Raw genomic sequence first — 57671 nt, forward strand, 5'->3', positions numbered from 1 at the left:
GGCTACGAGATGGCGTCAACGGGCCAACTCTGGGCGGACACCTCCGAAAGCATGCGGCGTATCGTCATCGGGTTTCTCATATCCACGGCACTGGCCCTGCCGATAGGGCTGCTGATGGGGTCGGTGGGCCGTTTCGAGGCAGCCCTGGAACCCTTCATCGACTTCGTCCGGTACATGCCGGCGGTGGCGTTCGTCCCGCTCACCATCGTGTGGTTCGGCGTCGATGAGGGTCAGAAGTACTCGATCATCTTCATCGGCACCTTCTTTCAGCAGGCGCTCATGATCATGGACAATGTCAAACGTACGCCACTCGACTATGTCCGGGTCGGCGAGACCCTCGGCCTCGGTACCACGAAGCTGCTGCGAAGAATCGTGCTGCCAAGCTCAGGACCCGCGATCTGGGACACACTCCGAATCTCATTCGGGTGGGCCTGGACGTGGCTGGTGGTCGCCGAGCTCGTAGCCGCCCGGGACGGCCTGGGCCAGCGAATCGTCGTTTCCCAGCGGTATTTCGACACCGACCGCATCTTCTTCCTCATCGGACTCATCGGAGTAATCGGCCTGGTCCTCGACCAGTTGTTCAAGATTGCCGGGCGGGCACTGTTCCGGTGGTCCAGCACGGAGAGAGGTTGAGATGTCGGCAGTTCGGATCGTGAATGTGACGAAGACATACACCACTCGCAGCGGGCGGACCCAGGCGCTCAGCCCGATCAACGTCTCGTTCCGGCCGGACGAGTTCACCGCCATCCTCGGAACATCGGGATGCGGGAAGAGCACACTGCTGCACATCGTCGCCGGGCTCGAGCAGCCCAGCACCGGCCACATCGAGGTCAACGGAACAGCAGTGAGCGGGCCGGGCCGTGACCGCGGCATGGTCTTCCAGAACTACACCCTTTTCCCATGGCTCACAGTTCAGCAGAACGTTGAGTTCGCCCTTCGCGACCTTCCGATGAGCCGCAGAAAACGCCATGATCAAGCACGGGAGTATCTGGGGCTGGTAGGCATGGAAGCCTTCGCGGCGGCCCACCCGAGTGAGCTCTCCGGCGGCATGAGGCAACGTGTCGCCATCGCACGGGCGCTGAGCTATCAGCCACGGGTGCTCCTGATGGATGAGCCGTTCGGTGCGCTCGATGCCCAAACCCGGCAAGGCATGCAGATGCTGCTCACCAGGGTCTGGGAGGAGCACCGAATGAGCGTGCTGTTCGTGACCCACGACATCGAGGAGGCCGTCTGCCTGTCCGACCGGGTCATCGTGATGAGCCGCCGACCCGGAGCGATCAAGGCGGACCTAGCCATCGACATTCCTCGTCCGCGTGGCATCGACACGCTGACCAGTGCCGAACTGAACGGCTATAAGGCCGAGCTCCTACAGCTCATCCGCGAGGAGGCGGATGACGCCCAGACGGCGGCATCCGCCAAGCGAGCCGGATGATTCATGAACTCGCATTCACGCGTCATCGGCTATGTACCACGATTTCAGTACACGCCAGGCTCGGGGATAGCCGTCCATGTGCACGGCGACGGAGCACCGGTGCGAGCGGACCTAGTCCATCTGAGCGGACCCGAGGCTCCGACACCGATCCCGGGAACCGCCCGCACACTCGGATCGCCGCCTCCGCAGCGCATTGACATCGGCTCATGGGCGAGTGCGCCAGGCAGGTGCCATTCAGTCGCCGTCACGGTCAGTATCGCGACATACCTGACGGCATGGCCGGTCGAATGCGCTGGCCTGATAGGCGTCGATAGTCCCGACTGGGGTTGGACACTGGAGGTCACCGGCCGCCGTGAGATGCGCCTACGCATCCGCGATGGCGCCGCCGTCGCCGACGCGGCGATGCCCGCCGCCCTCCTTCTCGGCGCCTGGAACAACATATGCATAGAGCTGTCACCAGACGGTGCTGATGTCACGGTCGGCCACCATCGTCTACGCCTCGAAACGTCGGTGACCATGCGGCCAGGCGACCCGCTCCACTGGACTCTCGCGCGGGTGCCGTGGCGTTCTGAGGACAGTGCTGGACACGCCTCCTTGGACGGAAAGATCGCCAACGTCGAGGTGTCGTGGCGCGACCAGGGTCAAGCTGTGGCCCGCCACCGATGGGACTTCGCGCCGGCCGCGAATCGCGCGGTCGTCCCGCCGCTGACCCCGCAGACCGAGCCGCTCGTGTTGCATCAGGCACCGACCCGCGCGGTCACCGGGCCTCACTGGACCGGCGAGACGCACCATTGGCCGGACGCTCCCGGGCAGTGGGATGCCATTCATTTCCATCGCGACGATCTCGAAGACGCCGGCTGGCCGGTCGCCACCACTTTCGCGCTGGGTGCGGATCTGCCCACCGGCGTGTACGGCATCCGTCTGAAGGGCGAGCGCAATGATGATGTGGTGCCCTTCGTAGTGGGCTCTGCACACGGCGCCCGGAAGCCCGAAGTCCGGGTCCTCCTGCCCACAATGACCTACCTGGCCTATGCCAACGAGCCCATCTTCGAACCGCACGTACCACTGCATCGCGGCTGGTGGGATGACTGGGCGGAGCGGCTCGGACTGCTGAGCCTCTACAACTGGCACGCCGACGGGAGCGGCGTGAGCCTGGCAAGTACCCGCCGGCCGCTGCTCAACATGCGACCGGACCATCGTTACTGGCTGACCGGTGCTCCTCACGGTCTCTCGCTGGATCTGCAGCTGCTCAAGTGGCTCCAGACGATCGGCTTCGATGCCGGCCTGCTGACAGACCACGAGCTGGACGCTGATCCGGATGCCGCGCTCGACGGCACCCGGGTCCTCGTCACCGGCTCGCACCCCGAATACTGGACCCGTCGCATGATGACGGCGATGGAGAGGTTCCTCGGGAAGGGTGGGCGCCTGGCCTATCTCGGCGGAAACGGGTTCGCCGCGATGGTCGGAGTCGACCGGGAGAGACCGCATCTGCTCGAGCTGCGACGCCGTGCGAGTCTGCCCGGGCTCTGGGACGCGTCACCCGGTGAACTGGGGCTAGCCACGACCGGTGAAGTGGGTGGTTACTGGCGCCACCACTCGCCTAGCCCCAGATCGATGACCGGCCTCGACTCAGCGGGGATGGGGTTCACCACCGCGCGTCCGTATCGGCGCACTACGGAGTCCGACGATCCCGCATGCGCATTCGTCTTCGACGGCGTCACAGCTCGCGTCTTCGGCGAACGCTCGGCCGTGCTCGGCGCCGCCGGCGGCTATGAGGTCGACAGCGTCGACTTCAAGCGAGGTACACCGTCGGACACGCGCGTACTGGCAACTGCCGCCGGTTTCGACTCTGCATACGTCGGCCTTGATCAAAGTGGCATAGTTCGTTCTGATGTTGTTCTTCGAATGTTGAGGACTGGCGGCGCGGTCTTCGGCGTGGGGTCGATCGCCTGGTGCGGATCTCTCGGAGGCAGCCACTGTGATGTGAACATCGAACGAGTCACCGAGAATGTGCTTCGTCGCTTTGCAGATCCGACGCCATTCCTTGGAAGCGAAGGACTGTGAGGGTGTTCTTCGGAGGCGGCGGCCAAGGACTCTGCCGGGACCAGCAGCAGAACCGCATTGACGAGCACAACCAGCCAGCGTCGCATCCGCATCGGCTCCTCCACCGTGCGACCACGTGGCGAACACTCCCACGGTCGAGTGGAGCTCAGTCGACGCCCGCACCCTCGACAGAGCACTTCGGGAACGAGGGAGAGGTCATGGGAGCGGGCGTAGTAAAGAGGTCACGCTGTTCAGCGCTGTTGAACTGCACAGACACGCTCTTCGACGCTGTTGAGCGCTGTTCGGTGGAGCCCTCCTGTGTGAAAGTGGTTGGCCCACCCCGCTGACCAGCCAAAATAGGAATCGGTCCTGGTGAGACGCCACTACCCGGCACCGCTGGACGCTGTTCAGCGCGGTTTGGCGCAGCCGGTGACCACCCCACCCGCTCCCCCCGATCATCGAATTTGGGGAGCAGCGCCGCACGACCCCCGCCAGGAACACCGAATTTACCGCCATGGTGCTCCCCACGGCTGACACGAACGGCCACATGAGCAGCTCAAACATCCTCGCCGACAGAAGCCACGCTGCTCCCCGGCGCAGCGAACCTCGGCCTGCCTCCGCGAGACCGGTCAGATCGGAGGGCCGGCTTCCCCCAGGACACCGGTAAGAGGCCCAGCGGCAGCGCCTTTGGGAGCACATGCCCGCCAGATAACAAGTCCAATGGCCGTCTAACTATCTCGCTGCTCCCTCATCAGCACAGCAACCACCCGCAAGCGACAAGCCCGACCTCGGCGCAGACGTGCTGCTGACCGAGATGCGGCCGGCGGTCGAGACGTTTGCGGCGAATGAGCCCACCTGGTCGGGCATTCGCCCTGATACGCGGCCTCCATTCACGGAATTGGACCGATAATCAATCAGAGGCGAGCCGGGCGGTAAGTCGCCCGGGAGCATTTCTCGCAAATAATGATGATGCCCGCATACCGTGCGGCGCCCGACCGTAGTGCGGCTTTGGACGGAACGCCGATTTCAGCCTAGTCGTCGCCTTGAAGAATATTTCCGTTGACGGCGCTCACGTCGACCTCACGCTTTTTACCGTTGAGGGAGAATTCCATTTCCCAGATCGGACTGCCGCCGCGCTCGTCCAGTTCTGCCTCCAGAACGCGCGCACCAGGAAAGCTTTGCGTGATGATCGCTGCGGCCCGTACAGCGTTGACCGGCCGTGGCCCGAACTTGGCATCCAGGTCGGGGTCAATCTCCAACTCGAAGCCGGCCGAGGAGCGAGCGTCATCGCGGGAGTCCTTGGCGCTGGCCAGCGCGGTGCCCGCGGCCAGGAAGAGGCCTACGCCGCCGATCGCGACCGCGGCGAGCAAGACTTTGCGCATGTCAACCTCCGAGGGGTGTGGTGGCCGCTGCAGGCGGCTGGTGACATGTCGTAGTACGGCCGGTGACGTGGCAACGCTCAGCGGAGGGGCGAAGCCTGTACGGGATCTATCTGTTTCCTGGCATTCCTGAAGGGTCGTGCACGGCCCCAGTCGACGCCCTCCTGAGGCTTCTGTTGATGGCTGTATCCGGGTACTCGATCATGGCCGCGTTGCCAGCGTCTTTCTGTTGGGTACACCCGATCGGTCCGGGGCCAGATACGCCTATAGGTCACCGACGGCGACAAAATCGATCCCGCAGAAGTCGCGGAAGCCGTCGGTCGTCGAGCCGTCCGGCTGTTTGCCACGTCAACCCGTCGAGAGGATCAGCCGTCACTGTCGAGCGCTTCCGTGATCCTGTCCATCCGGGCGCTGCCTCCGCCGGAGATGCTTCTTCTCAGGTAGGTAGCGCCACGACGGCGTCAAGGCCGGTAGGCTGCGCCGCCTCCAGCCACGTGCGGCCGCCACTGGCCTGGGCGAGTTTGTGGACCAGGGCCAGCCCGAGACCGGTACCGCCCTTGGCAGCGCCCGGGGCCCGCCAGAACGGCTGTAGGGCCTGGACGCGATGGTCGTCGGTGAGCCCCGGCCCCTCGTCGACGACGTGCAGTTCGACCGTGTCGTTGCGCACGTGCCAGGTGACGGAGACGGTGGTTCCGGGCGGAGCGATCTGCAGCGCGTTCGCGATGAGGTTGTCGAGGATCTGATCGAGAGCACCCGGGACGGCCTGGGCCGTCGCCTGCTCGGGTCCGCCGGTCGTCAGGGTGACGTTGCGCTCGCGGGCGACCGGATGCCAGACGGCGGCTCGCGCCGCGACCACGGATGCGATGGCGACCGGTTCCGGCTGCAGTGTGCCGCTGTCGCCGCGGGCCATGGTCAGCAGTGTGTCGACCAGGGTGGCGAGCCGGTCGGCTTCGAGTAGTGCCGCTCGCAGGTTCAGCTCGCCACCGGTGGTGACATCCGGTTCGAGGTTTTCCAGCCGCAGCCGTAACGCGGTGAGCGGTGTCTTGAGCTGGTGCGAGGCATGCCCGGTGAAGGAGCGCTGCGCGGTGATGAGTTCCTGCAGGCGGGCGGCGGCGGTGTTGAAGGTCGCGGCCAGGCTGCGTAACTCCGGCGGTCCGGTGGTGGCGGACGCGGGCGCGGCGGATCCTTCGGCGAGCCGACGGGTGGCTCGTTCTAGTTCCCGGACCGGGCGGCCGATCCAGCGGGCCAGCCCAAGCGCGATGAACGTTCCGCAGACGAGCACCGCCACGCCGACCGCAACCAGAATGATGTGGAACTGGCGGATTCGATCGGTCAGTGGCGCGCTCGAGACGCTCACTCCTAGCGCGCCTTCGGCAGGTTCGCCTGGACGGACGGGCACGACCACGGCCATCCTGCCGCTGCTGATCTTGGTGGCCACCGCCGTGTGACCGGACAGCAGCGCCCCCAAAGCAGGCACGGTGGAGCCGTCGGTGCGCGTGGTGATTACCGAACGTCCGGTCGCGTCGACCATGTCGATCTGGGCGCTCCACCGACGTGCGGCGTCATCGATCAGCGACTTGATCTCGTGGTCCCGGTGCACCCGTTCCGCGCTGTCGATGAATGCGGCCAACGTTTCGGCGTCGTGTTCCAGTTGCGCGAGCGCGTGCTGCTGCTCGCCGCGCTGGTAGACGTAGCCGAACGGCAGGGCAAGACCGACCAGCACCACCAGGGTCAGCGACAGGTAAGTCAGCAGTAGGCGGCGGATCACAGGCATCGGTACGGGCCGCCCGGCACGGTGGGTTCAACCATGCGGCGGTTCGCCGCGTATCTCCTGTCGGTGAAGTACTGGCTGCTCAGGGAGGCGTTGTGCGGGTTCTGCTGGTGGAGGACGACGAGTCGATCGCGGAGCCGCTCGCCGATGGGTTGGGCCGGTACGGCATCACCACCCTCCGGGTAGGCACCGGCGCGGACGCGCTGAACGCGCCGCTGACCGATTTCGTACTGCTGGACCTCGGCCTGCCCGACATCGATGGCATCGACGTCTGCCGCCGCCTGCGGCAGGCCAGTGACATCCCGATCATCATGCTCACCGCACGTGGTGAGGAGACCGACCGGGTGCTGGGCCTGGAGATCGGTGCCGACGACTACATGCCGAAGCCGTTCAGCACCCGGGAGTTGGTGGCCCGGATGCGAGCGATCGGCCGTCGCACCCGGACCACACCGCGAACGGAGACGGGCCGGCTGGGACCGCTGGTTCTCGACGAACGCGCTCGGCAGGCGCGGCTGCACGGCGAGGTGCTGGCGTTGACGCCGAAGGAGTACCAACTGCTGGCCCTGCTGGCCGCCGACCCGGGCGCCGTCGTGGAGCGGCGCACCATCCTGGAGACGGTGTGGGAGCCAAACTTCTTCGGCACCGGTAAGACCCTCGACTTCCACGTCGCGACGTTGCGCCGCAAACTGGGCGACCCGCGCTGGATCGACAACCGCCGCGGCATCGGATTCCGCCTCCTGGTCCCCGTCGGCGACCCGACGAATCGACCAGGGCAAGAGCACGCCTGAGCTGCCAGCTGTCGGCTCATACCGGCAGCGCCGACAGGCGACCGTCGCGGTGGCCGACCAGTATCCATGGCCGACTGTTGGCGTGCAGGGCGTTGATGGCTGCCGGGTTCGCGATCGCCTCAGGCAGCAGTCGTCCCTGATAGCCAGCGGTCGCATAGCCGTGCCGGTCGAGGCGCTCACCGTCCGTACAGGTGAACACGGACCCGTCGACCACGATCGCGTTCTCGACCGATGCGGTACCCGATACCGACCAGCGGGCCACCACGCCTTCGCCGACCACGATTTCTTTGAGCCCCCCTCACCGGCCACGTACACCCGCTCGTCGTGGACCCGCAGTCGGTGCAGGTACTCGCCCTGGTCTAGGCGCCACCGTGTCCGTCCGCCGGGGTCGTTACGTGCACACCCCCGTCGTGCCCGACCGTCACTCGGTTGCCGTTGGGCAGGTAGGCGGCCGCTCGAATGGGACCGCCGGTCTGCTCCTCGACGGTGAGCGTCCAGCCGGCGTCGCAGCCCAGCCGCACCACACCGACGCCCTCATCGGTCGCCACGTATCCCACGGCCGGGTCGTCCATCGCCGGGCTCACGTCCCAGATGATGCGAAGTCGAGCCGGGCCGTCACCGGCACGAGCAGCGCATCGGCAGACATCTCCGAGACGGCATCGAGTTGCCCGTCATCCAGGATCGAGGTCACCTCACCGGTGATCACATCCACCGTCGCCGCACACAGCCAGCTACCGCGAACGAACCGCACCACGTGGGACGCGTCGGCCGAACTCTTGGACGACGCGTACATCTGCCACCCGGCCACCGCCGGCCTCACGCAGAGCCGCATCCACCGACCGGTTGACCTGCTCCGAGGATGTCACCTCGCGTGCTGCTGCCTTGCCCATACTGACTCCTCCAGGTAGCCGTACGCAGCAGTAGACGCACTCCGCGACCACGCGGATGGCTCACCGGAAGAACTCTGGCCAGCGCCTGGACGACTCCTGTAACTGTTGGAACGCCCGCTGGCAGGGTCAGAACCGACTATGAACTGTTCGCGTATTCCGGCATGATGCAGGGTCGCCTCATCGGAGCCCTCACCACAGTTCTTACCCTGGTCGTGGGTGACCGCCGGCCACCCAGCCGGCGGACGCTTCGGCCGGCTCGCCGAAGTCGCTGGCGATCTCATCCTCACTCTGATCGGCACCCGTATCCTCTGGGAACACCTCGGCGCGTTCCAGGCCGGTCAATCCAAGCGGAATCGGTCAGGCCGACCGGCCAGACCGGTGGATCTTATCGGCGCCGCCATCCGTCTCATCGGCGTTGCCTTGATCATGCACACGCCAAGCACCACAGGTTCCCGACCGCACAGTCGTCCGCTTTGCGCCCGGTCAGGTGGGGCGGCTCTGCGCCGTGACCAGCGGGAAGGAGTAGAGGGGTCCGGTGTCCGCCGATGGTGGCTGCGGGGGGCGGGCGGGCTTTCTCCGGCGATGGGGGGGCGGCCACCCGCAACAGGGGTGCGTGCGGTGTAGGCGGCCAAACTCGCGGAGGGCAGCCAGGGCACGCGGCCGGTCAGTGCGCCGGGGCGCCATGAGTTTCAGCCGGTGCTCAGGGTGGCCCCAAGGAGGGCCGGGGAAGCTGGTCTCTCTGGAAGCAGGGTGGCCGAGCTGGTGGTGCCGCGCCGCAGATGAGGACCCGTCACCGTGTGACGAGCACGACCATGGCGCTGAGCAGCGTCAGTACTACTAGGGTGAAAGGGGTTGCGACGCTCCATGATCGCCGCTTGTCATCGGCGAACGGCAGTGGCGACGCCTCGGTGGCTTCCCACTGACCGTCGCGGAGAGTCCAGTCACGGATGTGCGTCAGTGGTAGATCGGCGGGCGTCGAGTCGTTCATGCCGGTTTCTCCTGTATCGGGGTCCGCAGCTGTTGCGGTCGCCAGCGGTCCGGGCGTGATTTCGGTTGTTTGGCCTACGAGGCGCGAAGGCGCGGAGGATCAAGAGCCGGAGAGGGCGATGCTGGCGTGCGCAGCGGTCGCGGACATCGATGATCCCGTCAGCGATTCGCCACCTCGCGCGTCATCCGTTGGGGCGCATGCCGACAGTTCACTGCTGGTGTTCTGCGGGCGTGAACAGATCAGGCCGTGCGTACTGGTCGGGCAGGGGTCTGGTGTCGAGGTAGAACCATTCGGCGGTCGGGCCGGGCTGCGCTGTCGGCACCGGTGGTGGCACCGCGAACCAGGCATCGCCCGCAGCTGCCGGGTGCGCTGTGTTGACGGTCTGGGGCAGCGGCGTGACCGCCGCATCCGCTGCCTTATAGGGGTGGCGGCCACGATGAGGTTGCGTCGAGGTGTCCTTCGACCGTGCACGTGCCGGCTCGGCCGCACCGTCCGGGTGCGGATTGAACAGCTCGACGCGCCTGCCGGTTGCTCGTTGCTGGGCGACGAACTCGTCGATCTGGGAGCGGCAGGCGTGGTCGAGATGGGTGATGCCGGTTATGTCGAGGCGGATCCGCGGCTTGTCGGAGGCGGTCGCCTCCTCCAAGGCGTCGATCAGTTGGGGCAGGCGCAGGAAGGTGCTGTTGCCGGCCATGACGAGGGTGATGGTGTCCTCGCTGAGGTGCCGCTTGATGGAGGTCTTCGACATGCGGAGCGCGACGAGGATGACTCCAGCGGCGAGGCCGAAGAGCGCTCCCTCGAGCAGCGCCGTGGCGACGATGACCAGGGTGGTCAGCGTCATGACGGCGAACTCGCCGCGGTCCTGGCGCCACATCTTGGGGAACTCCGCCGGTGCGAGGAGTTTCCAGCCGCTGTGCACCAGGACGCCGGCGAGGACGCAGATCGGGATCAGCGCGAGAACCTGCGGCAGGACGACGGCGAACGCGAGCAGCCACAGGCCGTGCAGCGTGCGTGAGGCTCGAGTCTTGGCGCCGGCCTGCACATTCGCGGAGCTACGGGCGACCACCGCGGTCACCGGTAGGGCGCCGAGGAGGCCGCAGAGGGTGTTGCCGGCGCCTTGAGCGATGAGCTCACTGTTGTACTGGGTGCGCGGGCCGCTGTGCATGCGGTCTACCGCTGCCGCAGTGAACAGGCTCTCCGCCGAGGCGATGATGGTGAAAGTGAGGATCGCGCCGAGGATCGCCGGGTCCGCCAGACCGGCCAATTGCGCCGCCCCGGGCACCTGGACGGAGTCCAGCAGACTGCCGACCTGCAACGTCCGGATATCAACACCAGGCAGGGCGGCGACCGCCATACCCACGGCCACGGCCACCAACGCGGCGGGGATCTTGTTGACCGGTCCGGGCACCTTCTTCCACAGCGCGCTCAACACGATGGTCAGCACACCGAGCCCAGCTGCGATCAGTGTCTGCGGGTTGGCGAACGTTGCGGCGAGCAGGTTGGGGATGCCGGCGATGTTCTCCAGGGCCTTGCCGGGTGCTTTCGCGTCCACCAGGGGATATGCCTGGCTGAACATCAAGGGCAGGCCGATCCCGGCGAGCATGCCCTGCACCACGGCCACGGAGATGGCTTGGAACATCCGGCCCAACCGGATGAGGCCGAGGACGATCTGCAGGAGGCCGCATCCCAGGACGATGACACCGAGCATCGCGACGCCGTGTTCCAGCACGGTGTCGGCGACCAGTGCGGCGAGACCGGCGGCGGGACCGCTGACCTGCAGGGTGCTGCCGCGGGCCGCGCCGACGACGAGGCCGCCCACGACGCCGGAGATGATGCCCAGTTCAGCGGGAACGCCGGAGGCCACCGCTACGCCGATGCACAACGGCAGAGCGACGAGGAACACCACCAGTGAGGCGGTGAACTCGGTGGCGTAGTCGATACGGGGAGCCGCCGCCTTCCCCGGCGCGCGGACACTCGCTGGCCCGGGTGGATGCGGTCGCTGCCGTGGCGGATAGCTGCCCGCACCCATCGCCGGCCAGGGCCCCGGCTCGCCCCGCGACATCGTGCTGCGCCCGTGCCGGCCGCTCATCCGGCATGCACCCGGAACGAGCCGTCGTCGCCCAGCTCGTGCACCTGCCCGGTGTCGACCTCGTAGTACCAGCCGTGCAGCTGCAACCGGTCTTCGTCCAGCAGGCGACGGGCGCTGGGGTAGGCACATAGAACGCTCAGCTGATGACGGACGTTGAGCTGCACAATGTCGGACATCGCCGGGTCCGCCTCATCCTGGTTCTGAGCCGGCGGAATGACCGAGGCGAGGGCGGGGCGGGCCAGGTCAAGCCATGCACCGACCGCGGGAAGCCCGGACAGGTCCGTCGCCTTCTTCAACGCTCCCATGGCGCCGCAGTGTGAATGACCGCACACAACAACGTGTTGAACCTTGAGCACTTCCAACGCGTACTCGATGGTGGCGGCTTCTCCTGAAGCCCCCGCTTTGCTGTGCGGCGCGACGATGTTGCCCGCATTACGCAATTCGAAGACCTCACCTGGACGTGCGCCCATGATGAGGGCAGGAATGATACGAGAGTCCGAGCAGGAAATGAACAGCACCTGCGGCTGCTGCCCTTCCGCCAACTTCCGGTATGCGCTTCCCTCGAAGCTGGCTTGACGCTGGAACGAGCGCGCACGCTGCAGCAACTCATGCATGATGCCTCCTGGATAAGGGCCGTGATCGATAGCAACGACCCTAGGCCGGGGACATGCAGGGGAAGGTTAGAGCAACACTAAAGCCTCGCCAAAACGGCACCATATTTTCCATCCAGTAGAGAAATCCTCCATTCTTAACCTTCCGAGAGAGCGAGGCTCGGTGTTGAATCCACAGCGGGGTACTGTGGCGCCTCCGCCATGGGTTCTCGACAACCGATTCCAGAAAGAAGGCGTGTGCATGACCGTACGGGTGCTGCTCATCGAAGACGACGAGACGATTGCCGAACCGCTCGTCGAAGGGCTGCAGAGTTACGGCATGTCCGTACGGTGGCTCGCCACCGGCGCTGACGGACTCCGCGGACCCTACGGCGACATCGTCCTTCTCGACCTCGGCCTGCCGGACATGGACGGCATCGACGTCTGCCGCGGCATCCGGCAGGCTTCCGACGTCCCGGTCATCATCCTCACCGCACGCGGCGAAGAGACCGACCGGGTCCTCGGCCTGGAACTCGGAGCCGACGACTACCTGGCGAAACCCATCAGCCTGCGCGAACTGATCGCCCGCATCCGCGCCGTCACCCGCCGCACCCGCAACACCAGCTCCGCGGCCATGGCACCCGCTGCGCCCGTCTCATCCGCACCCGTGGCACCGGCGGCAACTTCCGGCTCGGTGCCGTACCAGCCGACGGCACCGGACCATTCGTACACCTACGCGCAGTTCCCTCCGGCGGCACATCCGTACGCCGCACTCAACACGCCGTCAGTCGACGGATACGGATCGGGTGCCGCGCCCGTATCCGCGGCTTTCACCGAGCCGGACCACGGGACGCCGGGCCCACTGGCCGTGGACCGGCGCACCCGCCAGGTGTGGGTCGGCGGCTCGCTGACCGCGCTGACGCCGAAAGAATTCGAGCTGCTCGCTCTGCTGTGCGAGGATCCCGGCGCGGTGTACTCCCGTCAGCAAATTCTCGACCGGGTCTGGGATCCCCACTACCACGGTCCCACCAAGACTCTCGACGTCCACGTAGCGACACTGCGGCGCAAGCTCGGTGATCCGGCTTGGATCCAGACCGTACGCGGGGTGGGCTTCCGCCTTGCCGTCAGCGCCGGCCAGCAGCAGGCCGGCAATGCGAACCGTTATGCGAGCCCACGGGCAGCGCTGTACCGATGACCCGTCGTCTGCTGTTGAGCTATCTGAGCATCGCGGTGCTGGTCCTGCTCTGCCTGGAGATTCCGCTGGGCTACCTGTACTCGCAGGCGGAACGCGACCGTCTCATCAACGCCGCCCACGACGAAGCCGAATCCCTGGCCGCCTTCACGGAACTGTCCATGGACACCGGCCGCGCGGCCCGTGAGCTGCCCCGCCGTGTGAGAGCCGACGCCGATCGCATCGGCGGACAGGTGAGCGTGATCGGCCGTAACGGAACGCTGATCACCTCCTCCACTCCGATGTCGCGGATGCAGGCGAGCGACGCGGCCGGCCGCCCGGAGGTCGTCGCAGCCCTGGCCGGCGACCAGTCCACCAACGTGCAGACTTCGCGGATCGGCGGTGTGCAGTACCTGTCCGTAGCCGTACCGGTCGGCCACAGCACGCCACCTACCGCCGCCGTACACATCACCGTGCCCACCGACATCGTGCACGGCCGGGTACACCAGGTTTGGCTACTCCTCGCCTTCATCGGCCTCCTGGTACTGGCCGCCGTCACCGGGGTGGCCTTCGCTGTCGCCCGATGGACCGGACGCCCGATCCGCCAACTGCAACAGGCCGCCGTCCAACTCGCCCACGGCAGCCTGTCTGGCCCGGTGACGGTCACCGCGGGTCCGCCTGAAGTTAAGAGCCTCGCTGCCACGTTCAACCAGACCGCCGCCCGCCTGGAGAACCTGCTGACCGCTCAACGCGCTTTCGCCGGTGAGGCGTCCCATCAGCTCAAGACGCCTCTCGCCGCGCTGCGGCTGCGCTTGGACAACCTGGAACGCTCCATCGCCGACGACGGCCGCGGTGGCCTGAGCGCCGCGCAAACCGAGATCGACCGGCTCGCCCACATGGTCGACGGCCTGCTCGCGATGGCCCGCCTGGAAGAGAACGCCGCACAACGTAAACCTGTCGAGCTGGAGCAGGCCTGCATGGAACGGCACTACACCTGGGCGCCCGTGTTCCACCGACAAGGTGTTTCACTCACATGCTCAAGCCCCGGCGTCGGGCCGGTCCTGGCACTGCCCGGCGCCATCGAACAAATACTCGACAACCTGCTCTCTAACGCCTTGCGGCACTCACCAGCAGGAACCACGGTCACTGTTCTGCTGCACCACCGTCCTGCCGAGCGCCGACGGCGCTCACTCGACCAGCATGCTGCTCGGGTGGAACTGCATGTGATTGACGAAGGTCCCGGCATGACAGATGAGCAGCGCCGTCGCGCCTTCGACCGCTTCTGGCGCGCCCCCGACGCACCCAAGGGCGGCAGCGGACTCGGCCTGGCACTCGTGCAGCGACTGGTGCACGCCAGCGGTGGCGACGTCACACTGCACCGCTCCGCCAGCGACGGCCTCGAGGTCATCGTCAGCTTGCCCTGTGCCGACCCCCTCCCCACTGCCGCCCCCGATATCGCCACCACAGTGACCGGCCGGCAATCGCCCGCATCGCATCCGCTCCTACCCCGAGACGTCGGCCCCACCGGCTTTCCACACACCGTCAGCCCCATCAACCGACGCAGCTCGCGCCGTGGGGAACACCGCGTCGCCGGCTGAAATGACAGCGGATCAAGCCGGCCGTGAACCCGACAAGGGCCGGGCTGACAGGCTCAGGCAGATAACGGCGCGCCCACGCACCGGTCAACGCCGCTACATAGCCGGCCTGCCGCGGATCGGTGACGGCGTGGTCCACTCTGTCGAGCGCAATGAACGATTTCGGGTGCGCAGCCGCGGCGAAGACCCGCCGCGCCTCATCAGCGCTCACGACCGGGTCACGGGGCGCGTGCAGCACAAGCAGCGGGCCAGCGTGGTGACAGCCCGCAGTTCATCGCGGTGCTGGAAGGCATCCGGGTGCCCCGGCCGGTCGGTCGGCCGAGGACCCGGCCGGACCGTGCCTTGGCGGACAAGGCGTACACCTCCCGCGCGAACCGGCGTTACCTGCGCCGCCGCGGTATCAAGGCGACCATCCCGAGCAAGGCCGACCAGGACGCGAACCGACGCAAACTCGGGTCGAAGGGCGGTCGGCCACCGTCCTTCGACCCCGAGTTGTACAAGCAGCGGCACGCTGTCGAGTGCGGCATCAACCGCCTCAAACGCCTCGGACACGTGTCCGAGGCTTTCGTGTCTTTCAAGGTCACTCCGCCCCTAGAGCGCGACCCGTAGTTCTTCGCTGTTAGCGGAGGTTTAGGCGGGGCGCGGTCGGCGGTGCATCAATGCGTCGTGTACGGCGTCGCGAAGTTCCGACGGCAGGAACGGTTTGCGCACGATCCGGTCGCCGTCTTGAAGCGTGTCGGCGGCTTGCTCCGAGGTGACGGAGCCAGTGGCCATGACGACGGGAATGTCTTCGGTATCGGGTGTAGTGAGTAGTTCCGCGCGTGCTTGGAGGCCCGTCATTCCTGGCATTTCGTTGTCGGTCACGACAGCGTCCGGGTGCTGGGCCCGGACCTCAGTGACCAGCTCGTGGCCGTCGTTGCACAGGTCCATCGTGTGGCCTGCGCGGGTCAGCACTCTCTCGACCACCCGGCGGACGCTGGGGTCATCGTCGGCCGCCACGATATGACTCATGGGGAACCTACCTTCTGCTGTGTTCTGCTGCCGGAAGGGCTTCGAGAGCCCCTGCTGTGAGTTGTCATCAGGCGTTGCCACAGCCGGGTCGCCGGTGTCTTCCGGCGAACGGGTCATGGTCAACTTGCGACGGGCTTCCTTCGCGCGTCGCTGCCAGCTTGTGAAGGAGGTCAGCGGCGGTGAAGGGCTTTTCGAGGAAGGCGATGTCGTCGTCGAGGATGTGGGTGGTGCCGAGCAGGCCGTTGCTGTAGCCGGACATGTAGAGCACGGGAAGGTCCGGCTGGCGTTCGTGCAGCAGTTCGGCCAGACGTCGTCCGGAGATTCCCGGCATGATCACGTCGGTTAGCAAGGCGTCGCAGCCGTGCCGTTCGTACAGATCCCGCGCTTCCGTGGCGTCGGCGGCGGTGAGCACGTGGTACCCGGCGTTGGCGAGGATGCGGGTGATCACGCGGGCGAGCGCTGGTTCGTCCTCGACGACAAGCACGGTGCTGCCGTCTCCCCGTGGTGGCGCTTGGCTGGGCACCGGCGGGGATGCGGCCGTGTCGGCCGCCGTGGTCACCAGTGGCAGGTAGATCCGGAAGGTGGTGCCGATACCCAGTTCGGAGTACACGTTGATGCTGCCTCCGGCTTCGGTCACGATGCCGTAGACGGTGGCCAGACCCAGCCCGGTGCCCCGGCCTTGAGGCTTGGTGGTGTAGAACGGCTCGAAGATTCGTGCTGCGGTTTCCGGTGACATGCCCTCGCCGGTGTCGCTGACGAGCAGGCGGGCGTAGGTGCCGGCCGGCAGGGGTGGTTGCATGTTGACCTCGTCGCCGTCCAGGGCGGCGCTGTTGGCCTCCAGAACCAGAGTGCCGCCCTCGGGCATTGCGTCGCGGGCGTTGATCGCCAGGTTCAACAGCACCTGTTGAAGTTGGCCGGGATCGGCGTGCACGGTCAGGGGGTGCGGCGAGGGCACCGCGATCAGGTTGATGTGCTCGCCGAGGGTGCGCTCCAACATCATCTGCACTTCGGTGACCGCCGCGTTGAGATTCACGTCCTGCGGCTGGATGGCCTCCGCACGAGTGAACGTCAGCAACTGCCGGGTCAGATTGGTCGCCCGCTCCACCGCCGTACGTACCTGCGTCAGGTCGGCTTGCACGTTCGGCTGATCAGCGGTCTCCTCCGCCACGAATTCGGTGTAGTTGGCGATGATCGCCAGGATGTTGTTGAAGTCGTGCGCGACACCGCCGGCCAGCTTGCCGAGGCTCTCCAGGCGCTGTGCCTGGTTGCTGCGTTCCTCGATGGCACGCCGGCGTTCGGCGGCCTCCTTCGCCGCGGTGATGTCACGGGCCACGGCCGAGGCGCCGATGACGGTGCCCGCCTGGTCCTGGATCGGAGTGATGGTCAGCGCGACGTCGACGAGTGTCCCGTCCTTGCGCAGCCGCCGCGTCTCGTAGGCCATGCCACGCTCACCCTGCCTGATCCGGGCGAGCACGTCTGCCTGCTCACCGGTACCCGTCTCATCGGCCAGCATCGTGGCGGGCCGGCCGAGCACCTCCTCGGCCGTGTACCCGAACAGGCGTTCGGCGCCGCCGTTCCACGCCGTGATGATCCCTTCCGGGGTCACCCCCACGACCGCGTCATCGGTGTGCTCGACCACGGTCGCCAGGGTGGCTCGATGGGCCTCTGCCGCATCGCGGGCGGCGCGTTCCCGAGCGTCGGCTTCGTCCAGCCGGTGCTGGCCCCACGGGTCCACGTAAATGGCGCCTTTGCCCAGCAGGACGCCGTAGCCTCGGCGTAGCGTCCAGTAGTAGACGCCCACTGCGGCGGTGAACAGGTCCCACATCGCCGAAGTCCAGGGCCACCCGGCAGCGTCCATGTGCATCTGGTGGGCCGCCGGGACCTGTATGACGGTGCGATAGGCCATCACCGCATGCAGACCGTGACCGACCGCGCAACTGAAGAAGATCAACGCCGTGGCGGTCGCGAGCCTGTTGGTGCGCAATTGTCCTGCGCGGGAGACCGGTACCACGATCGCGGCCGAGATCGCTGCATAGGCGACCATGATCACCAGATTGCCCATTAAGAAGATCTGGTCCGACATGCCCCTCAGTTCGGATAACCGTTCTGCAACCTGAGGGAGGCGCAGGTCACGCTTTCCCGCAATATCCGGGCGTCGCCGTCGCCGAAGTCAGGCCCATGATCACGCTGGCGCTGACGCCCGCTGATCCGGTGCTGATCATCAGCCCAGCGGTGAGTTGTTGAGCCAACCCCCCAGCACACCGCCCGGTCAGCCGCTCCCCACAGGGTCACACTCAGCCGTACCGGCGACGTAGGCGCCTACAACGGCCTTGCACCCTCTGTACATCGCGGGCAACTGACAACGACGCCGGCCGAGGCCACTCCGGGTAGCGGACCCAGAACATGGCCTGACGGATTTCGGTCGGCTCCGGTCGGGTTGGCGGTACCCGATCATGATCGAGGCGATGGTTACCGTTGTTCGGGTCGATCGACTGCGGCGGGGCTCTTGGTCAGTGACGGAATCTACCGACCAGAGCGGTCAGTTCCTGGGAGAGGCGGGTCAGGTCGGCGGCGGCCTGCTGGGTGGTGCTGGCGCCGGTGGCGGTGGCGGTGGCGACCTCGGCGACGCCGGAGACGGTGCCGGCGACCTCGCCGCTGCTGGCGGCGGCGTCGGAGACGGAGCGGCTCATCTCCGCGGTGGTGGCGGTCTGTTCCTCGACGGCAGAGGCGATGGTGGTGGTGTAGTCGCTGATCTGCTGGATCACTCCGGTGATTTCCTCGATGGCGTGAGCGGCGGTACCGCTGGAGGACTGGATCGCCGCGATCCGGGAGGTGATCTCCTCGGTGGCGCGCGCGGTCTGCTGGGCCAGTTCCTTGACCTCGCCGGCCACGACCGCGAAGCCTTTGCCGAGTTCACCGGCGCGGGCGGCCTCGATGGTGGCGTTGAGGGCCAGCAGGTTGGTCTGCTCGGCGATGGTCGTGATGAGCTTGACCACGTCGCCGATCTCGGCGCTGGCCGAGCCGAGTTGGGCGACCTGGTCGGTGGTTCGCTGGGCGACGGCCATGGCTTGTTGAGCAACCTGGGCGGCCTTCCCGGCGTTGCTGGCGATCTCGGTGATGGACGCGCTCATCTCCTCGGCGCCGGCGGCGATGCTCTGCACACCGGTGTTGACCTGCTCCGAGCCGTGCGACGCGGCGGTGGCACGGGCCGCCGCGTCGGCCGCTCCGGACTGCAGATCGGCGCTGACCGTGGTCAACTGCTGGGCAGCGCCTGCGAGGGCGACCGCCGATCCACCGATGGTGGTCACCGTCTCCCGCAGTTGAGCCACTGCGGTGTCCAAGGCGCGACCCATCTCGCCCGGCTCGTCGCCGCCGGTCAAACCGGCGGTATGGGTCAGGTCGCCGATAGCGAGGCTCTCACATACCGCCTTCACCTTCTTCAACGAAGCCACGATTCCGCGGGCGACGTACACGCCGGCGCCCAGAGCCAGCAGCAGACCCGCCACCAACAGGATCAGGGAGGCGCTACGGCGCGACTCGTACGACGACTTCGCGGCCGCCGCAGTCTCGGCAGCGTTGCGATCCTCGGTCGCATTCATATCGGTGATGTCCTGCATCGCCTCACTCATCAGCGGCGCGAGCTCGGTGTCGCGGATCCGTTGCCACTCGGCGATGTCGTTACGGCGGCTCGCGGGCAGAAGCTTGTCTGCGGCCAGCTGTGAGTAGGCTTCGTAGTCGGCGAAAAGCTCGTCGATGGCCGGTGGGTCGGCAGCCGGCTGACTGTTGCGGTAGTTCGTGAACGCCTGTTCGATGGCCTTCATGTCCTCGGCGAGCGCCTGCTCGTATTTCGCCTTGGTCGCCGGGTCCCGGGACACCGCATGGTTCACTACGGTCAACCGGGTCTGCAACACCGCCGCGCGCAGTTCACCGAGGGCGTCGACGCTGGCCACGTTGCTGTTGTACAGCTGTTGTGCTGACGCGCTGCCCGCGCTCATGCCCTGTAGGCCCACGATTCCCACCACCAGGGCCGCCAGCCCGGCAAGCACCACCGCACCGAGGATCTTGACGTTGACGCTGAGGTTCGCGAACCAGCTGGAGCGCGCTTCCGCCGTAGTGCGCGTCAGACTCAACGGAGTATCCCTTTCACTCAAGCCACCGAGACCCGCTCCACGAGCACCGTTTCGACGTCAGATGCCCCTGCCCTGAAGATCGGCAAACGGAGGGCAACCACTGAGCGGGTTCGGCCTATCCGGCTACTGCCGCCCGCCCGCACGCCGACGCTCGCGGTGGCATGCGAGGTAAACCCGCCGCCGTGACGGGCAGTCACAGTCGCACGGTCCCGTCCGATCTATCGCGCTGCGGCCGGTGTCGGGGCAGGGGGTAGTGCCACCCGGAAAGATGTCGCGTCGGCCATGATTGACCCCGGGACTACCTCTACTGCGCACAGCCGGATTGTCGGCGCAGGACCCACGAACAGACGTGAGATCATCGCGGATAGCCGCCGATGCATCTGGCGACGATCCAACACCCCGCAGCCAGCCGCCTCCGACCTCATCCCGGTACTACACGATTGGGCCAGTCGAGTCGAGAAATTTCGGTCCCGGCCCTCGGATACTGCGCGATCATCAGCTTGTGTGGTCTGACCCGAAAGCCAGACTTGGAGGAGCTGCCAGGTGACATCGTCGACTCAGCCACCTGCCGCAGCGGACAGACAGGACCTCATCAACGAGTTACTTGCCGCAGCCCTGCAGGCGGCTACCGCGATAGACGACGCGATGCACGCCTCAGCGGTGGTGGGAACGCAACGGCCGGAAGCTCGCTCCCCCTTGATCATGATCGCTGCAGCGCTGTCAGGCATCCGTGACACCCTCATCTGCGCCGCCGATCGCATCGAGCAGCTGCCGTCGTCCGCGAGTCCCGAGCCGCGGAGCACCATGGGATAACGACAGCGGTCGCACGTATCGACAGCACATGGAGGCTTTCGGCCTGACGGTAGGAGTAAGCCAGGCCAGCAGCGTCCGCAGGTCCGTGTCGGTGAACCACAACGCGTCTGACGGATCATCAGAGATGGCCGTGATGATCCGTCAGACGCGTTGTGGTTGGCGATCTGATCGATCAGGAGTACGAATCATGGCCACTGCCGGGGATGCTGGCCTGGCTCAGGCCGTCGGCGAGCACCTCCTTCACACATGCCGTTAGTTCCACGGAACTAAACAGCTTGCGCATGATCGGTTACTGCGGCCGGTCACCGCCAATGACCGACTGCTGACAAGCACGACCGGCAGTGCGTCAGTGCCTGCGTCCCCGCGAATCTATTGCGCCATCGCGACATCGTTCATCACAAGCATGCCGATGTCGCTGAGCCTCGATCCACCGATGAATGCTGGGATCGGAGGACCCCGGAGATAGAAAGTGCCCTCTGAACTGGAAGGATAGGAGTTCTGACGCTTCTATTCCGCCGTTCGAGAGGGCACCTCGCAGGTGAGATTACGCCATGACGTGCCGGTGGCGCGCGCGACGTTCGATGACCGGAATCTGGTGTCGTGTGCCGGTCTGGTCCCGGTGATGCGCCTGGCCCAGCAGTCCGGCCTGCACGACGCCGTCGGGGCCCGGGTCCGGCTGCCGACGGACAAGGGCACGAACCCGGCCGGGAAGGTCGCCACGATCGTCGCCGGGATGCTCGCCGGGGCGGACAGCATCGACGACCTCGACATCGCCTGGCATGGCGGCATGCGATCGCTGTTCACCAGCGCGTACGCGCCATCGACGCTCGGGTCGTTCCTGCGCACGTTCACCCACGGTCATGTCCGGCAGTTGCAGGCCGCCGCCCGCGACACCCTGATCGGCCTGACCGGGCAGGCACCGATCTTGACCGGCGCGGAGGTGTTGACCTTTGTGGATATTGACTCGATGCTGCGGCGTGTCTACGGCAAGCAGAAGCAGGGCATCGGGTTCGGTCACGCCAAGGTCGGCGGTTACAACGTCTGGCTGCGCGGCTACAACCCGTTGATCGCCACGCTGTCCGCGCCGGTGATCGCCGCGACCCGGCTACGTTCGGGTAACGCTGGTTCCGCCCGCGGCGCTGCGAGCATGATCGCCGAAGTGATCACCACCGCCCGGTCCTGCGGCGCCACCGGCGAGATCGTGGTCCGAGCCGACTCGGCGTTCTACGCCAAGACCGTCATCGACGCCTGCCGGCGCCGCGACGTGCGGTTCTCGGTCACGACCCGGATCGACGCGAAGATCCGCACCGCCTGCGACAGCATCGACGACCAGCAGTGGACCGACATCAAATATCCGCAAGCCGTCTGGGACGAAGACCAACAACGGTGGATCTCCGACGCGCAGATCGCCGAAACCATCTACACCGCGTTCGCCAGCACCCGGCATGAGGTGACCGCCCGGCTGATCGTGCGCCGGATCCGCCGCGACGATCCCACCCAGCATCCTGATCAGCAAGAACTCGTGCCGGCCTACCGCTATCACGCAGTGTTCACCGACAGCCCGTTCACGCTGGTCCAGGCCGAAGCCCAGCACCGCGGTCACGCAATCATCGAACAGGTCAACGCCGACCTGATCGCCGGACCTCTCGCGCACCTGCCGTCGGGCCGGTTCACCGCCAACGACGCCTGGCTGACCTGCGCCGCGATCACCCACAACCTCACCCGCACCGCCGGGCATCTCGCCGGCGGCGCCTACCGCACCGCCCGACCCGCGACCATCCGCACCAGGATCGTCAACATCGCCGCCCGCCTCGCGCACCGAGCCCGCAGCATCCACCTGCACCTACCCGAACACTGGCCCTGGCAGGCAGCGTTCGACAACCTGTTCACCGCCGTCTCGACCACACCCGGCTGAAAACCTCATACCGGACTGAACCAGACGGCTCAGACACAGGCCACACCCCTCGACCCGCCCGACCAGCCCCTGCCGGAGCAAGCCGATCCACGTGCTCGGCGGTTCCCACCTGCCCGCCGAACACCCACAATATCGACCATCGAAGAACGACTATCAATCGTCAGCACCAACTACATCGGTGGATCGAGGCTGAGGGGCTACCTTCGTCAGTATTTCCGCTGCTGGAAGGATAGCGGCGAGCTCACCGAAGCTGGAAGCGTTTACTCCTTCGTCACCGTCACCGTGGCGCGAATCGCGAACTGTCTCACACCGTGCTGCGGCGAGGACCAAAGGCTCAGGTCCCGGACTTCGGTTTGCCGGCTAACCCGATCTGCTGCACCGACACTGCACCTGTGCGAGAGCGAGAAAACGAACGAGTGCTTCCTACGGTGGCCGTAGTTGCCTAAACCGGGGATGGTGAACGTGGCGCGGATCGTTGCCGCCGAGGACGAGGTCGATGTCGCGGACTGGCTTGACCTGGTTCTGGGGCGTGCTGGACACACCGTCTATACCGCTCTGGACGGCCCTACGGCGTTGGAGTTGATCGCGGTCCGCCAGCCCGACCTGGTCATTCTGGATCAGCGGATGCCCGGCATGACGGGGCTGCAAGTCGCTGATCGACTTCGCGCCGATCCTGTCACCGCAAGCACGCCGGTACTGACCGGACAGGTCAAGTTCGAGGCCTCTACCCGGGCCGCCGTCGAGCAGTACGCGGAGCTGGTCGCGGAACGTCGACGTGGTGGCGCAATCGAGGTCTCCCGTGACCGTCACCGTGACCACGTCGAACGGCGAGTGGACAGTGGTTCACGTAGGTCGCTGACCAGACAAAATAGAAATCGTCCCTGGTCAGATGACGCTACCCGACGTCACTGAACGCTATTCGGCGCCGTGCGGCGCTGCCCGTGACCACCCCAGCTGCTCCCCGTCGATCACGAGCTTTGGGGAGCAGTGCCGCACGACCCCCGGCAGGAACGCCGGATTCATCGGCACGGTGCTCCCCATGACCGACAAGAACGGCCAACGAGTAGCACAAACTCGCCCTCCGGCAGGAACCACCCTGCTCCCCAGAGCACGGAAGCGCAGTAACCCACCTGGGAGCCGCCCGATTGGAAGGCTTGCTCCCCGCCGGACACCGGCAGGACGCCCATCTGGGAGCAGGCCTGGGAGCACATGACCGCCCAGCGACAGCCCAAATGCGGCCGTCTTACTATCGCGCTGCTCCCCCACATCACCGAGCATCTACCGCGCTCGCGATCACCGAATGCAGTCGAGATGGATCACTGAACCATGATCACGTTTACGGATTTAGCCGAGAAGAGTGCGCCGAACTCTTGCTGGCCATGACAGCAATGCCGCTCCTTGAAGGGACGCGGCGGAGAGGCATTTTTTATGTGCGGCCGACTCATTCTGCATACGCGGCCAACGCCGTGGCGAACGTCTCCTGGCCCGCGGCGAACGCATCGGTGTACTTCTGGGTGTCGGCGGGCTTCTGCGAGATTATCTGGAAGGCGGTGTCCAGCCGCGCCTGCACCGTCGCCTTGTCCAAGACACCGATCGCTTTGACCGACGCGACGTTGCTGCGATAGATCCGCTGCGCGGAGTCACTGGCCTCACCCAGCGCGGACAGCCCCAGCACCCCGACCAGCAACGCGACCAGCGCGGCAAGCGCTACCGCCGTCAGAATCTTGATGTTGACACTCAGGTCGGCGAACGACCGTCGCCCCGCGGCGACAGGTGTCACCGGAACGGCACCCACAGAGGTATTCACGTGGTTCTCCTCGGCGCGCATGGCAGAAGCGCTCCAGCCACATTCCGGCCGGGCACTTCCCACGGTCAGCCCCCGCCGTCCGCGCTACTCCCGATCGGCAACCACCGGCAACCGCTGAGCGGTCGGCGCAGGTTCAGGCAGGCGCACTGCCCGCGTCGTGTCCGGGGAGCGTGACCCGACCCCCTGGAGACGGGCGAGGGCAGGTCACGCCGCACCCCGAAGGCACCCTGCCGTTGTTCCCGTCGGCCACCGAACTCGCCGGCTGAAGCGGTTGCATAGCGTCTGGCGCCACTCGTCCGGGTGGGTCTATCGGAGGAATGGCGATGGCAGGTTGCTGCTGTATGAGACTCACACAATCCGGTTTTGATGCTCCACACGCCGGGTTGGAGCTGGCCGCCACCCCCGGGTGTAGTTGCTGTCTCCGGCGATGTTCCCGCACCGAATCTCGGGGCCACCGACGCTGCTGGTGGGTGGGGTGGCAGTAACCGTCGTGGTGGCCTGCTGCTATCGGCGTGGCGAATGATCGCCGGTTTCCTCTCCTTCATGCCGGTGTCTCTGCTGAACTGGGCAACCAAGAAGATACGGTGAGCCACGAGGGAGCAAACGGTGCCGGCACCGGCGGTCGACGGCGAGGTCGCACGGTTGGCGGCGCTGCACGACCTGCAGGTCCTCGACAGCCCACCGGATCCGGATTTCGATGCGGTCGTGGAACTGGCCTCACAGATCTGCGGCACGCCGATGGCCTTGGTCAGCCTGATCGATGCCGACCGGCAGTGGTTCAAGGCCCAGGTCGGCCCCGGCTTGCAGCAGACCAACCGAGACGCGTCGTTCTGCGCGCACACCATCACCGGCCGCGACGTGCTCGAGGTCCCGGACGCCACCGCCGACCCCCGCTTCGCCGACAACCCCGCCGTCACCGGGGACCCGGCCGTGCGGTTCTACGCCGGCGTCCCTATCGCTGTCGAAGGCGGACACCACGTCGGCAGCCTCTGCGTCATCGACACCCAGCCGCGAGACCTCTCGGCGCAACAACGCCAAGCACTACGCGCGTTAGCGCGCCACGCCGCCGCGCTGATGGAACTCCGCCGTTACGCATCGCACGCCGCGGAGATCGCCGAGCAACAACGGCGACTGGACCGGATGAAGGACTCGTTCCTCAACGCGGTCACCCACGAACTACGCACCCCACTGTCGTCGATCGCCGGCTACCTCGAACTGCTGCTCGACTCCGACTCCCCGGACCCGGCGACCACGCACCGGTTCCTGACGGTCATGCAACGCAACTCCGACCGCCTACGGCGCCTGGTCGACGACCTCGTGCTGATCGCCCGGCTCAACCACGACGGCATCGGCCTGAACCTCACCACTCTGGACCTCGCCGAGTTGACCTACCAGCTCGTGCAGTCCAGCCGGCCCCTCGCCGCCGCCAAACAGATCACCATGCTCGAGCACACCAGCAGCCCGCTGCCCGTGCTCGGCGACATCAAACGACTGTCACACGCCGTCAACCATCTGATCTTCAACGCGGTCAAGTTCACCGACGCCGGCGGCGCGATCACCATCAGCACCGACAGCACCGCCGGCGAACCCACCCTCACCATCACCGACACCGGCGTCGGTATCGCCCCCGGCGACATTCCGCACCTGTTCGACCGCTTCTACCGCACCCCCGACGCCGACACCCGCGCCGACCAAGGCATCGGCATCGGCCTGTCCATCGCCAAAGCCATCATCGACGCGCACCACGGCAGCCTGCACCTGACCAGCGAACCCGGGCGCGGCACCACCGTACGCATCATCCTGCCCACCGGCGACTAAGCAGCGCGCCATCCGGTACTCAAGATCCGCACTCCCAAGAGTTGATCTAGAGCGCTGTGGGGATTTTGGTGAACCGCGAGGCGCGCGGCAAGGCGGTGAACGCGGTCAGGCAGCGGTGTTGAGGTGGGCGTAGACGGTGCCGCGGGTGACGCTCAGGGTCCGGGCGATCTGCTCGACGGTGTAGGTCTGGGCGGCGTACATCTGCCGGGCGACGGCGATCTTCTCCGGGGTCATCTTGCGGGGCCGGCCGCCGTGGCGGCCTCGGGCCCGTGTCGAGGCGATGGTTTCCAGGCCGGCGGTGGTGCGTTCGCGCAGCAGGTCGCGTTCGAACTCGGCGCGCGCGGCGAACAGGTGAAGGGTCAGTTTCCCGGCGGCAGTGGTGGTCTCGACGTTCTCCCGTAAGGATCGGAACTGCACGTCGCGGTCGTGCAGGGCGTTGACGGTGTCGATGAGGTGGCGCATGTTGCGCCCGAGCCGGTCGAGCTGCCACACCGTCAGCACGTTGCCGGGGCGCAGGTAGTCCAGAGCCGCGGCCAGTTAAGGCCGGTCGGCCTTGGCGCCGGAGGCGACGTCGGTGAACACCCGGGCGCAGCCGGCGGCGGCCAGCGCGTCGTACTGCAGGGCGGGGTTCTGCTCGCGGGTGGAGACGCGGGCGTAGCCGATGGCCGTCACCTGCCCAACTGTATGGTTCGCCCGTCGTGGGTCACGGGAAGCCGCACGTTGATTTTCTGACGAATTTCCGCACGCTGCGGGCAGGCCTGCGCGCCCAGCATCCCGTTGTTGATCTTGGTGTTCGGTTCGTCGTTCGTGTTTCCGAACGAGCCCCGCGTGTTTGGGCATAGCCTGATCGGGATCGCCCCTATTGCCGGGCACCCGTGTCCGGCGGGACAGAGGATCCATGGCGCTGATTCTGGTCACGTCCCTGTTCATGTTGATCTTTTTGTGGGTGTCGTGGCGGTATCTGCGGCGCCGGGATCCGCTGTTGCGTGACGTGATGTGGATGTTCTCGTCGGTGGCGATGTTGTTCGTCCTCGGGATGGTCCGGGTGGTGGCCGGCGCTCCGCCGCGAGCGCTGACGGCCGTAGCGATCGCTCTGTTGCTGGCAAAGCCCTTGTTCACGTTGCGGGTGGTGAGCCGGCTGCGCCCCATCCTGTCGTGGTGGTCGCCGGTAGCGGTGGTGGCCTGGCTGGTCACCGCGATACCGGTCCTGGTTACGCCGGCGGGGCCGCTGCCACGGCCGCAGCTGTGGCCGGCGGTGATCGTATTCTTCGCGGCGGAGACGCTGGCGGCGTGTCTGCTGGGAGCGCACGCGCGCCGTCACGGCGGCGCCGCCAAAGCCCGGTTGTGGTGCGCTGCGGCGGCTACCGGCCTGTTCGGTGTCGCGTTGCTGTTGTCCACCGGCGGTGATGTGACCCGGCTGGAATCCAGAGTCCTCGCGGTTGTTTCCGGGATGCTGTATCTGCTGGCGTTCGTTCCGCCCCGGCGGCTGCGCCGCAGGTGGGCGCAGGAGGCGGCATACGCGGTGACGCGCCGGTTGCTGGCCGCACCGGCCGACGAGCCGGCGGCCCGGACGTGGAGGCGGTACTGCGCCGGCGCTGGCGAGGTGCTCGGGGCCGACGCCGTCGTGGTGTTGATGCCGGGCCGCAGCGAGACGGTGCGAGTGGCCGGCTGCGGCGACGCGTCGCTGAACGACCGGGAGTGCACCCGTACGGGTCTCGACGAGGTCCTCGCCGAGCCGGACACGATTGACGCTCTGGCGGGCTGGACCCATCCGCCGGCGGTGGCGATCATGTTCGCACAGGCCACCGATACCCGGTACGTGACCGTGGCTCCGGTGCCGTGCGCGGACGGCCGCGGTGCGCTCCTTCTGCTCAACCGCTACCGCAGCCTGTTCGCCGAGGACGACATCGCCGCGTTCACCGAGCTGGCCGTGCAGGCCGCGGCGCTGGCTGGGCGGGCGCAGGCGCTGGCGGAGAGGGAACGGCTGGCGGTGATCGTGGAGTCGTCGCACGACGCCATCATCGGCAAGTCCCTCGACGCGACGATCACCAGCTGGAACGCGGGGGCCGAGCGGCTCTACGGCTATCACGCCGACGAGGTGGTCGGCCGGCACGCGTCCATGCTGTTCCCGCCGGGGCAGGAGGAGACCGAAGCCGCGTTCATGGCCCGCATCGCCGGTGGTGAGCGCATCGACCAGCAGCAGGTGAAACGACGCCGCAAGGACGGCACGGTGATCACCGTGTCGTTGACCCTGTCACCGATCACCGACGATGACGGCCACGTCGCCGGGGTCGCCTCGGTGTCGCGCGACATCAGCGAACGCCAGCGCGCCGAAGCCATGTTCGAAGGACTGCTGGAAGCCGCACCCGACGCGATCATCGGCGTCACCCACGACGGCACCATCACCCTGATCAACGCCCAGGCCGAACGGCTGTTCGGCTACCAGCGTGAGGAACTGCTGGGCCAGTCGGTGGACATCCTGGTCCCCGAGCGGCTGCGCGGCGGGCACCCGCACAAGCGCGACGGCTACTTCGCCCACCCGAGAATCCGCCCGATGGGCGCCGGGGCCGCGCTGGCCGCCGTACGCAAGGACGGCAGCGAATTTCCTGCCGAGATCAGCCTGTCCTCGGTGAAGACCGACCGAGGCATGATCGCGACCACGGCGATCCGGGACGTCACCGACCGGCTGATCGCCCAGGCCGAACGCGAGCGCCTCATCACCCAGGCAGAACGCGACGCCGCCGAGCACCGCCTGCAGCACACCCGAAGACTGGAAAGCCTCGGCCAACTCGCCGGCGGCGTCGCCCACGACTTCAACAACATCCTCGCCGTGATCAGCAACTACGCCGAGATGATCTCCGAAACCCTCGAGGCGCCGAACCCGGACCCCACCGATCTCGCCGACGCCCGCAACGACTGCGGTCAGATCAGCCGCGCCGCCGAACGCGCCACCCGGCTGACCAAACAACTGCTCGCGTTCGGCCGCCGCGACATCACCCAGGCCGAGACACTCAACCTCAACCACGTCATCGGCGATGTCGAACCCATGCTGCGGCGCGCCATCGGCGAACACATCCACCTGGTCACCACCCTGGACCGGGACCTGTGGCCGATCCACGCTGACGCCGGGCAGATCGAGCAGATCCTGGTCAACCTCGCCGTCAACGCCCGCGACGCGATGCCCGGCGGCGGCACCCTGTCCATCGACACCAGCAACGCCGACGTCGGCGCCGACGACCTCAGCAGCGCACCGCTGTCAGTGGGCCGCTACGTGCGCATCCGGATCAGCGACACCGGCAGCGGCATGCCCCCCGAGGTCATCGAACGCGCCTTCGAGCCGTTCTACACCACCAAGCCCAAAGGATCCGGCACCGGCCTCGGCCTGGCCACCGTGTACGGCATCGCCACCGCCGCCGGCGGCGACGTGCGCCTGTACTCCGAGAACGGCATCGGCACCACCGTCACCGTCATCCTGCCCGCCGTCGACACCCACCTCCACGACACCCCCGCCGACACCGTGGTGACAGCCGAGCCGGCCGCCGGCCCCGCCCCACACGAGACGATCCTGATGGTCGAGGACGAAGACGACCTGCGCGTGATCACCGGCCGGATCCTGAGCCGCGCCGGCTACCACGTCTTGGCCGCCAGCGGCGGCGAGCAGGCCCTGCACCTGGCTCAAACCCACCCCGACCGGATTCACCTGCTGCTCACCGACGTGATCATGCCGAAGATGACCGGCAACGAGGTCGCCGCCCGCGTCCGCGCCATCCGGCCCGACATCCCGGTGCTGTACATGTCCGGCTACGCCGAACCCGTCCTCACCGAGAACGGCACCCTGCCCGACGGCGTCACCATCGTCGAAAAACCCTTCACCAGCCAAGAACTCCTTAACCGCGTCCGCGCGTTCGTGCACCCACAGGCCAAGGGCACGGGCACGCTCACCCGGCCGGCGCCCAAACAGAACAGCCCCCACTAGGTGACTACTCAACACCGGTGGACCCATCGGCGGTCATAGTGGCGAAGTTGGCGCTCGGTGGACAGTCTCACAAAAGGGTCCCATTCTGAGAAGGTCCGAAAGCCGGCCCGTCACCGCGGATCCGGGCCGGATTCGTTCTCACAACCCGTTCTCACGCAAGAGTGTCGCGGCGAGGTTCTGAGAAATGTTTGCACGAAGCTCTGGGGCATGGCCGCCGACGACAAGCGTGAATCCGACTCGCGTGACGCCGACAACGTCGAGCGGCACCCGTGCCCGCGCCTCCAGGAGCAGCCCGGCTCGCCATGCCGGTCGAGATCCGGGGCGGTGGCCACCTCGTACCACACCGGCCGGTTCACCAAGGTCCGCCGACTGAGCAAGGCCCTACGCGTGCTCCCCGGCCGACCGCTGCCCGGGCCAGCCCTGGCGGCCGGGCACCCCACCACCTGCACCGCTGCGGGCCGACACCCCGGCTGCGGACATCCGGATCGGGTACGCCCGCCGCAGCACCCTGACCCAGGAGCTGCAGTCGCAACTGGACGCGCTCGCCGCACATGGCATCCTCCGCGACAAGATCTTCTCCGAGAAAATCTCCACCCGGGTCCGGGTGCGGCCTCAGTTCGAGGCGGCCCTCGCCCTTGCGCGTGAGATCAAGGCCCACGCCCCGCACTGCCGGGTCATCCTCACCGTCAACGAGATGAAACGCCTCGGCCGCGACGCCGCGGAACTCACCGCCCTGGACGACCATCTCAGCGCGCACGGCCTGGTCCTGGAGATGCTCGCCGGCCCGCTACCCGGCCTCTACGACCCGGCCGGCTCCGGGCGCATGCTGTTCGCCTTCTTCGCCGCGATGGGCGGAACCGAACGGGAGAACATCCGCGAGGCCACCCTCGAAGGCCTCGACGCCGCAGCCCGCCCTGGAAAGCACGGCGGCCGGCCCGCCGTCATCACCCCGGACATGCTGCACACGGTGCTGCGCCGCCGCGCCGCCGGCGAGACCGTCGAGCAGATCCGGCCTGACCTGTTCATCCCGACCGGTAAACGCACGGGCCGCAACCCCAGCGTGGCCAGCATCTACCGCGCACTCGCCGCCCAGGAGAAACGCAGGCGTACCCCGACGTCGTCGAACAGGCCCGAACCGAACACGCCCAGCGCACCGGCGCCGATCCTCCGGCGATCGTGCGACCCCGACCCGCCCGCGTCCTCGACCCGATCGACCCCGAGCTGGCCGCCCGCAGCCTAGGCCGCCCTCTAAACCAGACCAGTTAGAACTGCCGACCGGTAACGGATCGTGGCGCGGCACCGACCATCCGTATCTACGCCGGAGGCCGGGCCTCACGAATGACCCGGCGGACCTCCTCGGGCGGGGCCTCGCCATTGCGGTAAGCGCAGCCGCCCGCTCCGCCTCGGCGAAACGCCGGTCGCGAGCGGCGTGCTCCGCCGCTCCCGGCAGGTTGTCGACCGCCTGATCGTGTACATCAGCGCTGGCCTCCGCCGTTGCAGCGATCGCGTCAGCCGTGCGAGCAAGGGCCTCGAACATCGCGAGGGAACGATCCATGGCAATCGCCTGCTTTCGCGTCGAAGGCATTCTGCAACCCGAGTCGCCTGCAAACGACGGCCTGAAGGTCATACGCATCCATCGGCTGGGCGCACGTCCACCGCAATCTTGCGGCCCACCGGCGATACGCCGGTCAGGCAGACGACCCCGTACGCCGCGTTGCCGGTCATCGCCTCGAAGACCACCTGCGGCACGCCGGTCGCCTCGATGACGATGTCAGGTCGCACCTTGGCGACGACCTCGCTCATCTGCTTCGTGTGGTAACACGCGCCGAGCGCATCGACGGCCGCGGGTTTCGGCCCCTCCGTAGCGACGTCCAGAACATGCACCTCAAACCCGCGCTGCACGCCCAGCAATCCGATCAGACCAGCGCCGGAGACCAGGACCCGCCTGACGGGCAGGCTCATGTCGGGGGACCAGCCTGGCCCGCCAGGGCCGTTCGTGCGTGTGGTGGATCAGTGGGTGCGGGGGTCGTGGTCGTTGCTGCGGCTACCGGCCTTGGCCAGGCCCCGGCTGATCATGTAGCCGATGGTGAGCAGAGTGATGTACCACCAGGCCTTGTCGGCGGCGAAGTAGTCGCTGCCGTTGTTGGCGGCGCCGTCGCCGACCATGTTGGAGGCGATCAGCACGCCGATGACGGCGAGCACGTAGACGATCAGCTCAGTGGTCTTGAACGAGGGCTTGGTCTCCTCGCCCCGCGTACGGGTGTGCGCCACGTGGGTGCTCTCGTGGTTGCCGTGAGTGGACGTAGCCATCTGGTCAGCTCCTGAAGATGTTCATTAGCAATGTGTGGGGGACGTCTTCGCTGACGCCGCACCTAGAGCTACCCGCCGCCCCGAAATCCCACACCGGCAGATCCGTCACTCGTACGGGTCGGCCCTCACGTGCCACCGGTGAGGGCCCAGATGCGCCGACGGCGGGCTGCCGAGCACGTCGCCGGATACGTGAAGCAGCGCACGGCAGTCAGCACGGCTCTTAAGCTGCGTAAACACCTCGGGGTCGATCTTTCAGGGCAGACGACAGCGCAGCGGGCCGGCTCGCGCCGATGTTCAAGGCGCCAGCGACCCGATCCGGCTGCGGCTGCTGTCGCTGATCGCGTCCATGGGCGAGGCCTACGTCTGCGAACTGACCAGCGCCTTCGATGTCACCGGAGCCAGAACGACCCGCCTGATCTGCTGTTGAGGCAGAAAGTCAGGCGGGTTGTTCATCTTGGGTGGGGGTTCGAATCGGAAGCGCACTCGTTCGGGGAGGGGCAGCTCATCATATTTACGTAGATTGCGGTATTCGGGAGTATCGTGAAGGTAATCCGTCGGGAGGCGGAGGATTCCCTGTCTCGGTGGGATGCCGGCGTCTTGTGTTGCTGGGTCTGAATTCGTCACGGCGGTGCCGAGCCGGATGCGAGGTCCCCCATGACCGGTGCACACTATTTCCACCCGAACTCGGCGGCCGGCAAGAACAGCAGACGCGACGGCGGCGACCGGGACCGGGTCTGGGATCTGGTCAGCACCTACGGGCCGGACGTCACCAGGCTATGCCGGGCCGGCCCGGCGTTGATGTCGGGCGTGGCCGGGATGGGCCTGTCGGCCGGCCCGGCCGGCACGGTTCCGCGAATCCGGTTCTTCAGCGACACGGCCAGCTCCCAGCTGGAGGCCGCGCAGCTGACCCAGGACGAAGGCCCCTGCCGCGACGCCACCGCGACCCGGCGGCCGGTGCTGGCCGCCGACCTGTCCGCCGGGTCGTGGCGGCAGCGCTGGCCCCGGTTCACCCCGGCCGCACTCGACGCCGGGGTACGGGCGGTGTTCGCGCTGCCCCTGCATGCCGGCGGGGTCCGCTATGACGGGGCCGTCGACCTGTACCGGCCCACCCCCGGCCCGCTCAGCAGCGCCGACCACCTCGCGGCCACGATCTTCACCGCCGCGGCTGCGGAACTGCTCACCCTGGAACGTCACGGCCTGAGCCTGGCCGACGCCTTCGCCCACGGATGGCGCAGCGGCCAACCCGCCGACGCGGCGGACACCACCCACCCCGGCACCCCCACCACCACGCCACCCGCCCCGGACCGGGTGCTGCTGGCCTGCTGGTTCGGCCCGGCGATGCTCGGCCCGGTACGCGAGCAAATCGGCGTCCTGGCCCTGCATCAAGGACTGCGCCGCGCCGACGCGCACCGGTTCACTCTGGCGATCCACGAAGCCGTCATCAACGTCGTGCACCACGGCGGCGGACACGGTCAACTCCTGCTCTGGCACCGCGACCGACGGCTCTGGTGCGAGATCAGCGACCACGGACCCGGCATCCCCACCCCCGCCGACACCCCCACCGACGCCGATCCCGGGCAATCCGGCTGGACCGGTCTACAGATCATCCGACGAGCCTGCACCAGCCTGGACATCAGCACCGACCCCACCGGCACCCGCCTGCTGCTCAGCCACCGCCTCGACCCGCGCCCCCCGACATGAGCACAGACAACAGATGGCCGGCAGCTTGCACGGCGATGCAGAATCGGTAAAACCGCCGATCGGAGACGCCGCACGATGAGCACCACGCCCGGCACTAAGCCCTACCTCGACGAGGCCGACCAGCGCCTCACCGTCACCGAGACAGGGCGACGCCGCGACGTCGTACGCGTCGCGGTCACCGGCGACCTCGACATCGCCACCACGGCCCTGTTCCACCGCCGGCTCAGCAACATCCTCGACAACCACCTCGACGGCCAACCTCTGGAACTGGACCTGTCCGCCCTCGTCTTCTGCGACCTCACCGGCCTGCGCGCCCTCCACACCCTCGGCCGGGCCTACGGCCAGGCACAACGCCGCGTCCAGATCACCACGGCCGGACCAGCCCTCGACGTGCTGCTCGGTCTGTGCCAGACCTCCACGATCCTCGGCTACACCCCGACCCCGGATCCCCGCAAAGCCGACTGAACCCCTCCTCCACTACAGTCATCACCAACGGTAGATATCGATAGGCTGGTCCCGGTCGAAAACCACCCGCCGTCGATCTCCGCCGCACAACGCGGCGATGCTGGCGAGCGGCCACGCGTCCCGCCTCCATTTGTCTGCTGCCCCAGACCCCGGTAGCGCCCCCGCACCGAGGGAGCAGCTGCGGTGATTCCGCTGAACAACAAAGATCGAGACGACGCACCCCCGCACCGATCCTGGAACCTGGTCGGCGCTCACGGCCCCAACTTGACCGAGTTGTGCCGCGCCAGCACCGCCCTGATGCCGGGCATCAACGGGGTCGGACTGTCAGCCGGCCCTCCCCCCTCCCGCGGGGGAACCAACCTCGTGCCGCCGCCTCGGTTCAGCAGCGACCAGGGCAGCGCACGACTCGAAACCGCTCAGGAGACCCTGGACGACGGCCCGTGCCGCGATGCCACCGCCACCGGCCAGCCGATCCACGCCGCCGACCTGACCCACCCGTCGTGGCGCGAACGCTGGCCACGGTTCACCCCCGCAGCCCTGGCCGCCGGAGCACGGGCGGTGTTCGCGCTGCCCCTGCATGCCGGCGGCATCCACCACGCCGGCGCCGTCGACCTGTACCGCCGCACACCGGGAGAACTACACAAAACAGACCAGCACGCCGCGACGGCGTTCGCCGCCGCAGCCGCCGAACTGCTCACCCTGGAGCGTCTCGGACTGGACTGGACCGACGCCTTCGCCCGCGCCCGCAGCCACCCGACCCGCCCCTCTGCTAACGGCGGCCCGCCCGCCACCGCGCCAACTGGCCCGGCCGACGCCATCACCGCCCTACCGCTGGTCTGCTGGTTCAACCAGGCCTCACTGCCACTCCTGCGCCGGCGCCTCCACGCCGCCAGCACCGCCCACGACCTGCCCGATCAGCACGCCCACCGGTTCGTGCTGGCCGCGCACGAGGCGATGACCAACGCCGTGCAGCACGGCGGCGGACACGGCCAGCTCCTGATGTGGCAGCGCGCCGGCCACCTCTGGTGCGAGATCAGCGACCACGGTCCCGGCATCGGCGCGACCCTGCGATCGACCCGCGATCCTCGCACCCGCACCCGACTGCGGCGCCCCCATGGCTTCGGGCTCATTCAGCGCGCCTGCACCGCCATGGACATCACCACCGACCCCACCGGCACTCGCCTCCAGCTCAGCTACTACCTCGGCCGTTGACCACGGCCCGCCGCGAACCCCCGCTGCCCGAAGAGGTCCCACCCGCTCACCACGGCAACCAGGGATGCCAAGACGTTCCACTGGAGGGAGTGGAACGACCGGAGTGCTTCGTTCGGGCAAGTGTCATGCGAGGTCGGGTTCCGACGCTCGTCGTCCGCACGCCTGTACGCCGTCCTGCCCTTGCCTCACGGGCAGGTACTCGGTTCCTGACCCGGCCGGTGACCGCCTTGCAGCAGCTTCTCCACGCAGGCGAGCAGCTCGGCGGATGTGAACGGTTTACGCAACACGGCTGTCGCCTGTGCCCCGATCGGACGGGTGTCGCCAGGGACGAGGCTTCCGCTGATGAACAGCACGGGCAGATCGCTGTGGCCGGGGTCCTCGCGTAGTGCACAGCACAGGTCGGAACCTGACATAACGGGCATGTCGATGTCGCTCACGACGAGGTCCGGCAGGTGGTCGCGGACCGCTTGGAGCCCGGCAGCGCCGTCGGCCGCTGGCACCACGGTATGCCCGGCCCGGTGCAGGATCCTCACCACGACCGCACGGACATCATCGTCGTCGTCCACCGCCACAATCACAGCCATCCGGGTTTCCCTTCGCCGTTGAAGTTGCCGGAAACCTCAACGCCCCACGGCCCCTCCACCCCACAAGGAATCAGCCCCGCGATACGCGACGTTCACCCCGCCGGGTGCACCAGGCCGGGACAAGGCGCCGTGCCGACACCACGATCAACATCGTGCAGTGCACGTGGGGACTGTGCCAGGAGAGAGGTGTTTCCGACCCGGCACGCCGGACTGAGGCCCGGCGAGATGGGCATCGTGAGTGATGACATCGAACGTGTGATCCGCATCTGATCACGACACGGACCGGTACTCACTACGAGCCGTTAACTTGACACTCCCGGCCATGGGCGTGCTCGCCGCTGCCTGCGGTAACGTGGTGACGGCTGTCGCCCGCCGTTTCTGTCCTGTTTTGATCGGCCGTGGGGTGCGGATCTCGGCGCGGGTTGCTTTCGCGGCGTACATGCCGGTGTCCGCGAGGTTGATGAAGGCGTCACGGTCGAGGTTCTCTCCCCGGCCCGCGGTGGCGACGCCGATGGACACACCGACTCGCACTGTCGCACCGTCGATCCGGATCGGTTCGCGCACCAGCTCGGTGATCCGCTCGATCGCGCCGTCGCCGAGCTCGCCCCTGATCAGGATGAGAAACTCGTCGCCGCCGATCCGGCCGGCCACGTCGGCACCTTTCACGGCGTCGGCCAGCCGTCCCGCGATGGTCTTGAGGACGGTGTCTCCGGCGTGATGCCCGTGCTGGTCGTTGATCGGCTTGAAGCCGTCCAGGTCGCAGAGCAGGACGCTGACCTGTGCGAGGTCGCCGGCGCGCAACTCGGCCAGCGCCTCGTCGATGTGCGCGGTGATGTGCCGCCGGTTGAACAGGCCGGTCAGCTCGTCGTGGTGGGCGTGGTAGGCCAGTTCGCGTTGGGCCTCGCGTCGTTGCGTCGACAACAGTTTGAGGCGGAGCAGGACCAGCGGCACGATCAGCATCGAGCCGACCGGGAGCAGGATGCTCGCTCCTTCGTCGCCGCGGATCGCCTGGACCGCCGCCATCAGCGGATTGGTGCACAGGGCTGCGCCGATCCAGCCGAGCGGCGGCTCACCGGTAGCCGCTTTGATCCGGCCGCTCGGGAAGGTGATCTGCGGCGCCGCGGGCAGCAGAACCGCTACGCCGATGGCCAGGTACGCCCCCATCATCAGCTCGCTGGTCCAGGTCGCGGTGCCGTGCACGGTCAACACGGCGACCACTTCGCCGGCCAGCGTCATCGTGGTGGACAGGAGCAGGTATGCGATCGGCCCACGGGACTTCTTCGCCCGCACTCCGATCCGGACCAGGCAGCCCATCACGCCGCAGAGCACCATCAGGTCGGTGAGCGCCAGCATCTCGCCGAGCAACGTCGCGTCGGCGGTCAGATGGGGTGCGAACAGCCACGCCCACACCGGCGCGGCCGCACAGAGCCCCAGCAGGGCGGCATCCAGCATGCCACCGGAGTCGTTCTTGCCATGCCGGCGCAGCGCCCAGGCCGTGCCGGCCAGGAGGAGCCCGTGCCCGGTCGCGATGATGAAGTCGACCGGCTGCCCTTCTGCCCGGCCGAGGTGGTGCTCGGTGATCCACGTCGGCCAATAGGCCATGCTGACCGCGAGCAGGATCAGCCCTGCCGTTGCAGTGATCCACGGCCGCCGGTCGGTCAGGTGCCCCGCCCACATCGCGGCGGTGCACGTCAGAATCGGCAGGACCGACGCCACCGCGAAGATCACCGTACGCGCGCCCGGCCCGGCCATCGCGTAAGCGATCCCGAACAGTGCCAACACTCCGGCGAAGCCGGCGTGCACCGGCCACGCCGGTGCCGTCGCGTGCGGCCACCTCATCAGCGTTTCCTCCCTCTCCACAACGAGCAACCCATCGGCGGCCACCGGCGGAGTGTGAGCCCTTGCAAGCAATGCAGATTCCGATTGGTCCTCTGCACACCCGGATCGCCTCGACATGGCACGTGCGGTCACCGGGTGACTCGGTCGTGCGCACGCCTCCCGGCGCAAGGGTGACCTCGTGCCCGAACTCAGTCGGGTCCAGGCCGTGGCCGCCGGCGTCTGCGGTCCGGAACGGTCAACGGGTGCTGGCTCGTGAGGACAGCCTCTTGTTCGTCCACACACCGCTGTGTTCGCTCGAGGCCGATCTCTTAGGCCGATTCGTGATCCGGTGTTCGCGGTCTAGCATTCCTTCATGGCCAAACCGGATCCATCGGACATCTCCGGCCCGACGGTCCGCACCGCTATCTCGGGTAGCGCCGGCATGGTGCTGCGGCAGCCATTTGATGCCGCGACGGTGACCGCTGCGCGACACCTGCTGGCTTCGACGGTTGCCGAGGCAGGACTGACCGGTGACAGCGCCGACGACGTGGTCCTGGCGGTCAATGAACTCGTCACCAACGCTGTGCGCCACGGAGGCGGCACAGGCGTCCTCGAAGTGCGTGTGCTCGACGACGTGCTGGTGTGCGAGGTCATCGACTCCGGAACACGGGCCGATGGGCTGCCGGTACGATTGTCGGCCGTCGACGTACCCGGCGGGCGCGGGTTGTGGCTTGCTCATCACCTAACCGGCACGCTCGTGCTTACCCGCCGACCCGACGGTGTCACTGCCTCGGTCACCGTCTGCCTCTGCCCAGAACCGCCGTCCGCCACCGTACCGGCGGAGGACAACAGCGCTGCACCCGAACCCGCGAAGGGGGATTCATGAATCCGGAGCCGATGTGGCACCACGAGCAAAGCACCGATGGCGACCACACCACCATCGTGCTGACCGGAGAACTGGACCTGAGCAGCGCCACCGAACTCCAGAACCTGCTGGTGGACGCCGTGCGTACGGCGTCGATCGTTACCGTCGACGTCAGCGCCGTCGGTTTCATCGACTCGACCACCATCACGGCACTCGTCAACGCCCACAACACCGCTGCTACCACGGGCTGTCAGTTCACCCTGGCCAATCCCGCCGCGCGGATTCGCAGAGTCCTGCAAGTCACGGGGGTCCTGAGTACTTTCACCGCCCCCGGGTCGGCTCACTAATCGGGCCTGTTCCCAGGGCAGTCGGCGGTGCCGTCCTTGCCTTGCATAGCTGGATGTTGAGCACGCCCACGCAGGCCACTACCCGGACACCGTCGGCTCACGGAAGCAGGCGGCGAGCGCGATTCCGCGTGGCGCTGATTAGCCCTAAGGCAGCATCCGCAGTTGCCGATCGGACAAGTACCTACCCCTAGGTCGGACTGGCCGGGGCGTGTGACGTCGCTGCACGTCCCACGCCCCGGCCAGACGTATGCGTTCCTTAGGCCGTCCCCGCCACAGTCGTTGCCGCGCGTTTACGGCGACCGGGTCGAAGACCCCGAAAACACCCTACTCGGCTGCCCGGCGGGCCAAGGTATAGATCAACATAAGTTAACAGGCCTCCGATGCCGCTTACAGCCGATGGTGAATGACCAGGTCGTCGGCCCAGCGCAGAAGGTTGTCGCGGATGGTGGTGAGGGCGGCCGCGGCGGCGCTCAAATCGGCTGCCACATCCGGATACCGCTCGGCGGTCACGGCGACGGTGTGCGTGGTCGAGTCCAGCGCGGTGTGCGCCTGCAGGGCCGCGGCCAGGCATTGGTTGACGACGTCTTGAGGGTCGTTCCCGGTTGTCGGCCGAGGTACGGGCCGAGGTAGAGGCTGCATCCTTCAGATCCCGGTGTCGTACGGGTGTGGTCAGACTCGGTAGTTTCAGACTCGGTAGTTACTGACGGCCGCGCCGAGCCGTTGCGCCATGCCGGCGAGTTCGGCGGCGGCATGGCGGGCTTCGTCGGCGCTCGCCGTGGTGCTGTTCGCGGTGGCCGCCACGCTGTTGATGTCGGCGGCGATGCGCCCGGATCCGTGTGCGGCCTGACTGACGTTGCGGCCCATCTCGCCGGTGGTGGCGGTCTGCTGTTCGACGGCGGCGGCGATGGTGGTGGCGTAGTCGTTGATACGGCTGATCACCTCGCCGATGTCCGCGATCGCGGTGACCGCGGCGTCGGTGTCGGCCTGGATGGCGTTGATGCGCCGGCTGATGTCCTCGGTGGCGCGGGCCGTCTCCTGCGCCAGATCTTTGACCTCGCTGGCGACCACGGCGAAACCCTTGCCCGCCTCCCCCGCGCGCGCTGCCTCGATGGTCGCGTTGAGCGCGAGCAGGTTGGTCTGTTCGGCGATGGAGGTGATCGCTTTGATCACCTCGTTGATCTCGCTGCTGGCCTGCCCGAGCCGGGCCATGGTTGCGGTGGTGCGTTGCGCGGCCGTGGTCGCGGCACCGGCCACCTGGGCGGCATCGCCGGCGCTGGACGCGATCTCCCGGATGGACGCGCTCATCTGTTCGGTGCCCGCGGCCACGGTCTGCACGTTGTCGGAGATCACCTCGGCGGCCGCCGAGACGGAACTCGCCTGCTGGGCGGTGGTCTGTGCGGAGTCGGTCAACTGCCCGGCGATGTCGGACAACCGTTGCGACGTGGTGGCCAGCTCGCCGGCGTCGTCGCGGACCTCCCGCACGGTGCCCGCCACCTGGTGTGCGGTCTGGTTCAAGGTGGTGGCCAGCACCCCGACCTCGTCCGTGCCGCCGAGACCGGTCCGGGCGGTCAGATCGCCGTCGCCGATGCGGCGCAGCACCTGCACACACTGTGACAGCGGCCCGGTGATGCTGCGGGAGAAGAGCACCGCGACCGCGACCCCGAGGATGAGCACCGCCACGATGGCGGCCAGCACGACGGCCCGCCCGGTGCTGTAGGTGTCGTCGGCGTCGGAGTTCGCGGCTTTCGCCTCGCTGACGGTGGCCTGCGACATCGCTGTCATCGCATCGCGCATGGTGGCCACCAGCGGGGCCACCTCGGCGGACCGGATATCGCGTAGCTGCGGGATGCGCCCGGTGGCCGCGGCGGGGAAGATCTTCTCGGTGATGACCTGCTCGTAGCTGTCCCAGGCGGTGGTGAACTCGTCCAGCTGGGCGGTCTCGGCGGCGGTCAGCGACAAGGACCGGTAGCCGGTCATCGAGGCGCGTACCTCCTGGACCGAGCCGTCGAACTGATCGCGTTCCTCCGCACGGCCGGCGTCGTCGGCGGCGAAGACGTAGTCCAGCGAGTTGATCCGCGCCCGGTTGAACGCCGATCGCAGGTCGGCCACCGCCTGCGTCTGCACCGTCCGCGCGAACACGCCGTCGGTGGCATCGGCCAGCCGGGCCATCTGCGCCAGAGCGAACAGGCCCACGGCGCCACCGAGCACTGCCACCAACAGGACCACCACCGTGATCTTGGGGCCGATCCGGACATTGCTCAACCGGCGCCGCACCGTGGCGGTTCCAGCGGCTTCGCTTGCCGTTGCCGAAGTCATGACCTCATCATTGAGGAGGGAATGCCGTTGCCGAAGTCATGACCTCATCATTGAGGAGGGAATCCGGCCAATCACAAGAATTCCTCTTTTGCATCGGTTTGAATACTTCGTCAAAATTTGGGTACGCAGTGAGACCTTTTCGCCCGGCGCCGCCCGGTGCACCGCCGCCTTCTGAATCCCGTGACGACCGCCTGGCCGTGCGGATAGCGGGTGTATGACTTGGTTGATCCGGGTTGCCAACCGAGCAGGGCGGGCTCGGGAGCCGGTGCTCGTCGGCATCGACATCGGGACTGCTGGTGTCGTGGATGTCTGGGGCACGAGCAGCTCTGGGCGATGACCTGAGCGTGCTTGCCTCAGCCCGGCGGCCGGCGTGCCGATGGGGACGCAACGTCGGCGGCGCGTCGGTGCGGGAGGAATGGTGATGGGCACACTGCACACCGAAGAAGCGCAACAGGTGGCTGCCCTGCTCAGGACCGCCCGAGAGGCGCTGGGTCTGAGTTTGGCGTTCATGACGCGGATGGACGACACGCACCTGCATCTTGAGGTGCTGGACTCCGCCGTGCCGCTGCCCGTCCCCGGCGACGCGAAGCTACCCCGGCGTGAAACCCTCTGCCAGAAGATCATGGACGGCGAGCTGCCTGCGGTCATCCCCGACGTGCGGGTTCTTCCCAGCACCATGCGGGCATTCGAGGCTCCGGTGCCGCAGATCCGCAGTTTCCTCTCGGTGCCCGTGGTACTCAGCGACGGCAGCGTGTACGGAACCTTCTGCGCCGTCGGCTTCGCGGAAGACTCGGAGCCGATCCTCCGCGACAAGGCGATCATGGAGGTGCTGTCCCGGGCCGCGGCGCTGGTCGTCGAGCCCGGGGTGCGCAAGCGGGCCGTGGCCATGGAGATCCTGGACCGTGTCCGCCCGCTGATCGCCCGGGGCGGGCCAGTGGTTCTGCTGCAACCGATCGTCGACCTGACGACGTGGCGCCGGGTCGGCGCTGAGGCGCTGAGCCGGTTCCCCCAGGAGTGGAACCGCACGCCGGACGTCTGCTTCGCGGACGCGCACGGCGCCGGCGAGGGCCATCGTTTGGAGATCCAGGCTTTGCGGCGTGCGGCCGACCATTTGGCGGACGTCACCGGGTACGTGTCCATGAACGTCTCCCCGGCGACCCTGCTCACTGCCGAATGCTCGAGGATGCTGGAGATGATGCCGCTGCACCGGGTGGTGCTGGAGTTGTCCGAGCATGATCCGGTCGAGGACTATGACGCCCTCATGGCGGTTCTCGCGCCGTTGCGGGCCGGCGGCATGCGCTTTGCCATTGATGACGTCGGCGCCGGCTTCTCCTCGTTGCGGCACATCGTGATCACCGCACCGGACGTCATCAAGCTGGACCGCAGCATGGTCACCGGCCTCGACCGCGATCCGGTTCTGCAGGTGGTCGCCCGTTCACTGGTCGATCTCGCCCGGACCACCGGCGCGCAGGTCGTGGCCGAGGGCGTCGAGACCGAGGCAGAGGCGGCTGCGCTGCTGGACGTAGGCGTGGGGCTGGGTCAGGGATGGCTGTTCGACCGCGCCACCACAGTTCATGAACTGCGCGACTCGTACCACGCGGCGGCGTACTCCACGGCCGCCTGACCTCGTCAGCGTCCAGGAGCGGGAATACCCATACAACCCCAGATGAGATCCGCTGAGATCGGCGGAGGCTTCGACGTGGCGGATCGAACCGACGACCTCCCGTTTACAAGCGAGAAGTCGATCATCGGGGATGGTCCCGCCCGGCCCTGATAGTGCCCGTGACCTGCTGTTTCGTTTCAGTCGCGTTCCGGTGCATCCCGGGGGCGGGCGGATCATTCCGTACGGTTCCCAACCAAGATCCCTACCACCCGGTGCCCTATGGCCGATGACCCTGGAACCCTCTAGCCGACCATGTTCCGGCCGTTGGCGGGTACCCGGGTGTGAAACGGGCCTATCTGCCTGCCGACGTCGCGCGTGCAGCGCTGGCCGTGATCCCCATGGGATCGCCTAACCATCCGACGCCGTGCCGCGTCAGCGTTGGCGATTAGCCCTCGCAGACGGGGTTCTTATCGATTCGCTGTTCATGTTGCTGCTGGGCGGACCTCCACGTCCGAAACCTCAAGGTCCAGACCAGCAACACGCCGCCGAGTACGAGCAGTACACCCAGCCAGTACAGCAGGTCGTCTATCGGCCATACGGAGATGGCGAGCAGGGTAGCTCCCAGGCCCGCGATCAGCATTAGGGCGGCGCCCCGAAACCACTGGCGATACGGGGGAAAGCCGACAAGGCTGGACGCGACCGCTGGAACGAGACTGGCTGCTCCTAGGAAGCCGGTCGCTATGGCAGTGAAGTCCATCGGACAATCGGCCCCTTCGATCCAAAGTCGTAGCTCCAGGTTAGGGCTCGGTGCATCCCTGGCCTTCCCATCCTGATCGATCATGACCCCGTTGGGTGACGACGGTTTCCCATCGGCAACCAAGTAGTAGGCCGTCGGTAGGTTCAGTCGGGTGGGTGGGGGATGCCCCGGGCAAATAGGCACCCCCGGCACTGGTTCAGTTGACGGTTGCGCGTACCTGGGTCAGCACGTCGTCACGAAGTCGCTGGACTGAGGCGGTGTCGGGTCCTTCGACGTTGAGCCGCAGCATGGGTTCGGTGTTGGACGGGCGCAGGTTGAACCACAGTTCGCCGTAGGAGACGGTGAGCCCGTCGAGCCAGTCAATCTGCACGCCGGGGGTGTCGGCGTAGGTGGCGCCGATGGCTTTCAGCATGGCTGCCGGATTGGGCACCTCGGAGTTGATTTCGCCGGAGGCGGCGTAGCGGGTGTATTGGCCGGTGAGGTCGGATAGCGGCTGGTCCTGTCCGCCGAGGGCGGCGAGGACGTGCATGGCGGCGAGCATGCCGGTGTCGGCACGCCAGAAGTCGCGGAAGTAGTAGTGCCCGGAGTGCTCCCCGCCGAAGATCGCATCGTGCTCCGCCATAAGTTGCTTCATGAACGAGTGCCCTACGCGGCAGCGCACCGGCATCCCGCCGGCCTCGGTGACGATTTCGGGGACCGCCTTGGAGGTGATCACGTTGTAGACGATCGCTGCGCCGGGGACTCGGGCGAGTTCGCGGGTGGCGATCAGTGCGACGATCGCGGACGGGGGCACCGGGTCGCCGTTCTGGTCCACCAGGAAGCACCTGTCAGCGTCGCCGTCGAAGGCCAGTCCTGCGTCCGCGCCGTGTTCCACGACCGCTTTCTGCAGGTCGACGAGGTTCGCCGGATTGATGGGGTTCGCCTCGTGGTTGGGGAACGTGCCGTCCAGTTCGAAGTACATCGGCACGATGGAGAGCGGCAGCTCCGGCAGCAGAGTGTCACCCAGGACGGCGGGGACGACGTGGCCGCCCATGCCGTTGCCCGCATCCACAACGATCTTCAGCGGGCGGATGCCGGACAGGTCGACTAGGCCGCGCAGGTGCTCGGCGTACTTGGTGAGCACGTCCATGTTGGTGACGGTTCCGGCGGGGCCGTCGTAGGCAGCGATGCCGTTCTCTACCAGCGTGCGGATGTCGCGGAGCCCGGTGTCCTGCCCGATCGGGGCAGCCCCCGCGCGGCACAGCTTGATGCCGTTGTACTGCGCCGGGTTGTGGCTCGCGGTGAACACCGCGCCGGGCATATCGAGGTGCCCGGCGGCGAAGTACATCATGTCTGTGGAGCCCAGTCCGGCATCGATCACGTTGACGCCTTGGCTGGTCACGCCGGCCGCGAACGCCTGCGCCAGGGCGGGCGATGAAGGCCGCATGTCACGCACGATCACGATCGACGTGGCCTCGGACCAGTGAGCGAAGGCGGCCCCGATCTGCCGGGCAAGGTCCTCGTTGAACTGGTCCGGGACAGTGCCACGGATGTCGTACGCCTTGATCAGTTGGTCCAGGTTCGGCATCGCTGCGTGCGCCTTTCAGTAGTCGGACGGCGGGAAAACGAGCCCATGCGGTTCACCGGTAGTGAACACCATCACACGGACCGGAAGGTCGGCTAGGGCGGCATGAATCACCCCAATTTGCTCGATCGGTGCGAGCGCCACCAGGCAGCCGCCGTAGCCGGAGCCCGTCAGCTTCGCCCCGTAGGCGCCGCTGGCCAGGCACCGCGCCACACACTCGTCGATCAGTGGGGTGGAACACCGCACGAGGTCTCGCAACTGCTGGTGGGCATCCGTCATCAGCGTGCCCACCGCGCGGTAATCCGGCTCGGACTGTTGGAGCGCGGACGCCAGGTGCGACACGATCTCCGTGGTCGAGGCCGCGTAGTCGCGCATCGCGGGATCACCGGCTTGCCATCGTTCCCGTTTCGAGGCCAGCACCGTCGCGGTCGCCCGACGCTGCTGAGTGTCGATCAATACCAGCGGTACGCCGAGGGTGTCGGCGAGGCGAACCAGCCGAGGCGGGCTACCGGCCTCGATCCGGCAGACCCCGCCGTGTGCGCAGGCAAGGAAGTCCATCCACCCGGCACCCGTGCCGACCAGCTCGGACTCGGCTTGGTATGCGGCTTTCGCGACCCGTGCGGCTGAGGGCACTGTCGCGTCGGCGAATCGCATCAGCGCTCCCGCTGCTGCGAGGGTGAGGGCGGCGCTGCTGGACACCCCGGCGCCCATCGGAATGTTGGAGACCGCCGCGAGCCGGGCACCGCCGAGTAGCACCGCCCACCGCTCGGCGACCACAGCCGCGGCGGCTTGCAGCATGTCCAAGTCGTCGCCGGCCAAATCCCGCAATGCCGAGGTCAATACCACCCGCTCGGTGGGCTGCGACAGCGGCGAGGCGAGGGTCACCTCGAAGTGATTGCGCTCGTCGGGCGTGACCGTGACCGTCGTGTACAGCGGCACCGCCGCGACCACTGACGGGCCGTTCGTCATCCAGTCCAGTGACTCGCCAGCCAGGCACACCCGGCCCGGTGCGTACGCCGACACGGTCAGATCGGCGTACCGGTCCACGGGCGCGACCGTCGTCGCGGTCATCGCCGGGTCTCCGGTAGCGGCTGAGTGCAGGAGCCGCAGGCCGGTGACAACGACCATTCCGCGCGGGCGTGAGCCTGCCGGTAGGCGTTCATCTGTTCAGAACCCCACAAGTCCAGAAGCGACGCTTCCGGCTCAGCGAGCGACCCGATCACGTACCCGGCATGCGCCGGAGCCTCCGGGTAGACACAGCAGCACATCTTCAACCGGCCCAGGTAGTCGATGACGGCGCTCGTCGCGGTCATCAGGCACGGCTCGGTGCGTTGCCGGGCCAGCAGCGGCAGGGAGGTGACGGAACCACCCCGATGGTTGTACGCCTCGATGATCTGCGGCGAGATCACCTCCACCCGGCAAGTCGGTAACTCAGCCAGCCCCGCCAGCCCTTGCCGCACCGGCTCGAACCGCCAGTCCGCGGCTTGCGTCAAGCCCTTCTGGCGAAGCCACGATGTGATCGCCTCGTAGGACGCCGGCGTCTGCGCTTCATGCGGGTAGCGAGTCACCCTGAGGTATGCCACCCCGGCCGCGATCAGCCGATCGAACAGCGCCTTGTCGAGCATGTCACCGTTGCTGTAGATCGCGGGCTTCGCCGCCGCAGCGACCGCACGGACGTACCCGATCTCGTCCAAGATTCTCGGGTTCAACAGCGGCTCGTTGTAGTTGTGGAACGCGAGGACCCCATCGAATCCCGCCGCGCCCAACTCGTCGACGACCCGTCGGAACAGGCCCCACTCCATGACCTGTTGCGTACGCCGGGCATCGTTCTCGGCGTTCGGGCACCACTGGCACGTCCGGTTACACCGGCGCGACGTCTCCACCTCCACATACCGTGGGAGCATCACCGCCACCGGCGATGCCACCGTCACAGCGGAGCGCATTGCAACCATCGTTTCCTCCCCAGAGGTAAGACCCGCCACCAGATCGCGACACCGGTAAACCGCGATATCGATCCAGGCGTGACGACGGCGGGCGCATTTGAAAGGAGCTGCCCTCACGCTGGCCTAGGCGTCATTTGTGCCTCGCCCTAAGGGCGCCGCGCTCGGCGAGTTCGTCGAGCCTGCTTGCGCCGTGAGGAGCATGGAGGCGGTGTGCGATCCCGACATCTCATTGCGTGAATCCCACAGGTCACCGGTGAGCGTTTCGATTCCGCCGCCCGCGTTCGTGATGGTCTGCAAGACTTCGACCATCTTGGGACCGGGCTCGGGGAGCCGATCCCAGTCCGCCACGAGCAGCCGTTCAGCGAGGTCAACGCGCCCCACCGCCACCGCCATGCTGTACGGCAGGACTTTCGACTTCGCTCGTTTAGTCGTGAACTCCGCTTTCACCCGCACGTTCTTGGCAGCCACGTACTCACGGAGCCGCCGCAATTGATGTTCCAACTCGGCATCGGCGGCTTCCCCGTGGCACTCCCCATCGGCGACCGCCAGTAACACGTACATCAGTTCTCCTGTCCGGTCGTTTCGCTCTGCGTCATGCGGGTCGGTCGGCGGATCGCTGAATCGTGGTGAGGTCGTCAGGAGCCTGCGCCCGTTCCCATGCCGGAGTCCGGGACCGGCCGGCGGGCGTGACTAGTACGGAGGAAGTCGCCTGTCACGCCCTCCACCCCCGGGGGCGTGCTGGCGTTGTGAGCCGCTCATTCCGGCCACCCCGTACCGACCCGGACCAGCGACGGTGACCGGCCGCACCAGCCACACACCGTCACGGCCGCTGCTTCCTTGTCCGCAAGAAGATCGGCAGCGGCGGCCTTACGTAAGCGGGCGAGTTGGGCCAGCCGGTCCGCCTCGGTGACGAACTCCCCGCCGGTGCCTAAGACTTCGTCGCACCGCGCCCAGAACTGCCGGGAAGCCGCGTTGAGTCGTCCGATCTCCGCGTTGGCGATCGTGCTGCGTGACCACTGCGTCAGATACGCGAACTCCCATTGCGTCAGCCCCGCCGCGTGCCGCCGCAACGCCAATCGCCGTCCCAGCCGCCACCAGCCGACCGCCAGCTCCTGCACCCCGGCCTCGGGGTCGGATGCCGTCACACTCGCCCCAGTGAGAAGGCGATTCGATGTAGACACGTCATCCACTCCCACGTCTGCGAGTAGTCGGTAAGAGCCAAGAGGCAGACGGGCGTGACCATTCACGGAGGAAGACAGGTCACGCCCGCCGCCATCCCCGTCACGCGGCGCGCGTGGCGTGACGGGCGTCCATAGGCTCCGGAGCCAGTGGCATCCGGTCGTACGGGGTGCTACGGGTCACCGCTGGCCTGGGGGGTGTTCGTGCCGGGGACGGGCGTGGCCTCTTCAGGGGGAACCGAAGCCACGCCCGTCGTCTCTTCCGGCGCGACCACACGTAGACGTGGTGTTCCAGGCCGTCGCGGTCATGGAACGTCAGCCGCCCACCACCCTCGGCCGCCAGGTGGACCAGCGCCGAATAGAACCGCTGCGCCCGATTGATGCAGTCGGTGCGCGTGTCCCCGGTGATCACGCTGGCCGCTCGTACCGCTGCCCATGCCTCGGGCAGCAGATGAACCGTCAGCTTGACCAGGTCGTCGTCGTCACGCCCCGCTGTGGCCACGAGCCGTTCGTCACGGTCCTTCATCAGCTACTCCCTCCGACTCCGTCCCGCCGGCGGGGTCCGGCTCAGCCGGGCGCAGGAAGCCCAGAAACCGCTCGTACAGATCCGGCACCGGACCCGTCCCGTCCTGGGTGAAGTCCTCGATCGCCTCATACATCAGCTTGGCCATGAACAGCAGCGCGGCCATCCGGTCCAACGGACGCTCGTCGAGCAACATCGCCTGCCGTTCCGGGCACGGCCACGGCTTGCCGCAGTCCTCACAGCGCCAGCTCGGCCGCGACGCCCGATGCAGCCCTAACACCGTCACCGCGCTACCCATGACCGCAGCCCCCGACCCCGAGCAGCGGCACCACACGACGGCGCTGCTGAGGCACACGGGGCGCGCTGACGTCCCTGCCGCGATGGGCGCAGACTTGGCGGTGCGCCCGAGCGTCGCGGGCTCGCGTACCGCTTGCCTCGTCGGCGTGCAACATCTCCAGCGCCCATGACATCGCCAGCGGCGTCGGTTTGCGGGCCTCCGCCTCGGACCACAGCGCCGTCGCCTCGTCCCGCCGGCCACACAGCAACAGCAACGAGATGCACTCGATGGGAACCCGTGGCGAGCGATAGTTCGTTCCGAACTTCGGCAGGTCCCATGCCTGGCGCAGCACCGCTACCGCCTCGTCGCAGCTTCCCGACCGGTGCAAACAGGTCGCCCACTCAATCCGGGCTTCCCCCGCCTCGTCCCACTGCTTGCGTCGCTCATGGGCCAGCACCGCGACCTCCCACGCGGCAGCGGCCTCCCGCCGATTGCCGAGCCGCTGACAGAGGCGCCCCAGTGCCCAACTGGCCGTACACGACTGCTTCGACAGCGGCCCCGCCAGCACCGACGCGGACCGCTGCGCGTACCGCAGCCACGCCAGCGCCCGATCCTCCGGCCCCACCCGGGCCTCACCGAACAGCAACACCGCCGCCTCGGCCAGCTCCAGATTCCAGCCGGTCACCGCCGGATCCACTGACTCCAACAGATCGGCCAGCACCCACACTCCGGCCATGTCGAAGCAGTCCGGATCCGAGCCCAACGCCGCCTTCACGGCGTCTCGCAGCATCGGCCACTGCTCACCGGCAGCCGCCGAACCATCCACCCGCTCGGTCATCTCCGCCGTCCCCTCTGCTGCGTTGATCGGGTCAGCCGTCATCGGACACCGCCCGCGCCGACGCCATCGCGCACTCGCTACAGCGGCCACACTCCTGCGGCTTGTACAGGCAGATGCAGTCCGCTCCGGTCTCCGGATCCAGCGCCGTCACCGGCACCTCGCACGGGCGCGTGACGTTCATCAACGCCGCATAGCCGGTCCAGCCGTCGCAACGGACCGCCAGCCACTGCACGAACCGCGGCAAGCCGGGAGGGTTCACGCAGTCCACCGCCTCAGCCCAGGTGGCGTTCACCGGCCCGTGCGTGATCGTCCACGCCGCCCACCGTTGCGCCTGCTCCAGCGCACCCGGATCGGTCAGCGTTTCATCCAGGTCGACGACTCGCAGATAGCGCTTGTGCCGTGCAGGTTCCTCCAGCACCCAACAGCCATGCGGCACTGCGCTGAAGCGCAGCAGGTAGCACAACCAGTCCTCTTCGCCGTACAGGTCAGTCAGGACCACGAAACCGTCGACGTCGCGGTCAGCCAACCGTCTCCGCCCACCGCCGAGGCGAATCAGGCACTGTGGCTTGTACCGCTGCTCCGGGACGAACCCGCCGGGAGTCCGATAGGTCATGGCGCACCGTCTCCGGCGTCCTCTACCGACAGGCACGCGCAATCGGCCCCGGTAGCCGGGAGGACATCGCGGACCGGCAGCATGCACAGCGACGACACGTTGAACAACGGCGCGTAGAACGAGCGGCCCGCGAACAGCACCGCCCGCCACTCCGTCACCCGAGCCGGAGCGGCCGGAACCGTCAGCCAGCCCGTGCCGGCCGCCGCCTGCTCCTGCCGGAGAAGGTCCGACGCCTCGACGAACAACGTCGCCCACTGCTGCGCCGCCGCCACATCGCCTGGATCGCGCAGCGTCGTGTTCCACTTCACGACTTCCAGCCGCACACCCGTCCCCTCAGGGTCGTACAACGCCCAGTGCCGCTCGCGGCCATGGAAACCCAGCAACACATCCAGCCACCACGACGCCGCCACACCGACCTCATGACGGTCCTTCAGCACGATCGTCTGCGGCGCGTACCCGGCGTTACGGTCGGCCAGCGGCAACCGAGGCCGCTGGCCCGAGCCAAACGGACAACGGAGCCCATTCACGTGCCGACGCACCTCAATCACCCCCGGCACCCCTTCCGGACCACCGGCGGAAAACTCCGGCCCGGACCCGCATTCCGTGCCGAGCGCGGCCTGCTCGGCGCAGCCTCCACCAGCCGCAACCCCGCCACCCGCACATAGATGTCCCGGCGCGCAACCGCCTGGTTGTCCGGCCCCAGCACATACACCGCCAGCCAAGCCCAGCCGTCGTAGGTCGGTTTCAGATCCACCCACGCCACCCGGACCCGCAGCCCTCGATCGCCGTCGAACTGCACACTCGCCGCCCGACCCACCAGGAACACATCGCCAGGACACGGCCACACCGGAACTCACCGCTACCCCGCCAGCAGTCCCGGCGAACCGACCCGGCGCGCGCCGACCAGTTCAGGGCGACTTGCTCCCGGCAGACGCGTCGGCAACCGCAACGTCCGGGAGAAGATCACCACCGCGTTCTCACGGCGGGGACACGGTCCCGGTACATCACATACGAGGCATCGGCCCGTCGCACTCGACGTCACATGCTGGTTGAGTAGCGCCTGCGCTGCTTGCAGCTTCGTTTCCGCCGTTTTGGCGTAGTACGAGGTCGCCACGGGGGGCTCCTTCCGGTGTTCCGGGATGGCGTCAATGGCGGCACGCGGCTGGTTTGGCGGACCGCGCTCACCACTCGTGAATTTGGTGATCGACAGTGCACTCAGCGTGAAATGCCGCTCCCGGCTAGAGTGTCGCGATCCAAAGAGGACCGGAAGGCCGTTGTTAGGACTTAGAGAGGACTTAAATGGGCAGCAAGTGCCGGATGCGGGGGTCGCGAGTCCTCCTGGAGGCCATGATGTTCTACCGTAAAGGAAGATGCCCCGCACGGAGGTGACGCTGATGACCCCTCGCCCGCCGATGAACACTGCGCTGAAGGCCGCTCGGCAGCATGCTGGCTATGCTTCGCAGCAAGCTTTCGCCAGTGCGCTAACGGAGGCCGCGCTCCGTATCGGGCTAAATCAGACCGAGGTCAGCGTTCGCCAGGTTCGCCGTTGGGAGTCAGCCAAGCCGCCATGGCCCCGAGCCGACCACCAGCGTCTTCTCGTGCACGTTCTACATCTCCCGATAGACCAATTGGGCTTTACGCCACCATGGCAAGACCAAGGCGTTGCGCCGGCCCAGGAGGCCGCTCCGCGTCATCTTCCTGACCAGGCCGCCGCCCTGCCGTTGCCGCAGGCCGCCACACCGGTGCAGCCGCCGACGATTGGCGCTGACTTCGCCACCATCACTATTGCGCATCGCCGTATGTATTGGAGTGTCCAGCCGACCCAGTTGCATCCCACCGTTGTGGAGCACACTCGCCTTGGCCTGCAGCTCCTTGCCGAAACAAGCGGTGTTGCCCGGCGCTTGCTGGCCACTTCGCTCGCTGAATCTCTGCTCCTGGCGGGTCGCATCGAGTTCTTTGATCTCCGCCTTCCCGACGAAGCAGGGAATACTCTAATCCGTGCACTTCAGGCGGCAGGCGAGGCGGACGATCCGTTACTTGGTGCGGCGGTCCTAGCTCATGCCGCATTCGTCCCCGGTTGGGAGGGGCGCCGAAGCGAAGCTCAGGAGCGGCTTCGCGCGGCCCGAGCTTATGCGCGGCGCGGCCCAGCCTCCGCAGAATTCCTCGCATGGCTTGATGCTGTTGAAGCCGAGTGTGACACCCTCTGCCGGCATCCGAAGGATGCGCTCCACGCGATCGACCGCGCGGAGCGCATATTAGCCAACGGCGCAAACCACATGTCGCCCGAATGGTTTACATGGTTTTCCGCAGCCAGGCTTGCCGCTTTCAAGGGAAATACTCAACTAAAGGCTGGCCGGTACAGCCAAGCACGGAAAACCCTCACTACCGCTTTGGCTGGGCTCACCTCAGATGAGGGAAAGCAAAAGACGGTCCTGCTAGGCGACCTTGCGGCCGTGGAGGTTGCCGAGGAGAAGCCCCGGGAAGCCTGCATGCGTATCCATGAGGCGCTTGATCAACTAGCCGTGACCTGGTACGCCACCGGGATGGAACGCATACGAGCGGTACGCAACTCCCTGCAACCATGGGCGGACACGGACTATGTGCGTAGAGTAGATGACCGGCTCTACAGTTGGCAGACCACCCTTACCGCGTTGCGGCGTTGAACGCCGCGATCCGCCCAGGAAGCTCGGCGAGTGAGTCAATCCTCATGGTGGCGAGGCGGTCCGCGTCAGGATCATTCTGCTGAATCGTGGCCCACGGTCCTCGGCGTATCAGGGCCGTCTTGAAGCCCACCTTCACGGCTGGCCGGATATCATTGTCAAGCCTATCGCCGACATACACTGTTTCTTCGGGCTCGCACGGCGTTTCCCGTGCGACGGCTTCAAAGAATCGATGATCTGGTTTTGACACGCCCCAGTCATCAGATGTCGCGATCATGTCGGTCGGCAACTGAAGAGATCGGAGGATCTTCCCAGCTCGGATTGTTTGATTCCCCGCAATGCCAACCCAAAGCCCGTCCTTGCGGAGCTGCTCCAAAGATGGGCGCACATCTGAGTAAAGGTCTTCATCGTCAAAATGCTCTGGCTGGCCCGCTTCGGCGCGCTTTTCACGCTCTACCGTTAGGTCAAATCCCGGCTGGAATACCTGGAAGACGTCGCGATAGTCCTTCCCTAGCGCGATCACAGCACCAAATACCGCAGAGAATGTGTGTCTCGGCACCCGGAGCCAATCGGCCCACGTCCCATACTCACGTGTCTCATCAACCAGACACTCACCGACGTCGAACACCACCGCACGGATCATGAGTGGAGCCTAACGCAGGAACGTAGGCAGCGATGCGGGGCCGACGCCCACTGAAAGCGACTACGCGGCCGCAAGGAGGACAGCAACGAGCCATCCCGTAACGAGGGCAGGTCCCATCGGCATGATTCCGTCCTTGCGGGTTCCCGTCCTGATTGCAAGGGCAGCGGCTCCCTGTAAAAGGAACGCTCCAACGATGCCCGTGGCCGCGGCGTGCCAGCTCAGCCACCCCAGGCTGAGCGTGACCGCGCCGGCTAGCGCAACGTCTCCGAGGCCGAGTTGGCCTGGGAGTGCCAACGCCACGGTCAGCAGGGCGACGGCCGTGATTGATCCGGTGGCGAGTGCCCGCAGGAGTGAACCGGGATCTCCTCCAAGGGAGGCATCGGCGGTGAAGCAGAGGATGCAGGCCGCCACGAGGGTGCCGGTTATGGCGTGTGGAAGTCGACGACGGCGCAAATCGATGACCGCTAGACAGACTCCCAGGACGGCGAACAGCCAGAATGCTGGCAGCGCGGCCGATGGCTCGATGCGCCCGGTGACAAGCCCGGCAACCGTACCGGTCAGAAGCGAGACGGTCGCGACAGCCGTCGGACGTGCGGGCGTGCCGAACCACCAGCGCTCCGGTACGCGAAGACTGCCCTGCGCTGGTGTCGCGTACGCGATGGCGGCGACGGGGATACCAGCGAGCGCACCCACGACAGCGAACCCACATGTAACAAGGGCGTGCACCTGCTATTGACCGTCGCCGTCTTCGTTCTCGTGGTGTTCTTCTTTCCACCGACCGAGTCGTGAAATCACGTCCATCAATTCGACGCCTTCGGCGGTCAGGCGGTAGACGGCGAGGCGTTCCTCCCGGTGGTGCTCAACCAGGCCTTCTGCTTGCAGAAATTTCAGCGTGTGGGTCAGTGTCTTGGGGTAGACGACCTTGGGGCTGTCTTGCGATACGGCATGAAGGAGCTGGGAGTACTGCAGTGGTCCCGTCCGGAGGTTCTTCAGGATGACACGGTTCAACTTTCGGCGTGCAAGTTTGTAGATGGGTTCAAGATCGTTCGTCAAGCGCAGCTCACCTCCCCCCGGTCACGAGCGCGCGACGCTAAGCGATCAAGTGTAGGACTCTACGCAACCGTCAAGCCAGTGATTTGTGTTCGTGGCTATGTTTTTGTCCTATGTGTATGACCGGCGAGTTGCACTGATGTTCATCATTGCGGCGCAGGCAAGAAGAGCGCCGTGCCCTACCGGGCGTGCCTGCCGGGGCGAGCGTTGCGGATGGCGACCCATTGCTGAAGGCGGATCATGTGAGCAGTGACCTCTTCGCCCTTAGTGGTCAACATGAAGCCCGTCTGCGGATGCGGCTCGACGTCCAGGCTGCCGCACTGATAGCTGAACACGAGGCGCTCGGCCGCCAGTGCTCGTAGCAGCGACAGCGCCTGGCCCACTACGGCCGCAATCTCGGCGAAGGTGGCCACGCCGGCGCGGACGTACAGCGCATGAAGCACCTCATACACACCAGGACGCGCAAGTACGGCAAGCGCCTGCTCAATGCGGGTGTCGTCGTCCATTGCGGTACACCTCCCTCGGGGTCAAGGAACTTTTTGAAATAGCCGCAATAGCCCGCTCACTCTGGGCTATATGACCTCTATGTGCCAAATCGCTGGCTATTTTGTCCCGTTTTGCGCGGCGGTACGTGCCTCAAGGTACGTACCGCCATGCACGTTCTTTTGGCCGCCTCGAAGGCACGTTCCCGCAGGCACGTACGTTGCAGCCACTGCGAGGTGAAGGTGTAATCACAGCTCGTGACCTTGCGGTGGGCTGTCCTTAGTGGCCGATGCTAAGGGTTGTTAACGCGGTTCGCCTATAGGAGGACCGTCCACGAGTTTGGAGGTACTACCCGGTGCGCACCCGTCCCGTTCTCGGTGGTCTGCTGGCGCTATCAGTCCTGCTTAGTGCGGCGTGTGCCTCGAACAAGTCAGAGAGCACCCCGAGCATCCCGCTGCCGGCGCCATCATCGGCAGCGCCGACCCTCGAACCGAGGGCTGTGGCGGAACGTGACGCATTGACGGCGTATCGCGGCATGTGGAGCGCCTTTGTTGAGGCGGCGAAGACGTCGGACGCGGAAGCTCCGCAGTTGCGCGAGTACGCCTCTGACCAGGCGTTGAGCCTGATCGTAAGCGGGCTGCTCACAGATCACGCTCAGGGGAAGATCACGAAGGGCGACCTTGCCGTGAATCCCAAGGCGACCGAGGTCAAGCCTGAACAGTCGCCAACAGAGGTGACTGTTCTGGACTGTGTCGATTCTACGAAGTGGCTGGAGTACAAGTCCTCCGGAGAGCTGTGGGATGACGAGCCAGGCAGCAAGCACCGGACCACGGCAACGGTGAAGCGCTCTGACGACACGTGGAAGGTCAGCTCGTTCATCTTGGAGGAGTCAGGGACATGTTAGGACGGCAGCGGCCCGCACTCCTTCTGACGGTCCTCGTCGGCCTGCTCGCCAGCGCGTTCATGCCCGCACCGGTCTGGGCTGGCGACGGTACCGGGAAAGTGGAGTGCGCCAGGAGTGACCCTCGCCCGGCTTGCAACATCAGCGCTGGGACTCCGCAGCGGCCCGGTAAGGGTAGCGACGGCGGCGGAAAGGGCGGTCGGAGTGGTGACGGCAAGTGCCGTGGTCCCCAGGGTCAAGAGATTCCGTGTGAACGAGACGGGGGTCGAGTCGGGGCGGGCGGCTGCTACTACAGGCCCGCTAACGATCTGGGTCCGGGCATCATCGAGATCCTGGGTGGTCAGCCTGTTGGAGAGGGCGGCTGGTATTACCGGGACTGCGGCGACTCCGAGGGGTATACCGGGCCGTTCTGGATCGCGGGGGCTCCGCCGGTGGTGTCGCCCGAGGTGGTCGCCCGTCAAGCGGTGGCGAAGTTGCAGTTGCCTGAAGTGACGATTCGTATGAACCCGCCGGGTGACCAGCTCGTCAACTTGCCGATCTGGCTGGCTCTGGACGCAGCCTCGTGGACGTCGCAGTCGGCTACGGCGTCTGTTCCGGGGGTGAGTGTGACGGCGACCGCTCGTCCGGTGAAGGTGGCGTGGTCGATGGGGGACGGCACCACTCGTACCTGTGACGGTCCGGGCACGGCGTGGACGGCGGGTACTGATCCGAGGGCGGCGTCTCCGGATTGCGGGCACGTGTACCGGCGGGCGAGTGACGCCTACCGGGTGACCGCGACGGTGACGTGGGAGGTGACCTGGGCTGGGGCGGGTCA

General features: G+C 66.9%; 54 protein-coding genes and 3 pseudogenes (2 of these 57 cut by a window edge). 22 read left to right on the forward strand and 35 right to left on the reverse strand.

The window, feature by feature from the left end:
• From QLQ12_RS37545 to QLQ12_RS37555, 3 genes are all read left to right on the forward strand, one after another.
• Positions 1-633: the 3' portion of an ABC transporter permease gene (locus QLQ12_RS37545; RefSeq protein WP_282765677.1), read on the forward strand. 225 nt of this gene lie to the left of the window's left edge; the window shows 633 of its 858 coding nt (coding positions 226-858); the start codon falls outside the window, past its left edge; its stop codon occupies positions 631-633.
• 25 nt (positions 634-658) lie between these two features.
• On the forward strand, positions 659-1432 hold the full coding sequence (locus QLQ12_RS37550; protein WP_282765678.1) for an ABC transporter ATP-binding protein: 774 nt from the start codon (positions 659-661) through the stop codon (positions 1430-1432).
• A gap of 357 nt (positions 1433-1789) precedes the next feature.
• Positions 1790-3496: a N,N-dimethylformamidase beta subunit family domain-containing protein gene (locus tag QLQ12_RS37555; RefSeq protein ID WP_282765679.1), complete on the forward strand. Its 1707-nt coding sequence runs from the start codon at positions 1790-1792 to the stop codon at positions 3494-3496.
• 1010 nt (positions 3497-4506) lie between these two features.
• Here the strand turns inward: QLQ12_RS37555 and QLQ12_RS37560 are convergent.
• Together QLQ12_RS37560 and QLQ12_RS37565 are read right to left on the reverse strand one after the other, a co-directional pair.
• The gene (locus tag QLQ12_RS37560) at positions 4507-4857 is read right to left on the reverse strand and encodes a PepSY domain-containing protein (protein ID WP_282765681.1); all 351 of its coding nucleotides are present in this window, start codon (positions 4855-4857) and stop codon (positions 4507-4509) included.
• 433 nt (positions 4858-5290) lie between these two features.
• Positions 5291-6628, reverse strand: coding sequence for a sensor histidine kinase (locus tag QLQ12_RS37565; protein WP_282765682.1), 1338 nt, complete (start codon positions 6626-6628; stop codon positions 5291-5293).
• Positions 6629-6720: 92 nt separating this feature from the next.
• Here QLQ12_RS37565 and QLQ12_RS37570 point away from each other — a divergent pair, with 92 nt between their 5' ends.
• Complete coding sequence (locus QLQ12_RS37570; protein WP_282765683.1) at positions 6721-7413, forward strand: response regulator transcription factor; 693 nt, start codon at positions 6721-6723, stop codon at positions 7411-7413.
• A gap of 16 nt (positions 7414-7429) precedes the next feature.
• Here the strand turns inward: QLQ12_RS37570 and QLQ12_RS37575 are convergent, their stop codons facing one another.
• From QLQ12_RS37575 to QLQ12_RS37600, 6 genes are all read right to left on the reverse strand, one after another.
• On the reverse strand, positions 7430-7693 hold the full coding sequence (locus tag QLQ12_RS37575; protein ID WP_282765684.1) for a hypothetical protein: 264 nt from the start codon (positions 7691-7693) through the stop codon (positions 7430-7432).
• A 79-nt stretch (positions 7694-7772) separates the two neighbouring features.
• A complete protein-coding gene (locus QLQ12_RS37580) occupies positions 7773-7997 on the reverse strand; it encodes a hypothetical protein (protein WP_282765685.1) in 225 nt (74 codons plus the stop codon).
• Complete coding sequence (locus QLQ12_RS37585) at positions 7994-8233, reverse strand: hypothetical protein (protein WP_282765686.1); 240 nt, start codon at positions 8231-8233, stop codon at positions 7994-7996. The genes QLQ12_RS37580 and QLQ12_RS37585 overlap by 4 nt, the downstream gene beginning before the upstream one ends.
• A gap of 860 nt (positions 8234-9093) precedes the next feature.
• Entirely contained in the window at positions 9094-9291 is a 198-nt protein-coding gene (locus tag QLQ12_RS37590) for a hypothetical protein (RefSeq protein ID WP_282765687.1), read from the reverse strand.
• 208 nt (positions 9292-9499) lie between these two features.
• On the reverse strand, positions 9500-11380 hold the full coding sequence (locus QLQ12_RS37595; protein ID WP_282765689.1) for a SulP family inorganic anion transporter: 1881 nt from the start codon (positions 11378-11380) through the stop codon (positions 9500-9502).
• Positions 11377-11994: a carbonic anhydrase gene (locus QLQ12_RS37600; RefSeq protein ID WP_282765690.1), complete on the reverse strand. Its 618-nt coding sequence runs from the start codon at positions 11992-11994 to the stop codon at positions 11377-11379. The genes QLQ12_RS37595 and QLQ12_RS37600 overlap by 4 nt, the downstream gene beginning before the upstream one ends.
• Before the next feature lie 238 nt (positions 11995-12232).
• Here QLQ12_RS37600 and QLQ12_RS37605 point away from each other — a divergent pair, with 238 nt between their 5' ends.
• The 3 genes and pseudogenes from QLQ12_RS37605 to QLQ12_RS37615 form a co-directional block, all read left to right on the forward strand.
• On the forward strand, positions 12233-13165 hold the full coding sequence (locus QLQ12_RS37605; protein ID WP_282765691.1) for a response regulator transcription factor: 933 nt from the start codon (positions 12233-12235) through the stop codon (positions 13163-13165).
• 35 nt (positions 13166-13200) lie between these two features.
• Positions 13201-14739: a sensor histidine kinase gene (locus QLQ12_RS37610; RefSeq protein WP_282765692.1), complete on the forward strand. Its 1539-nt coding sequence runs from the start codon at positions 13201-13203 to the stop codon at positions 14737-14739.
• A 240-nt stretch (positions 14740-14979) separates the two neighbouring features.
• Positions 14980-15345 (forward strand): annotated as a pseudogene (locus tag QLQ12_RS37615) (transposase); the annotation flags it as partial.
• A 21-nt stretch (positions 15346-15366) separates the two neighbouring features.
• On the opposite strand, the gene QLQ12_RS37620 reads toward QLQ12_RS37615, so the two are convergent.
• From QLQ12_RS37620 to QLQ12_RS37630, 3 genes are all read right to left on the reverse strand, one after another.
• A complete protein-coding gene (locus QLQ12_RS37620; protein ID WP_282765694.1) occupies positions 15367-15747 on the reverse strand; it encodes a response regulator in 381 nt (126 codons plus the stop codon).
• A 67-nt stretch (positions 15748-15814) separates the two neighbouring features.
• The gene (locus tag QLQ12_RS37625; protein WP_282765695.1) at positions 15815-17830 is read right to left on the reverse strand and encodes a PAS domain S-box protein; all 2016 of its coding nucleotides are present in this window, start codon (positions 17828-17830) and stop codon (positions 15815-15817) included.
• A 427-nt stretch (positions 17831-18257) separates the two neighbouring features.
• Positions 18258-19877, reverse strand: a complete 1620-nt coding sequence (locus QLQ12_RS37630; RefSeq protein WP_282765696.1) for a methyl-accepting chemotaxis protein — start codon at positions 19875-19877, stop codon at positions 18258-18260.
• 1351 nt (positions 19878-21228) lie between these two features.
• Between QLQ12_RS37630 and QLQ12_RS37635 the strand changes: the two genes are divergently transcribed.
• Entirely contained in the window at positions 21229-22605 is a 1377-nt protein-coding gene (locus tag QLQ12_RS37635) for an IS1380 family transposase (RefSeq protein WP_282765697.1), read from the forward strand.
• 462 nt (positions 22606-23067) lie between these two features.
• Positions 23068-23517: a response regulator gene (locus QLQ12_RS37640; protein WP_282765698.1), complete on the forward strand. Its 450-nt coding sequence runs from the start codon at positions 23068-23070 to the stop codon at positions 23515-23517.
• Positions 23518-24046: 529 nt separating this feature from the next.
• On the opposite strand, the gene QLQ12_RS37645 is transcribed toward QLQ12_RS37640, so the two are convergent.
• Positions 24047-24433 carry an MCP four helix bundle domain-containing protein gene (locus QLQ12_RS37645; RefSeq protein WP_282765699.1) on the reverse strand — a complete coding sequence of 129 codons (387 nt, stop codon included), beginning with the start codon at positions 24431-24433 and terminating at the stop codon, positions 24047-24049.
• A 585-nt stretch (positions 24434-25018) separates the two neighbouring features.
• On the opposite strand from QLQ12_RS37645, the gene QLQ12_RS37650 reads away from it, so the two are divergent.
• Positions 25019-26230 (forward strand): GAF domain-containing sensor histidine kinase, encoded by a 1212-nt coding sequence (locus QLQ12_RS37650; protein WP_282765700.1) that lies wholly within the window; start codon positions 25019-25021, stop codon positions 26228-26230.
• 105 nt (positions 26231-26335) lie between these two features.
• Here QLQ12_RS37650 and QLQ12_RS47430 read toward each other — a convergent pair whose 3' ends face one another.
• Together QLQ12_RS47430 and QLQ12_RS47435 are read right to left on the reverse strand one after the other, a co-directional pair.
• A complete protein-coding gene (locus QLQ12_RS47430) occupies positions 26336-26545 on the reverse strand; it encodes a helix-turn-helix domain-containing protein (RefSeq protein ID WP_282765741.1) in 210 nt (69 codons plus the stop codon).
• Positions 26519-27160: pseudogene (locus QLQ12_RS47435) on the reverse strand (recombinase family protein); the annotation flags it as partial. The gene QLQ12_RS47430 and the pseudogene QLQ12_RS47435, both read right to left, overlap by 27 nt.
• On the opposite strand from QLQ12_RS47435, the gene QLQ12_RS37665 reads away from it, so the two are divergent.
• Positions 27129-30206, forward strand: coding sequence for a PAS domain S-box protein (locus tag QLQ12_RS37665; RefSeq protein ID WP_282765701.1), 3078 nt, complete (start codon positions 27129-27131; stop codon positions 30204-30206). The pseudogene QLQ12_RS47435 and the gene QLQ12_RS37665 sit on opposite strands and share 32 nt — an antisense overlap.
• 532 nt (positions 30207-30738) lie before the next feature.
• Positions 30739-31446 (forward strand): recombinase family protein, encoded by a 708-nt coding sequence (locus tag QLQ12_RS37670; RefSeq protein WP_282765742.1) that lies wholly within the window; start codon positions 30739-30741, stop codon positions 31444-31446.
• A 383-nt stretch (positions 31447-31829) separates the two neighbouring features.
• On the opposite strand, the gene QLQ12_RS37675 is transcribed toward QLQ12_RS37670, so the two are convergent.
• Entirely contained in the window at positions 31830-32168 is a 339-nt protein-coding gene (locus QLQ12_RS37675; RefSeq protein WP_282765702.1) for an MDR/zinc-dependent alcohol dehydrogenase-like family protein, read from the reverse strand.
• Between the two features lie 48 nt (positions 32169-32216).
• Positions 32217-32516 (reverse strand): hypothetical protein, encoded by a 300-nt coding sequence (locus QLQ12_RS37680; RefSeq protein ID WP_282765703.1) that lies wholly within the window; start codon positions 32514-32516, stop codon positions 32217-32219.
• 272 nt (positions 32517-32788) lie between these two features.
• Between QLQ12_RS37680 and QLQ12_RS37685 the strand changes: the two are divergent.
• The 4 genes and pseudogenes from QLQ12_RS37685 to QLQ12_RS37700 all read left to right on the forward strand — a co-directional run.
• A pseudogene (locus tag QLQ12_RS37685) lies at positions 32789-32913 on the forward strand (ArsR/SmtB family transcription factor); the annotation flags it as partial.
• Positions 32914-33170: 257 nt separating this feature from the next.
• The gene (locus tag QLQ12_RS37690) at positions 33171-34217 is read left to right on the forward strand and encodes an ATP-binding protein (protein WP_282765704.1); all 1047 of its coding nucleotides are present in this window, start codon (positions 33171-33173) and stop codon (positions 34215-34217) included.
• A gap of 75 nt (positions 34218-34292) precedes the next feature.
• Positions 34293-34682 carry an STAS domain-containing protein gene (locus QLQ12_RS37695; protein ID WP_282765705.1) on the forward strand — a complete coding sequence of 130 codons (390 nt, stop codon included), beginning with the start codon at positions 34293-34295 and terminating at the stop codon, positions 34680-34682.
• Between the two features lie 363 nt (positions 34683-35045).
• Positions 35046-35894: an ATP-binding protein gene (locus QLQ12_RS37700; protein WP_282765706.1), complete on the forward strand. Its 849-nt coding sequence runs from the start codon at positions 35046-35048 to the stop codon at positions 35892-35894.
• A gap of 185 nt (positions 35895-36079) precedes the next feature.
• On the opposite strand, the gene QLQ12_RS37705 is transcribed toward QLQ12_RS37700, so the two are convergent.
• Complete coding sequence (locus QLQ12_RS37705; RefSeq protein WP_282765707.1) at positions 36080-36460, reverse strand: response regulator; 381 nt, start codon at positions 36458-36460, stop codon at positions 36080-36082.
• A gap of 288 nt (positions 36461-36748) precedes the next feature.
• Positions 36749-38317 carry a GGDEF domain-containing protein gene (locus QLQ12_RS37710; protein ID WP_282765708.1) on the reverse strand — a complete coding sequence of 523 codons (1569 nt, stop codon included), beginning with the start codon at positions 38315-38317 and terminating at the stop codon, positions 36749-36751.
• Between the two features lie 352 nt (positions 38318-38669).
• Between QLQ12_RS37710 and QLQ12_RS37715 the strand changes: the two genes are divergently transcribed.
• Complete coding sequence (locus QLQ12_RS37715; RefSeq protein WP_282765709.1) at positions 38670-39182, forward strand: ATP-binding protein; 513 nt, start codon at positions 38670-38672, stop codon at positions 39180-39182.
• Positions 39179-39508, forward strand: coding sequence for an STAS domain-containing protein (locus QLQ12_RS37720; RefSeq protein ID WP_282765710.1), 330 nt, complete (start codon positions 39179-39181; stop codon positions 39506-39508). Before QLQ12_RS37715 ends, QLQ12_RS37720 begins: the two co-directional genes overlap by 4 nt.
• Before the next feature lie 387 nt (positions 39509-39895).
• Here the strand turns inward: QLQ12_RS37720 and QLQ12_RS37725 are convergent, their stop codons facing one another.
• Together QLQ12_RS37725 and QLQ12_RS37730 are read right to left on the reverse strand one after the other, a co-directional pair.
• Positions 39896-40147 (reverse strand): hypothetical protein, encoded by a 252-nt coding sequence (locus tag QLQ12_RS37725; RefSeq protein ID WP_282765711.1) that lies wholly within the window; start codon positions 40145-40147, stop codon positions 39896-39898.
• Between the two features lie 45 nt (positions 40148-40192).
• Positions 40193-41824 (reverse strand): methyl-accepting chemotaxis protein, encoded by a 1632-nt coding sequence (locus QLQ12_RS37730; protein ID WP_282765712.1) that lies wholly within the window; start codon positions 41822-41824, stop codon positions 40193-40195.
• A 421-nt stretch (positions 41825-42245) separates the two neighbouring features.
• On the opposite strand from QLQ12_RS37730, the gene QLQ12_RS37735 reads away from it, so the two are divergent.
• A complete protein-coding gene (locus QLQ12_RS37735; protein ID WP_282765713.1) occupies positions 42246-43448 on the forward strand; it encodes a sensor domain-containing phosphodiesterase in 1203 nt (400 codons plus the stop codon).
• Positions 43449-43872: 424 nt separating this feature from the next.
• Here QLQ12_RS37735 and QLQ12_RS37740 read toward each other — a convergent pair whose 3' ends face one another.
• The 11 genes from QLQ12_RS37740 to QLQ12_RS37790 form a co-directional block, all read right to left on the reverse strand.
• Entirely contained in the window at positions 43873-44184 is a 312-nt protein-coding gene (locus QLQ12_RS37740; protein ID WP_282765714.1) for a hypothetical protein, read from the reverse strand.
• 196 nt (positions 44185-44380) lie between these two features.
• Positions 44381-45751 (reverse strand): phosphomannomutase/phosphoglucomutase, encoded by a 1371-nt coding sequence (locus QLQ12_RS37745; protein WP_282765715.1) that lies wholly within the window; start codon positions 45749-45751, stop codon positions 44381-44383.
• A gap of 15 nt (positions 45752-45766) precedes the next feature.
• Complete coding sequence (locus QLQ12_RS37750) at positions 45767-46717, reverse strand: mevalonate kinase family protein (protein WP_282765716.1); 951 nt, start codon at positions 46715-46717, stop codon at positions 45767-45769.
• A 98-nt stretch (positions 46718-46815) separates the two neighbouring features.
• Positions 46816-47691: a radical SAM/SPASM domain-containing protein gene (locus QLQ12_RS37755; RefSeq protein WP_282765717.1), complete on the reverse strand. Its 876-nt coding sequence runs from the start codon at positions 47689-47691 to the stop codon at positions 46816-46818.
• Positions 47692-47814: 123 nt separating this feature from the next.
• Positions 47815-48252: a recombinase family protein gene (locus QLQ12_RS37760; protein WP_282765718.1), complete on the reverse strand. Its 438-nt coding sequence runs from the start codon at positions 48250-48252 to the stop codon at positions 47815-47817.
• A 194-nt stretch (positions 48253-48446) separates the two neighbouring features.
• Positions 48447-48836: a helix-turn-helix domain-containing protein gene (locus QLQ12_RS37765; RefSeq protein WP_282765719.1), complete on the reverse strand. Its 390-nt coding sequence runs from the start codon at positions 48834-48836 to the stop codon at positions 48447-48449.
• Positions 48837-48972: 136 nt separating this feature from the next.
• Entirely contained in the window at positions 48973-49395 is a 423-nt protein-coding gene (locus QLQ12_RS37770; protein ID WP_282765720.1) for a hypothetical protein, read from the reverse strand.
• Positions 49382-49678: a hypothetical protein gene (locus tag QLQ12_RS37775; protein ID WP_282765721.1), complete on the reverse strand. Its 297-nt coding sequence runs from the start codon at positions 49676-49678 to the stop codon at positions 49382-49384. The genes QLQ12_RS37770 and QLQ12_RS37775 overlap by 14 nt, the downstream gene beginning before the upstream one ends.
• 4 nt (positions 49679-49682) lie before the next feature.
• Positions 49683-50507, reverse strand: a complete 825-nt coding sequence (locus QLQ12_RS37780; RefSeq protein WP_282765722.1) for a hypothetical protein — start codon at positions 50505-50507, stop codon at positions 49683-49685.
• A gap of 31 nt (positions 50508-50538) precedes the next feature.
• Positions 50539-51033: a hypothetical protein gene (locus QLQ12_RS37785; RefSeq protein ID WP_282765723.1), complete on the reverse strand. Its 495-nt coding sequence runs from the start codon at positions 51031-51033 to the stop codon at positions 50539-50541.
• Between the two features lie 83 nt (positions 51034-51116).
• Positions 51117-51602, reverse strand: coding sequence for a hypothetical protein (locus QLQ12_RS37790; protein ID WP_282765724.1), 486 nt, complete (start codon positions 51600-51602; stop codon positions 51117-51119).
• Between the two features lie 888 nt (positions 51603-52490).
• Here QLQ12_RS37790 and QLQ12_RS37800 point away from each other — a divergent pair.
• Positions 52491-53783, forward strand: coding sequence for a helix-turn-helix domain-containing protein (locus QLQ12_RS37800; RefSeq protein ID WP_282765726.1), 1293 nt, complete (start codon positions 52491-52493; stop codon positions 53781-53783).
• Here the strand turns inward: QLQ12_RS37800 and QLQ12_RS37805 are convergent.
• From QLQ12_RS37805 to QLQ12_RS37820, 4 genes are all read right to left on the reverse strand, one after another.
• Entirely contained in the window at positions 53764-54423 is a 660-nt protein-coding gene (locus QLQ12_RS37805; protein ID WP_282765728.1) for an HAD family hydrolase, read from the reverse strand. The genes QLQ12_RS37800 and QLQ12_RS37805 overlap by 20 nt on opposite strands.
• 60 nt (positions 54424-54483) lie before the next feature.
• A complete protein-coding gene (locus QLQ12_RS37810) occupies positions 54484-55116 on the reverse strand; it encodes a prepilin peptidase (protein WP_282765729.1) in 633 nt (210 codons plus the stop codon).
• Positions 55117-55152: 36 nt separating this feature from the next.
• Positions 55153-55476, reverse strand: a complete 324-nt coding sequence (locus QLQ12_RS37815) for a winged helix-turn-helix transcriptional regulator (RefSeq protein ID WP_282765731.1) — start codon at positions 55474-55476, stop codon at positions 55153-55155.
• Between the two features lie 176 nt (positions 55477-55652).
• The gene (locus QLQ12_RS37820; protein ID WP_282765733.1) at positions 55653-55979 is read right to left on the reverse strand and encodes a hypothetical protein; all 327 of its coding nucleotides are present in this window, start codon (positions 55977-55979) and stop codon (positions 55653-55655) included.
• Between the two features lie 476 nt (positions 55980-56455).
• Between QLQ12_RS37820 and QLQ12_RS37825 the strand changes: the two genes are divergently transcribed.
• Entirely contained in the window at positions 56456-56860 is a 405-nt protein-coding gene (locus tag QLQ12_RS37825) for a hypothetical protein (RefSeq protein WP_282765734.1), read from the forward strand.
• On the forward strand, positions 56854-57671 hold the 5' portion of the coding sequence (locus QLQ12_RS37830) for a hypothetical protein (protein WP_407651676.1). 82 nt of this gene lie beyond the right edge of the window; the window shows 818 of its 900 coding nt (coding positions 1-818); the start codon lies at positions 56854-56856; its stop codon lies beyond the right edge, outside the window. The genes QLQ12_RS37825 and QLQ12_RS37830 overlap by 7 nt, the downstream gene beginning before the upstream one ends.

The organism is Actinoplanes sandaracinus (assembly GCF_030009775.1).
Lineage (GTDB): Bacteria > Actinomycetota > Actinomycetes > Mycobacteriales > Micromonosporaceae > Actinoplanes > Actinoplanes sandaracinus.

What these genes read in the sequence shown, in the direction of transcription:
- QLQ12_RS37625 (WP_282765695.1), bottom strand. Translation starts at nt 17,830, where the DNA reads ATGTCGGACCAGATCTTCTTAATGGGCAATCTGGTGATCATGGTCGCC.
- QLQ12_RS37620 (WP_282765694.1), bottom strand. Translation starts at nt 15,747, where the DNA reads ATGAGTCATATCGTGGCGGCCGACGATGACCCCAGCGTCCGCCGGGTG.
- QLQ12_RS37590 (WP_282765687.1), bottom strand. Translation starts at nt 9,291, where the DNA reads ATGAACGACTCGACGCCCGCCGATCTACCACTGACGCACATCCGTGAC.
- QLQ12_RS37675 (WP_282765702.1), bottom strand. Translation starts at nt 32,168, where the DNA reads ATGAGCCTGCCCGTCAGGCGGGTCCTGGTCTCCGGCGCTGGTCTGATC.
- QLQ12_RS37555 (WP_282765679.1), top strand. Translation starts at nt 1,790, where the DNA reads ATGCGCCTACGCATCCGCGATGGCGCCGCCGTCGCCGACGCGGCGATG.
- QLQ12_RS37800 (WP_282765726.1), top strand. Translation starts at nt 52,491, where the DNA reads ATGCCCCGCACGGAGGTGACGCTGATGACCCCTCGCCCGCCGATGAAC.
- QLQ12_RS37695 (WP_282765705.1), top strand. Translation starts at nt 34,293, where the DNA reads ATGAGCACCACGCCCGGCACTAAGCCCTACCTCGACGAGGCCGACCAG.
- QLQ12_RS37560 (WP_282765681.1), bottom strand. Translation starts at nt 4,857, where the DNA reads ATGCGCAAAGTCTTGCTCGCCGCGGTCGCGATCGGCGGCGTAGGCCTC.
- QLQ12_RS37735 (WP_282765713.1), top strand. Translation starts at nt 42,246, where the DNA reads ATGGGCACACTGCACACCGAAGAAGCGCAACAGGTGGCTGCCCTGCTC.
- QLQ12_RS37565 (WP_282765682.1), bottom strand. Translation starts at nt 6,628, where the DNA reads ATGCCTGTGATCCGCCGCCTACTGCTGACTTACCTGTCGCTGACCCTG.
- QLQ12_RS37730 (WP_282765712.1), bottom strand. Translation starts at nt 41,824, where the DNA reads ATGACTTCGGCAACGGCAAGCGAAGCCGCTGGAACCGCCACGGTGCGG.
- QLQ12_RS37680 (WP_282765703.1), bottom strand. Translation starts at nt 32,516, where the DNA reads ATGGCTACGTCCACTCACGGCAACCACGAGAGCACCCACGTGGCGCAC.
- QLQ12_RS37780 (WP_282765722.1), bottom strand. Translation starts at nt 50,507, where the DNA reads ATGACCGAGCGGGTGGATGGTTCGGCGGCTGCCGGTGAGCAGTGGCCG.
- QLQ12_RS37750 (WP_282765716.1), bottom strand. Translation starts at nt 46,717, where the DNA reads ATGACGAACGGCCCGTCAGTGGTCGCGGCGGTGCCGCTGTACACGACG.
- QLQ12_RS37760 (WP_282765718.1), bottom strand. Translation starts at nt 48,252, where the DNA reads ATGTACGTGTTACTGGCGGTCGCCGATGGGGAGTGCCACGGGGAAGCC.
- QLQ12_RS37600 (WP_282765690.1), bottom strand. Translation starts at nt 11,994, where the DNA reads ATGCATGAGTTGCTGCAGCGTGCGCGCTCGTTCCAGCGTCAAGCCAGC.
- QLQ12_RS37605 (WP_282765691.1), top strand. Translation starts at nt 12,233, where the DNA reads ATGACCGTACGGGTGCTGCTCATCGAAGACGACGAGACGATTGCCGAA.
- QLQ12_RS37690 (WP_282765704.1), top strand. Translation starts at nt 33,171, where the DNA reads ATGACCGGTGCACACTATTTCCACCCGAACTCGGCGGCCGGCAAGAAC.
- QLQ12_RS37665 (WP_282765701.1), top strand. Translation starts at nt 27,129, where the DNA reads ATGGCGCTGATTCTGGTCACGTCCCTGTTCATGTTGATCTTTTTGTGG.
- QLQ12_RS37725 (WP_282765711.1), bottom strand. Translation starts at nt 40,147, where the DNA reads ATGCAGCCTCTACCTCGGCCCGTACCTCGGCCGACAACCGGGAACGAC.
- QLQ12_RS37820 (WP_282765733.1), bottom strand. Translation starts at nt 55,979, where the DNA reads ATGGACGACGACACCCGCATTGAGCAGGCGCTTGCCGTACTTGCGCGT.
- QLQ12_RS37755 (WP_282765717.1), bottom strand. Translation starts at nt 47,691, where the DNA reads ATGCGCTCCGCTGTGACGGTGGCATCGCCGGTGGCGGTGATGCTCCCA.
- QLQ12_RS37645 (WP_282765699.1), bottom strand. Translation starts at nt 24,433, where the DNA reads ATGCGCGCCGAGGAGAACCACGTGAATACCTCTGTGGGTGCCGTTCCG.
- QLQ12_RS37595 (WP_282765689.1), bottom strand. Translation starts at nt 11,380, where the DNA reads ATGAGCGGCCGGCACGGGCGCAGCACGATGTCGCGGGGCGAGCCGGGG.
- QLQ12_RS37745 (WP_282765715.1), bottom strand. Translation starts at nt 45,751, where the DNA reads ATGCCGAACCTGGACCAACTGATCAAGGCGTACGACATCCGTGGCACT.
- QLQ12_RS37715 (WP_282765709.1), top strand. Translation starts at nt 38,670, where the DNA reads ATGGCCAAACCGGATCCATCGGACATCTCCGGCCCGACGGTCCGCACC.
- QLQ12_RS37805 (WP_282765728.1), bottom strand. Translation starts at nt 54,423, where the DNA reads ATGATCCGTGCGGTGGTGTTCGACGTCGGTGAGTGTCTGGTTGATGAG.
- QLQ12_RS37770 (WP_282765720.1), bottom strand. Translation starts at nt 49,395, where the DNA reads ATGAAGGACCGTGACGAACGGCTCGTGGCCACAGCGGGGCGTGACGAC.
- QLQ12_RS37740 (WP_282765714.1), bottom strand. Translation starts at nt 44,184, where the DNA reads ATGGACTTCACTGCCATAGCGACCGGCTTCCTAGGAGCAGCCAGTCTC.
- QLQ12_RS37710 (WP_282765708.1), bottom strand. Translation starts at nt 38,317, where the DNA reads ATGAGGTGGCCGCACGCGACGGCACCGGCGTGGCCGGTGCACGCCGGC.
- QLQ12_RS37720 (WP_282765710.1), top strand. Translation starts at nt 39,179, where the DNA reads ATGAATCCGGAGCCGATGTGGCACCACGAGCAAAGCACCGATGGCGAC.